Genomic DNA, 57,671 nt, shown 5'->3' on the forward strand with positions numbered 1-57,671 from the left:
CCCCGCTGACCCGGCGGCTTGCGTGCCGTTGTTCCGTGTCAGTGGAGGCGCATTATAGGGAGTTATTTCAGGCTGACAAGTCAAAAATACAAAAAACTTATCAACCGCTCACTTTCCAGGCAAACAACCTCATAAACCGTCATTTTAGCCTGGTTTTTAAACAAAAATGGGCTCCGGAGAGCCCATTTATTATTTCATCAGGAATTACTGTACTGCGACAATACGATCGTTGTTTACTTCAAGACGAATCGTTTTGCCTGGAATTAACTCACCAGACAGGATTTGCTGCGCCAGCGGGTTTTCGATCTGCTGCTGGATTGCACGTTTCAACGGACGAGCCCCATACACCGGATCATAACCATTCGCGCTCAGCAGTTTCAGTGCCTCGTCGGAGATGTGGATTTCATAGCCACGCTCTTCCAGACGTTTATACAGACGCTGCAGTTGGATCTGCGCAATAGATGCGATGTGTTGTTCACCCAACGGATGGAATACGACAACCTCATCTATACGGTTTATGAATTCCGGGCGGAAGTTGTGACTCACCACGCCTAACACCAGGTCTTTCATATGGCTGTAGTCCAGATCGCCGAAGCGTTCCTGAATCAGATCGGAACCCAGGTTAGAGGTCATAATAACTACCGTATTACGGAAGTCGACCGTTCTCCCCTGCCCGTCGGTCAGGCGACCATCATCCAGTACCTGCAGAAGAATGTTGAACACATCAGGATGCGCTTTTTCAACTTCATCTAACAGAATGACCGAATAAGGACGACGACGAACCGCTTCTGTCAGGTACCCCCCCTCTTCATAGCCGACATATCCCGGAGGCGCCCCCACCAGACGAGACACCGAGTGTTTCTCCATAAACTCGGACATGTCGATACGCACCATCGCATCATCGCTATCAAACATAAAGTTTGCCAGCGCTTTACAGAGCTCGGTTTTACCTACCCCGGTTGGGCCGAGGAACAGGAACGAACCGATCGGACGGTTTGGATCGGCAAGACCCGCACGACTACGACGAATCGCGTTCGATACCGCTTCTACCGCCTCGTTCTGCCCGATCACGCGGCTATGTAACTCCTGCTCCATACGCAACAGTTTTTCGCGCTCGCCTTCCAGCATTCTCGCAACCGGAATACCGGTCCAGCGCGCCAGCACTTCGGCAATTTCCGCATCCGTCACTTTATTACGCAGCAGACGCATGGTTTTGCCTTCAGACTGGGTCGCGGCTTCCAGCTGTTTTTCCAGCTCAGGGATTTTGCCGTACTGCAGTTCGGACATCCGCGCCAGATCGCCAACACGACGAGCCTGCTCAATGGCAATCTTCGCCTGTTCCAGCTCGGCCTTAATCGTTTGTGTTCCGGAGAGCGACGCTTTTTCCGCTTTCCACTCTTCTTCTAATTCAGAGTACTGACGCTCTTTGTCGTCCAGTTCTTCGTTAAGCATGTCGAGACGTTTTTTGCTCGCCTCATCAGACTCTTTCATCAGCGCCTGCTGTTCCAGTTTGAGCTGGATAATACGGCGGTCGAGTCTGTCCAGTTCTTCCGGCTTGGAGTCAATCTGCATACGGATGCTGGATGCTGCTTCATCGATCAGGTCAATAGCTTTATCCGGCAACTGACGGTCAGCGATGTAGCGATGAGACAGCGTAGCCGCCGCAACGATTGCCGGGTCCGTAATTTGTACATGGTGATGCAGTTCATAACGTTCTTTCAGACCACGAAGAATCGCGATGGTATCTTCCACTGAAGGCTCTGCTACAAACACTTTCTGGAAACGACGTTCCAGTGCCGCATCTTTTTCGATGTACTGGCGATACTCGTCGAGCGTTGTCGCCCCTACGCAGTGTAGTTCCCCACGCGCCAGCGCCGGTTTCAGCATGTTCCCGGCATCCATTGCGCCATCCGCTTTACCCGCGCCCACCATCGTGTGCAGTTCGTCGATAAACAGGATGACATTCCCTTCCTGTTTGGCGAGATCGGTAAGTACGCCTTTTAAGCGTTCTTCAAATTCACCACGGTATTTTGCCCCTGCCACCAGCGCGCCCATATCCAGCGCCAGTACGCGACGGCCTTTTAACCCTTCCGGAACTTCACCGTTAATGATTCGCTGTGCCAGCCCTTCAACAATCGCCGTTTTACCGACGCCAGGTTCACCGATTAACACCGGGTTGTTTTTAGTACGACGTTGCAGCACCTGAATGGTACGGCGGATCTCTTCGTCACGGCCGATAACCGGGTCAAGTTTGCCCTGCTCAGCACGCTCGGTCAGATCGACTGTGTATTTTTTCAAGGCCTGACGTTGGTCTTCAGCCCCCTGGTCATTCACGCTTTCACCTCCACGCATTTGTTCAATTGCCTGAGTAATATTGGCGGTTGTTGCACCAGCCGATTTCAGTAAATCGGGCAATGTACCGCGCGACTCAAGCGCCGCCAGAACGAACAGTTCTGACGAAATAAAGTTGTCCCCTCGCTTTTGCGCCAGCTTGTCGCAAAGATTCAGTACGCGCACCAGATCCTGAGACGGCTGGACGTCGCCGCCGGTGCCTTCCACCTGCGGTAAACGGCTCAGCGCCTGATCGATGGCGGTGCGTAGCTGTCCGGCATTAATGCCGGCAGAGGTTAATAAAGGACGTACCGATCCCCCTTCCTGATTCAGCAAGGCGCTCATTAAATGAAGAGGTTCGATGAATTGGTTGTCGTGCCCCAGTGCGAGTGACTGGGCATCGGCAAGAGCAAGCTGGAATTTGTTAGTAAGACGATCCAGACGCATAACTCCTCCCATAACAGGTCAAATTTGCTACTGGAGATTAAATGAGGTCATCCCTCAATTATTCAAGGTTATTGACCTGAATTATGTGAAAAGAAAATTACGCGTACCGGATCGTCTTGATTCTTTAGGTTATATCAGCCAAATAAAACTTGCCATACGCCCCGTGGTCTTGTCGCGACGATAAGAGAAGAAAGTCTCATTTTCACTAAAAGTACAGCGGTCACCGCCATAAATTTGCTCAATGCCAACCTTTGCCAGGCGCTGACGCGCAAGCTGATAAATATTCGCCAGATATTTTTCACCGTGCGGCACAAAGGCTTCATGCGCGTTAGCCTCTTTGGCGATAAATGCCTCACGCACCTCTGGCCCAACTTCAAACGCGGTTGGACCAATCGCCGGGCCTAACCAGGCAAGAATATTTTCTGGCTTGTCGACAAAACAGGCCACCGTCTTTTCCAGTACGCCTTCACATAATCCACGCCAGCCCGCATGGGCTGCCGCCACTTCAGTACCTGCCCGGTTACAGAATAATACGGGCAGACAGTCCGCCGTCATCACCGCGCAAACGGTGCCCGGCGTATTACTGTATGACGCATCCGCCCGTTTAGAGGCGTAAGGCTCGCCGGTTAGCTTCAGGACATCTTTTCCATGAACCTGCTCCAGCCAGACCGGTTTTGAAGGCAGATTGCCCGCAGCAAACAGGCGTCTGCGGTTCTCGTCGACATGCTCCGGGTTATCGCCGCAGTGGGCCCCCAGATTTAATGCATCATACGGCGGCAAACTCACGCCGCCTGTACGGGTCGAACTGCAGGCCGCGACACCTTTCGGTAGAGGCCACTGCGGGACAATAAGCTCACTCATAGCCAGGCCACGTCATCCTTATGTTCTTCGAAATCCGCGCGCATCGCGTCAATCAGTTCAACCATATCCTGCGGGATTGGCGCATGCCATTCCATTTCGATACCGGAAATCGGGTGATACAAACGCAGCATAGTGGCATGCAGCGCCTGACGGTCGAATTTACGCAGCGTAGAGATAAACACATCCGACGCCCCTTTCGGCGGACGCGGACGGCCACCGTACACCTGATCGCCCACCAGCGGATGGGTGATATGCGCCATATGCACGCGGATCTGGTGCGTACGTCCGGTCTCCAGACGTAACCGCAGACGCGTGTGCACACGGAAGTGCTCCATGATGCGATAGTGCGTGACCGCCGGTTTACCCATCGGATGCACCGCCATATGGGTACGTTTCGTCGGGTGACGGCTGATAGGTTCTTCCACCGTACCGCCTGCGGTCATATGACCGATCGCTACCGCTTCATATTCACGGGTGATCTCACGCAACTGCAACGCTTCCACCAGACGCGTCTGCGCCGGAACGGTTTTCGCGACCACCATCAGTCCAGTGGTGTCTTTATCCAGACGATGGACAATACCCGCACGTGGAACATCAGCAATCGGCGGATAATAATGCAGTAACGCATTCAGAACCGTACCGTCCGGATTGCCCGCGCCAGGGTGGACAACCAGATCGCGCGGCTTGTTGATAACAATGATGTCATCATCTTCATAAACGATATCCAGTGGGATATCCTGAGGCTCGAAGCGGATTTCTTCATCGATTTCAGCATCGATGGCGACCAGCTCTCCGCCTAACACTTTTTCTTTAGGTCTGTCGCAAAGTTTACCGTTGACCAACACGCGCCTATCAAGAATCCAATCTTTTATGCGCGATCGCGAATAATCAGGGAACATTTCGGCCAAAGCTTGATCTAAGCGTTGACCGAGTTGATTTTCGGATACTGTTGCGGTGAGTTGTACTCGTTGTGCCATATACAGCTTCTTCGTTTATCGTTGGGTTTTACGGCTTTGCCGTTTAATATAGTGTGCTATTGTAGCTGGTCTTAACCGGGAGCAGGAACAGAGAATCTCCCGTAAACATTTTGAGGAAAGTCAAAACGTCATGACGCGCATGAAATATCTGGTGGCAGCAGCCACGTTGAGCCTGTTTTTGGCGGGTTGCTCTGGTTCAAAGGAAGAGGTGCCCGATAATCCGCCTAATGAAATCTACGCGACTGCTCAGCAAAAGCTGCAGGACGGTAACTGGAAACAGGCAATAACGCAATTGGAAGCGTTGGATAACCGCTATCCATTTGGTCCCTATTCTCAGCAGGTGCAGTTAGATCTCATCTACGCCTACTACAAAAACGCCGATCTGCCGCTTGCTCAGGCTGCTATCGATCGCTTTATCCGCCTGAACCCGACGCATCCTAACATTGATTATGTCATGTATATGCGTGGTCTGACCAATATGGCGTTAGATGACAGCGCATTACAAGGGTTCTTTGGTGTCGATCGTAGCGACCGCGATCCGCAGCATGCGCGAGCTGCGTTCAATGACTTTTCGAAACTGGTCCGTGGTTATCCGAACAGCCAGTACACCACCGACGCCACCAAACGTCTGGTGTTCCTGAAAGATCGCCTGGCGAAGTATGAGTACTCCGTTGCGGATTACTACACCAAGCGCGGCGCATGGGTTGCCGTGGTTAACCGTGTAGAAGGTATGCTGCGCGATTTCCCGGATACGCAGGCCACGCGTGACGCCCTGCCGCTAATGGAAAATGCCTATCGCGAAATGCAGATGACGACGCAGGCTGACAAAGTGGCGAAAATTATCGCCGCCAATAGCAGCAACACCTGATCGATTTTCAGAGGCAAAAATGGCAGCCCTTGGGCTGCCGTTTTTTTATCCGTTTCGCGTCAGGACGCTGATGACTTTTGCATGACGCAACCCATCAAATATGGCCTGCTTTCTGGCTTTCCTCAAGTGAAAAATCACCTCTTCCTGCGATAACTCACAAAAAGGTTCCCTTGACAAAAAGTGACAAAATAATGTGATTAAAATCACACATTTTGACATTAGGAACGGTATGCTGGGATCACCAAGACGGGAAAGACAAGAGGTAAAATTTATGACAATGAACATTACCAGTAAACAAATGGAAATTACTCCGGCAATTCGCCAACATGTCGCAGACCGTCTCGCCAAGCTGGATAAATGGCAAACCCATCTTATTAATCCGCATATCATTCTGTCCAAGGAGCCAAAGGGTTTCGTTGCTGATGCCACCATCAATACACCGAACGGACATCTGGTCGCCAGCGCAAAACACGAAGATATGTACACCGCTATTAACGATTTGATCAACAAGCTGGAACGGCAGCTCAATAAAGTGCAGCACAAAGGCGAAGCCCGTCGTGCAACAACTTCAGTAAAAGACGCCAACTTCGTCGAAGCAGAAGAAGAGTAGTCCCTTACATTGAGTGTATCGCCAACGCGCCTTCGGGCGCGTTTTTTGTTGACAGGGTGAAAACAGTACGGGTACTTTACTCACATCGCTTAAGGAAACTGATATGAAACTCACCCCGTTCTTCTTCGCATTCTTTTTTACCTTCCCCTGAATGGGAGGCTTTCGTCGTGTGAAAAAGAATGCGAAGACGAACAATAAGGCCTCCCACACCGGGGGGCCTTTTTTATTGATAACAATAAAGGCAACACTATGACATCGGAAAACCCATTACTGGCGCTGCGCGATAAAATCAGCACGCTGGATGCAAAATTGCTGGCGTTACTGGCCGAGCGACGTGAACTGGCGGTTGAAGTCGGTAAAGCCAAGCTCGAATCCCATCGCCCGGTGCGGGATATTGACCGCGAGCGCGATCTGCTGGACAGGCTGATTACACTTGGCAAAGCGCATCATCTTGATGCCCACTACATCACCCGCCTTTTTCAGCTCATCATCGAAGATTCCGTTCTCACCCAGCAGGCGTTGCTCCAGCAACATCTGAATAAAACCAACCCGCATTCCGCGCGCGTGGCATTCCTGGGGCCAAAAGGCTCTTACTCACATCTCGCGGCTCGTCAGTATGCTGCACGTCACTTTGAACAGTTTATTGAAAGCGGCTGTGCAAAGTTCGCTGATATTTTTAATCAGGTCGAAACCGGCCAGGCCGACTACGCGGTCGTGCCAATTGAAAACACCAGCTCCGGTGGAATTAACGATGTGTACGATCTGCTGCAACACACGACGCTGTCAATTGTGGGCGAGATGACGATCGCTATCGACCACTGCGTGCTGGTTTGCGGAACAACAGACCTGGACACCATCGAAACGGTGTACAGCCATCCGCAGCCGTTCCAGCAGTGCAGCAAGTTTCTCAGTCGTTACCCGCACTGGAAAATTGAGTACACCGAAAGCACGTCCGCCGCGATGGAAAAGGTCGCTCAGGCGAACTCTCCACGCGTTGCCGCACTCGGAAGCGAAGCGGGTGGCGTGCTGCATGGTTTACAGGTTCTGGAACGTATCGAAGCGAACCAGACGCAGAACATCACTCGCTTCATCGTGCTGGCACGTAAAGCGATCAACGTCTCCGACCAGGTACCAGCGAAAACCACACTGCTGATGGCGACAGGACAACAGGCGGGAGCCCTGGTGGAAGCGCTGCTGGTGATGCGTAATCACAATCTGATCATGACCAAACTGGAATCCCGCCCCATACACGGCAATCCCTGGGAAGAGATGTTTTATCTCGACATCCAGGCCAACCTGGAATCCCCGCAGATGCAAAAAGCGCTTAAAGAGTTGGGCGAAATTACTCGCTCCATGAAGGTGCTGGGCTGCTATCCCAGTGAGAACGTGGTGCCGGTGGATCCGAGCTGACAATCTTAATTTTCCGGATGGCGCTACGCTTATCCGGCCTACAATTCATGCGACTTTTGTAGGCCGGATAAGGCGAAGCCACCATCCGGCATCATCCTGCCATTACTGTCGACTGTCATTCGCCTGGCGTAATAGCGTACGACTTTCGCTCTGGAAGCGCTTCGCATAGTCACCGAACCAGTGCTCCACTTTGCGGAAGCTGTCGATAAATGCTTGTTTATCCCCCTGCTCCAGCAGGCTAATCGCTTCGCCAAAACGCTTATAATAACGCTTAATCAGCGCCAGATTGCTCTCCGAGGACATGATGATATCGGCGTAAAGCTGCGGGTCCTGGGCAAACAGTCGCCCCACCATCGCCAGCTCAAGACGATAAATCGGAGAAGAAAGTGCCAACAGTTGTTCAAGCTGCACGTTTTCTTCCGCCAGATGCAGACCATAGGCAAAGGTCGCAAAGTGGCGCAGCGCCTGAATGAACGCCATGTTCTGATCGTGCTCGACGGCGCTGATGCGGTGCAGTCGTGCGCCCCAGACCTGAATCTGCTCCAGGAACCACTGATAGGCTTCCGGATTGCGCCCGTCGCACCAGACCACCACCTGCTTTGCCAGGCTACCGCTGTCCGGACCGAACATCGGGTGCAGACCGAGCACAGGGCCGTCGTGCGCCGCCAGCATCGCCTGTAAGGGACCATTTTTCACCGACGCCAGATCGACCAGAATACAGTCAGCCGGCAAAGGCGGTAACTTGCCGATCACCGATTCCGTCAGATGGATCGGGACGCTGACGATCACCATACCGGCATCCGCGACGATCTCCTGCGCGCGATCCCAGTCATGCTGTTCGAGGATCCGCACCTGATAACCCGACAGGGTGAGCATTTTCTCGAACAACCGTCCCATCTGCCCGCCCCCGCCGACAATGACCACCGGGCGCAGAGAAGGACACAGCGTCTTAAACCCTTTATCGTTCTCGCTGGAATAGGACTCACGCATCACCCGGCGCAACACGTCTTCAATCAGATCGGGCGGTACGCCGAGCGCTTCTGCTTCTGCACGGCGCGACGCCAGCATCGAAGCTTCGCGCTCTGGTACGTAAATCGGCAGGCCAAAGCGGCTTTTGACTTCACCGACCTCAGCCACCAGTTCCAGACGGCGCGCCAGCAAATCCAGCAGCGCCTTGTCCACTTCATCAATTTGATCGCGTAATGCGGTCAACTCAGCAACCATAACGAACCTCTTAAGCCTGGCGCGCCGCCAACTGGCCGTTCAAGTCTTTGTTTATTTCACGCAGCAACGCGTCCGTCATTTCCCAACTGATGCAGGCATCGGTAACGGACACGCCGTACTTCATTTCGCTGCGCGGTTGCTCGGAGGACTGGTTGCCTTCGTGAATGTTACTTTCAATCATCAGACCGATGATTGAGCGGTTGCCATCTTTAATTTGTGCAACCACCGACTCCGCCACGGCAGGCTGACGACGGTAATCTTTATTGGAGTTACCATGACTGCAATCTACCATCAGTGACGGCCGCAGTCCCGCCTGCTCCATCTCTTTTTCGCACTGCGCGACGTCTGCCGGGCTGTAGTTAGGCGCTTTCCCACCGCGCAGGATCACATGCCCGTCCGGGTTACCCTGGGTTTGCAGTAGCGCAACCTGTCCGGCCTGGTTAATACCGACAAAACGGTGCGACTGCGCCGCAGCGCGCATGGCGTTGATCGCCGTCGCCAGGCTGCCGTCGGTGCCGTTTTTGAAACCCACTGGCATCGACAGACCCGACGCCATTTCACGGTGCGTTTGAGATTCTGTGGTGCGTGCGCCAATCGCCGACCAGCTAAACAGATCGCCCAGGTACTGTGGGCTGTTCGGATCCAGCGCTTCCGTCGCCAGCTGTAGCCCCATGTCGACCAGTTCAAGCAGCAGTTGACGCGCAATTTTCAGACCCGCTTCAACGTCAAAGGAGCCATCCATATGAGGATCGTTAATTAACCCTTTCCAGCCAACGGTGGTACGGGGCTTTTCAAAATAGACGCGCATCACCAGGTAGAGGCTATCGCTGACCTCTGCGGCAAGGGCTTTAAATCGACGAGCATATTCCAGGGCCGTTTCAGGATCGTGAATGGAACACGGTCCACACACCACCAGCAGGCGCGGATCGCGACCGGCAATGATGTCAGAAATGGTTTTGCGCGACTGGCCGATTTGCGCCTCTTGCGCCAGGCTCAGCGGGAATTCCGCTTTAAGTTGTTCCGGGGTCATCAGAACCTGTTCGTCGGTAATATGTACGTTATTCAGCGCGTCTTTTTGCATGATGGCGATCCTGTTTTAGCTCGTTTGCGATAGTTTTCCTCAGAGAGGATGACGTAACGATAACACAACGAGTAAAGATATCAATCCAAAATACGTAAACATTACGTTACAATAGTGATATTTATTCGATTTAATGCCTTTGTTTCCGTACAAAATAATTTACATGTGTTTATTACGCGATCCGCTATGCTTTGAAAAAACAGGAGAACGGGCAATGACGAGAATAGTCGGTATCGCAGTCATTTTTCTGCTTAGCGGTTGTCAGATAGATCCTTACACCCACGCGCCAACATGGACCAGTACCAACTGGTATGACGCCGGCATCGAAGATGCGATTTCCGGCGTTGCCGTTAAAGATAATGAAACGCTGGCCGATACCTTTAACGATCCGGAAGTGGATCGTCCGCAATACCTCAAAGGCTATGCAGAAGGTCAACGTAAAACCTGCCAGCAAAATTTTGCCTACGCCAGAGGCGTGACGGGGAAAACTTTCCCTGCCAGCTGCGATACGGTAGAAAATGCCAGCCAGTTGCGTAAAGCATGGCAACAAGGTGCTGATGAAAATGCCAACTCAACGCGTCTGAATTAATATTTAGTCAGATTTAGCTTAAGGCTTATACGTTAATTCATAAGCTATAATGACGCTCCGCAAAAATAATGCTATTTTGCTTTAAACAAGACATGGATGTATTTTGATGACTGATAAAAGATGCTGGTGAGGAAACCGTTATGTTCGCTTCTCACCGACGCCTGATACTGTTAATGCTTTTACTGGCAGGATCGCCAGTTTGTGCTCAGGACATCCCTGATGCGGCAAAAAACGTTCGCGCAATGGTCTCTGGCATTGTCAGCTATACGCGCTGGCCTGCCCTCTCAGGGCCGCCCAGACTGTGCATTTTCTCGTCTTCCCGGTTCGCCAGCGTATTGGGGGACAGCAGTGATACGTCACTGCCTTATCAACCCGTCATTATTAACACCGAACAAGAAGCATTAGCTGCTCGCTGTGATGGTGTTTATTTCGGCAGTGAATCTCCCACTGCTCAGGTTGAATTAACAAATAAATATCCGTCTAAGGCGTTGTTATTAATTGCAGAACAGAATGCCGAATGCATTATTGGTAGCGCCTTTTGTCTGATTATTAACAATAATGATGTCAGATTCGCCGTTAATCTGGATTCTTTGTCGCGTAGTGGCATAAGAGTCAATCCGGATGTATTGATGCTCGCACGGAATAAAAAGCATGGATAAGGATCATTCCCCTACTACTCGTCCAACGTTTAAGCGAGCGTTGCGACGCATCAACATCACCAGCGTGATCGTGACCATGACGCTGATCTGGCTGCTGCTGTGTGTTGCCTCGGTACTGACGTTAAAACAGTATGCGCAAAAAAACCTCGAGCTCACTGCGGCGACAATGACCCACAGTCTGGAAGCCGCACTGGTATTTACCGATGATGCCGCCGCCGCAGAAACGCTGGCCGCACTTGGCCAGCAGGGGCAATTTTCCGCCGCAGAAGTGCGCGACAATAATCAGAATGTCATTGCCTCCTGGCGCTATAACGCGCAGGAGAACGACGATAAGTTGGGTGATTTTATCAGCCACTGGCTCTTTCCCTTCCCTGTCGCCCAGCCTGTCTGGCACAGCGGAGAGATTATCGGTGAAGTTCGACTTACCGCGCGTGACAGTTTAATCAGCCACTTCATCTGGCTTTCACTGGCCGTGCTCACCGGGTCAATTCTGCTGGCCTCCAGTATCGCCATTTTGCTGACGCGTCATCTGCACCGCGGCGTGGTTGAGGCGCTGCAAAATATCACCGACGTGGTGCACGATGTGCGTACCAACCGCAATTTCTCCCGCCGCGTCTCTGAAGAGCGGATTGAAGAGTTCCACAATTTTGCCCAGGACTTCAACAGCCTGCTGGATGAAATGGAAGAGTGGCAACTACGCTTGCAGGCCAAAAATGCGCAATTACTGCGAACGGCACTGCACGATCCGCTGACGGGTCTGGCAAACCGTGCGGCTTTTCGTAGCAGTATCAGCGCTCTGATGAACGACAATTCCGCCCGTAGCAGCTCTGCGCTCTTATTTCTCGATGGCGATAACTTCAAATTCGTGAATGATACCTGGGGGCATGCCGCAGGCGATCGCGTCCTGATTGAAGTCGCCAGACGACTGGCCGAATTTGGTGGCAACCGCCATATCCCCTATCGCCTCGGCGGAGATGAGTTTGCCGTCGTGCTTTACGGCGTACATTCAGACTATGAAGTCCAGCGAATCAGCGCCGCGCTGTCACAAGAGTTTACTCGTCCTTTTGACCTGCATAACGGGCATTTAGTCAGTATGACGCTGAGCATGGGTTACGCGCTGACCTGGGAGCACGCTTCCGCCGAGAAATTACAAGAACTGGCCGATCGCAATATGTATCAGGCTAAACATCAGCGCACCGAGCGCTCGATTAAATAAAAAAGGAATGCACACATGCTTAAGCGTCTTTTATCTCCACTCATTCTTGCCGCGCTACTGCTGGCAGGCTGTCAGGCTCCACAGGGGAAATTCACCCCTGAGCAGGTAGTGGCCATGCAATCGTACGGATTTACGGAATCGGCGGGCGACTGGTCCCTGGGGCTTTCCGACACCATTTTGTTTGATAAGAATGACTACAAGCTACGAGCGGAAAGCCAGCAGCAGATCGAGTCGATGGCCGCTCGTCTGGCCTCAGTGGGTCTGAACCATGCACGCATGGATGGACACACCGATAACTACGGTGAGGACAGCTACAATGAAGCCTTATCGCTCAAGCGCGCCAATGTCGTGGCTGACGCATGGTCAGAGGGCGCGAAGATTCCGCGCACCAATCTGACCACCCAGGGATTAGGGAAAAAATATCCGATCGCCAGCAACCAGTCTGCGAAAGGTCGCGCTGAAAACCGCCGCGTCGCCGTGGTCATCAGCACGCCTTAATCCTCAGTCGACTGACTGCGTGAACACCGTACGTGATGCATGAACCCAGCGCAGCCAGTCGATCAGCATGAACAACAGCAGACTCCCCCCCAGCACCGGCATTGCCAGTCCGAGCGCAATCGCCAACAGCACGACGCTAACACGTCCCAGCACGCTCAACATAAGCCAGCAATGAACCAGCGTCTGTGCCGGACTGGTTGATGGGCTCGCAGGGCGGCGGATCCACCACAGCCGATAGCCAATCACTATCATCAGGCATAGCCCGGCGCCAAAACCGATCAGCAGCAGTTGGTTCGGCAATCCCAGCAGAATACCCATATGAAAATCGACGCCCCAACGCGTCAACTTCGCCATTAGCGGGAAGTCGGCAAACCGCGTACGGTCAGTCACCTGCCGTGTTGCCGGATCGACAGCAATGGCGTCAACCTGAGTAGGCCAACGGCGATCGATCTCTGTCACCGTCCAGCCGTGCTGCGCATCCTTCGGCGGGCGGATTTCCAGCCGGAGTGCATTCAGTCCTGCTTGCTGCGCGGTCTGTAATACGGCATCGAACTGACGGATATCCACGCGGGTCTCAGGCATCACCATGCCGCCATGATGGTCTGCATGCTCATCATGAAGCTGGCGAGGTCCGTGGAGTTGAGCGTTAAGCTGTGGTGTCAGCCAGCCAAACGCCGCGCGCATTTTATCCACGTTGCCGCCTGCCCACTGTGACCAGGTCAGTCCGGTTGCCGAAAATAACAGCATTCCGGCTAACAACAGCCATCCCAGCGTAACGTGCAGTCGCCGGTGGTTTTGTACCGGATTGTTCAGCCGACGACGGGGGCGCGTAAACCACCAGAGCGCGATACCGCCCAGCGCCGCCACCCACATCCAGGATGCCGCCAGTTCACTGTAAATGCGCCCAACCTCCCCCAACAGTAGCGAACGGTGGGCATAATCAATCCACTGACGCAGAGGCAGAATGCCGCTGGTGCCGTACACCGGCATATCGCCTTTGATGGCCAGGGTCACTGGATCGATAAAAATAGCCCGGTGTTCAGAGGCCGCCAGTGCAGGATCGGCAAACATGACTCGCGTTGTCTCGCCAGGTTCCAGTCCAGGGCGAACGGCGTGCAGGTGCAGGTGCCCACCGGTCACCTGCTGAGCGATAGCCACCTGTGCCGCCAGCGATTGCGGCTCTCCCTGCATCGTCCCGTTAAGTGCCTGAGCGTAAATAGCCTCTTCCAGCTGCGGCGTCGCCACATACAGCGTACCGGTCAGCGCGGCAGCAAAGATAAATGGCCCGACAAACAGGCCGATATAGAAATGAAGGCGCCGCAGCAGGGTTATCCATGCCGCGCGCGGTGTGCAGGTTGTCATACTTTTCCTCAGAAAAAGCAAAAGAGTGTCGTGACGCTTATGCGCACAATCTTATTTTCAGAAACAGGAAAGCGCAGACCTGCGCGGCGGCGCGCGAGTATCCGGATACAGCCAGGGGAAGAAGTGCCAGTGTTGAACCGTCGGACGAATGGGGTTGCATGGCACTCTGAGCAGGACGCCGCAGAGCAGAATAACCAGCGCCAGGATAAGCCCGGGAACGTGAGCCAGTAACACGCAGTAACCACAGGCTTCGCCGTGATCGACGGGCATCGGGACGGGAGGAGAATCACCGTGATGCCCGGCGTGCTTTATCATCGAACTCATCTCATGATGCATACCCGGCATCGCACTCATCGGGTCCTTTTGCAGCGACACGGAGATCAGCGGGGCAATAACAATCAGCAGGATCGCCAACAGCGCGAGACATGCCGCACGCTGCTGAAAACCTGACTGACGAATTTTACCCATAACACTTGCCCCACTCGCTGCAAACGAGGAGCATTGTAAATGATTTATGAACCGAAGGTTAACGTCGTGAGTATTACGGAGATAAAAAAAGGGCCAGCCAACTGGCCAGCCCCTCTAACAGGATGTCGCCTGAGCGATATCTTAGTTAAGACGCTCTTTGATACGAGCAGCCTTACCAGTACGCTCACGCAGGTAGTACAGTTTAGCTTTACGAACGGCACCACGACGTTTGACAGTAATGCTGTCAACAACCGGAGAGTGAGTCTGGAAGACACGCTCAACGCCTTCGCCGTTGGAAATTTTACGAACAGTGAATGCAGAGTGCAGACCGCGGTTACGAATAGCGATAACCACGCCCTCGAATGCCTGCAGACGTTTTTTGGAACCTTCAACAACCCATACTTTCACTTCCACGGTATCACCCGGACGGAAGGAAGGTACGTCCTGCTTCATCTGCTCTTGTTCAATTTGCTTAATAATGTTGCTCATAATTTAATCTCTTATCCTGGGTAAACTGATAATCGGGGGCTTACGCCATCCCATCATGTTTATGTTGCTGTTGCGCGTGTTCCGTTTTGAACTCCGCCAGCAACCTTGCTTGCTCTTCAGTCAGAGCCAGGTTTTCCAGAAGTTCAGGTCTTCTAAGCCAGGTGCGGCCCAGCGACTGTTTCAAACGCCAGCGACGTATCTCAGCATGGTTTCCTGACAGTAACACTGCCGGGACGTCCATCTCTTCTAACACTTCAGGTCGGGTATAGTGCGGGCAGTCCAGCAATCCATCCACAAAGGAATCTTCCGTTGCCGATGCTTCATGACCCAGAACCCCCGGGATAAACCGGGAAACGGAGTCAATCAGTACCATTGCTGGTAACTCTCCACCACTGAGAACGTAATCGCCGATTGACCATTCTTCGTCAATTTCGGTTTGGATCACGCGCTCATCTATGCCTTCGTAGCGACCACATACCAGAATCAGCTTTTGATTCGTGGCCAGTTCGCTGACGCCCGCTTGATCAAGCTTGCGTCCCTGAGGTGACAGATAAATCACCTTAGCGCCTTCACCCGCCGCGCTTTTTGCTGCATGAATGGCATCCCGTAAGGGTTGTACCATCATTAACATCCCCGGTCCGCCGCCGTAAGGACGTGAGTCCACGGTACGGTGCCGGTCATGTGCGAAGTCACGAGGACTCCAGCTCTGGATGTTCAGCAGGCCATTTTTAACAGCCCGGCCAGTTACCCCGTAATCGGTAATTGCACGAAACATTTCTGGAAACAGGCTAACGATACCTATAAACACAAGCCAATCCCCATCACGCCGTCATTTACCGCTTATCCGGTGGTTTAAAAACCAGGATCCCAATCTACTTCGATAGTCCGCGTAGTGAGATCGACTTTCTTGATAACCTGCCCATCGAGGAACGGCACGAGGCGTTCCTTGATACCAAACGCATCTTTCAGGTTTGCCTTAATGACGATGACGTCATTCGATCCGGTTTCCATCATGTCGACGACTTTCCCGAGATCGTAACCTTCTGTAGTCACTACCTGGCAGCCCATCAGGTCTTTCCAGTAGTAGTCACCCTCTTCCAGTTTTGGCAGTTGCGTAGAATCCACGACAATTTCGCAATTGGTCAGTAGATTCGCAGCATCCCGATCTTCAATGCCTTTCAGCTTGATGATCAGATCCTGATTGTGGTGCTTCCAGCTTTCCAGCTGTACTTGCTGCCACTGACCCGCCTTCTGGATAAACCAGGGCTGATAGTCAAAAATGCTTTCGGCGTCTTCAGTGGAAGAAAACACTCTGAGCCAACCACGAATACCGTAAGACGATCCCATTTTCCCTAAGACAATTGGGTCCACGGGTGCTTGCGCAGTGAGTTGCTTGCTCATCATGACCACCGTGACAGATTAAGCTGCTTTGCTTACTTCTTTGATCAGCGTAGCTACGCGATCAGAAATGGTCGCGCCCTGGCCAACCCAGTGAGCGATGCGATCCAGATCCAGGCGAGTGCCTTCTTCTTTTTCGCTAGCGATTGGGTTAAAGAAGCCAACGCGCTCAATGAAGCGACCGTTACGTGCGTTACGGCTGTCAGTAACAACAACCTGGTAGAACGGACGCTTTTTAGCGCCGTGACGAGCTAAACGAATAGTTACCATAACATCCTCTTGTGTGAATAAAACAACCGGGCCCCATCGAGGAACGGAGCCCGGGTGTCATATTAAAAGCCCGAAAATTTTACTGATTTCTGGGGAAATTGCAATCAGCAGTTGAAAACTCTGTCGCAGAAGGCCGTCGGCGGTGCAGCCAGTTCGGTGCCGGCGTGCGCGCAGCCACCGGAGCGTACACGCAGTACGTGAGGACGGCGAGCACACCCCGGTGCCGAAATGGCAAATAAGCCAGGCCTATAAAGATTAACGACCGGGGAATCCGGGAGGCATCATCCCTTTCATACTTCTCATCATCTTCGCCATTCCGCCCTTCTTCATCTTCTTCATCATGCGCTGCATGTCGTCGAACTGTTTCAGAAGGCGGTTAACATCCTGCACCTGCATACCGCAACCCTGCGCGATACGGCGTTTACGGGACCCTTTGATGATTTCTGGCTTCGCGCGCTCTTTCAGCGTCATCGAGTTGATGATCGCCTCCATGCGCACCAGCACTTTGTCATCCATCTGTGACTTCACGTTGTCCGGGATCTGGCCCATGCCCGGCAGCTTGCCCATCAGGCTCGCCATGCCGCCCATGTTTTTCATCTGCCGCAACTGTTCCAGGAAATCGGTCAGGTCGAAACCATCGCCCTTTTTCAGTTTAGTCGCCAGCTTCTCAGCCTGCGCGCGGTCAACTTTACTTTCGATATCTTCGATCAGCGACAGCACGTCGCCCATGCCGAGAATACGTGACGCGATACGGTCCGGATGGAACGGCTCCAGCGCCTCGTTTTTCTCGCCAACGCCGAGGAATTTGATCGGCTTACCGGTGATATGGCGAATAGAGAGCGCAGCACCGCCACGGGCGTCACCGTCAACTTTGGTCAGCACCACGCCGGTCAACGGCAGCGCTTCGTTGAACGCCTTCGCGGTATTCGCCGCATCCTGACCGGTCATCGCGTCAACCACAAACAGGGTTTCTACCGGATTGATAGAGGCATGAACCTGTTTGATTTCGTCCATCATCGCTTCGTCAACGTGCAGACGACCGGCGGTATCCACCAGCAGCACGTCGTAGAATTTGAGTTTGGCTTCTTTCAACGCCGCGTTAACGATATCGACCGGCTTCTGACCGACATCCGACGGGAAGAAATCAACGCCGACCTGCTCTGCCAGCGTCTCCAGCTGTTTGATCGCCGCCGGGCGATACACGTCGGCAGAGACCACCAGCACTTTCTTCTTGTGCTTTTCGCGCAGGAATTTACCCAGCTTACCGACGCTGGTCGTTTTACCGGCACCCTGCAGACCCGCCATCAGCACCACGGCCGGCGGCTGCGCAGCCAGATTCAGACTTTGGTTCTCTTCACCCATCGCCGCCACGAGTTCGTTACGGACAATCTTGACGAACTCCTGTCCTGGCGTCAGGCTCTTGTTGACTTCATGTCCAACCGCTTTCTCTTTTACGCGATTGATAAACTCTCGCACTACCGGCAGCGCAACGTCAGCCTCCAGCAGCGCCATGCGCACTTCGCGCAGCGTCTCTTTAACGTTGTCTTCAGTAAGGCGTCCACGGCCACTGATGTTGCGCAGCGTGCGCGACAAACGATCGGTTAAATTATCAAACATTGTCTCTCGCCTGGGGTGGAAACGGTTGGTCGCTTAAGCGACACATGTATATAAATTTGCCGCAGTATAACATGAAGCCGTCTTTGTTGTTATGCAACGGTTGGAGCCGCGGTCACGTAACGCTATACTGCTTCTCTTTCTCACTGGCCAACTGTCGACACCACTATGCCCGTTTTTGCTCTGCTCGCCCTTGTCGCCTACTCCGTCAGCCTCGCGCTGATCGTCCCCGCACTGCTGCAAAAAAACAGCGGTTGGCGGCGTATGGCCATTCTTTCTGCGGTTGTCGCGCTGGTGTGTCACGCCATCGCACTTGAAGCCCGCATTCTGCCGGGTGGCGACAGCGGACAAAACCTGAGCCTGCTGAACGTCGGCTCGCTGGTTAGCCTGATGATCTGTACGGTGATGACGATTGTCGCCTCACGCAACCGTGGCTGGCTGTTGCTGCCGGTAGTGTATACCTTCGCGCTGATCAATCTGGCCTTCGCGACCTTCATGCCAAACGAATTCATTACCCATCTCGAAGCCACGCCGGGGATGATGATCCACATCGGGCTGTCGCTGTTTTCCTATGCAACGCTCATTATCGCCGCGCTGTACGCGCTGCAACTGGCCTGGATCGACTATCAGCTTAAAAACAAAAAGCTGGCGTTCAATAATGAAATGCCGCCGCTGATGAGCATTGAGCGCAAGATGTTCCACATTACGCAGATTGGCGTAGTCCTGTTGACGCTCACCCTGTGTACCGGCCTGTTTTACATGCACAATCTGTTCAGCATGGAAAATATCGACAAAGCGGTTCTCTCTATCATCGCATGGTTTGTCTATATTGTTCTGTTGTGGGGGCATTATCATGAAGGCTGGCGCGGTCGTCGTGTCGTGTGGTTTAACGTCGCGGGCGCTGGGATCCTGACGTTGGCCTATTTCGGTAGCCGGATATTGCAGCAGTTTGTCAGCTAAGCCTTAAAGGAGGCGCCCCCTGGAACACATCTCCACCACCACGCTGATCGTCACACTGATCGTCATGGTGGTCATCTCCGCCTATTTTTCCGGTTCCGAAACCGGGATGATGACCCTGAATCGCTACCGCTTACGCCACCTGGCTAAACAGGGGAATCGTCCGGCAAAGCGCGTTGAAAAGCTACTGCGTAAACCCGATCGCCTGATAAGCCTGGTGCTGATTGGCAATAATCTCGTCAATATCCTCGCCTCGGCGCTCGGCACTATTGTCGGTATGCGTCTGTATGGCGATGCAGGTGTTGCCATCGCCACCGGCGTGTTGACCTTCGTCGTGCTGGTATTTGCCGAGGTCCTGCCGAAAACCATTGCCGCGCTGTATCCGGAAAAGGTGGCCTATCCCAGCAGCTTCCTGCTGGCTCCTTTGCAGATTCTGATGATGCCGCTGGTCTGGCTGCTCAACACCATCACCCGACTGCTGATGCGCATGATGGGCATTAAAACCGACATCGTGATCAGTGGTTCGCTGAGTAAGGATGAGCTGCGCACCATCGTGAATGAATCCCGCGCACAAATCTCCCGGCGTAACCAGGACATGCTGCTGTCGGTGCTCGATCTGGAAAAGGTCAGCGTGGATGACATTATGGTGCCGCGCAGTGAAATCATCGGTATTGATATCAATGACGACTGGAAGTCTATCGTGCGTCAGTTGTCACACTCGCCGCACGGGCGCATTGTGCTGTACCGCGATTCGCTGGACGACGCCATCAGCATGCTGCGCGTCCGCGAAGCCTGGCGGTTGATGTCGGAAAAAAAAGAGTTCACCAAAGAGACGATGCTGCGCGCCGCCGATGAGATTTACTTCGTCCCGGAGGGTACACCGCTCAGCACGCAGCTCATCAAATTTCAGCGCAATAAAAAGAAAGTCGGTCTGGTCGTCAATGAATATGGCGATATTCAGGGGCTGGTCACGGTAGAAGATATTCTCGAAGAGATTGTCGGCGACTTTACCACCTCGATGTCACCTACGCTTGCTGAAGAAGTGACGCCGCAAAATGACGGTTCGGTGATCATCGATGGCAGCGCCAACGTGCGGGAAATTAATAAAGCGTTTAACTGGCACCTACCGGAAGACGACGCGCGTACAGTAAATGGCGTGATTCTGGAGGCGCTGGAAGAGATCCCGATTGCGGGCACACGCGTGCGCATCGGTCAATACGATATCGATATTCTCGACGTTCAGGAGAATATGATTAAGCAGGTCAAAGTGTTACCCGTTAAACCGCTGCGGGAAAGCGTCGCAGAGTAACGACAACGGCCCGCGGATATTCCAACGGGCCACAGGCCGGATAAGCGTCAGCGCCATCCGGCAATACAAATAGCCGAAATATTAACTTTTCGCCTTCGCGACGGTGACCATTGCCGCGCGGATCGTACGACCGTTCAGCGTATAGCCTTTCTGCATGATACCCAGCACGTTGCCCGGCGCGATGTCTTCAGACTCGACCATCGCAATCGCCTGATGCACGTTCGGATCCAGCGCGACGTTCGTCTCGGCGATCACTTCAACACCAAATTTGCGCACGACATCCAGCATGGATTTCAGGGTCAGTTCGATCCCTTCCACCATCGGCTTCAAATCCGGATTGGCTTTGTCCGCCACTTCCAGCGCGCGATCCAGGCTATCAATCACCGGCAGCAGTTCATTGACGAACTTCTCGAGCGCGAACTTGTGCGCCTTCTCAATGTCCAGCTCGGTACGACGACGCAGGTTTTCCATGTCCGCTTTTATGCGCAGCACCGCATCACGTTCACGGGTCTGAGCTTCAGTAAGCTGCGCTTCCAGATTCGCAATTTTTTCATCGCGCGGATCCACCTGTTCAGCAGAAGCGTCTGGTTCAACCGCCTCAACTTCTTCATGCTGATCCATGATAATTTCTTCCGGGGCTTGCCCCTCAGGCGTTTTCTGTTCTTTACTACTCATGAATTTCTCCGCGTTTTTTTCGCATTCATCTCGCTAACTTCGCTTATTATGGGGATCAGATTCAGGGTTTCAAGGGAAGCACTCACATTGTCATCAATCTTCATCACAAGGACCTCGAAAAAATGAATAATCATTTCAAGTGTATCGGCATTGTGGGGCATCCTCGTCACCCCACGGCACTCACGACACATGAAATGCTCTACCGCTGGTTATGCACTAAAGGGTATGAGGTCATTGTCGAGCAGCAAATCGCTCACGAGTTGCAGTTGAAGAATGTGAAAATCGGCACCCTGGCGGAGATTGGTCAGCAGGCAGACCTCGCGGTCGTCGTCGGCGGCGACGGCAACATGCTCGGCGCAGCGCGTACCCTGGCACGATACGACATCAAGGTGATCGGCATCAACCGTGGCAATCTTGGCTTTCTGACGGACCTTGATCCCGATAACGCACAGCAACAACTCGCCGACGTGCTGGAAGGCCATTACGTCGCGGAAAAACGTTTTCTGCTGGAAGCGCAGGTCTGTCAGAAGGACTGTCAGAAGCGCATCAGTACCGCCATTAACGAGGTCGTGCTGCACCCCGGCAAGGTTGCGCACATGATTGAGTTTGAAGTCTATATTGACGAAAGCTTTGCCTTCTCCCAGCGTTCCGATGGTCTGATTATCTCAACGCCAACCGGTTCCACCGCCTATTCCCTGTCAGCCGGCGGGCCGATTCTGACCCCGTCACTTGACGCCATTACGCTGGTACCGATGTTTCCGCATACCCTTTCGGCGCGTCCGCTGGTCATCAACAGCAGCAGCACCATTCGGCTACGCTTCTCGCATCGCCGTAACGATCTCGAAATCAGTTGCGACAGCCAGATCGCGCTGCCGATCCAGGAAGGTGAAGATGTGCTGATCCGTCGCTGTGATTACCACCTGAATCTGATCCACCCAAAAGATTACAGCTATTTCAATACATTAAGCACCAAGCTGGGCTGGTCAAAAAAATTATTTTAATTTAACGCCAACCTCTTTACTGTATAAAAAACCAGTTTATACTGTATGTAATTACAGTTATGGTTTTTCATACAGGAAAACAGCTATGTTGGCACAATTGACCATCAGCAATTTTGCTATCGTTCGTGAACTTGAGATCGATTTTCAGAGCGGAATGACCGTCATCACCGGTGAAACCGGGGCGGGTAAATCCATTGCAATTGATGCGCTCGGCCTGTGCCTCGGCGGTCGTGCTGAAGCCGACATGGTTCGTGCTGGCGCCAGCCGTGCCGACCTGTGCGCCCGCTTTTCGCTGAAAGACACACCTGCTGCCCAGCGCTGGCTGGAAGAAAACCAGCTTGAAGAAGGACGTGAGTGTTTACTTCGCCGCGTGATCAGTAGCGACGGGCGCTCCCGTGGCTTTATCAACGGAACGGCGGTTCCGCTCTCTCAGCTTCGCGAACTGGGGCAACGGCTCATTCAAATTCACGGCCAGCACGCGCATCAGTTGCTGACTAAAGCCGAACATCAAAAATCCCTGCTCGATGGCTACGCGAATGAATCGGTGCTGGTACAGGATATGGCTGCGCGCTACCAACTCTGGCACCAGAGCTGCCGTGATTTAGCACACCACCAGCAGCAGAGCCAGGAACGTGCCGCCCGTGCAGAACTGCTGCAGTATCAGCTTAAAGAGCTGAACGAATTTAACCCGCAGGCGGGTGAGTTTGAGCTGATTGATGAAGAGTACAAGCGCCTGGCCAACAGCGGTCAGCTTCTCTCCACCAGCCAGAATGCGCTATCGCTGATGGCGGACGGTGAAGACGTTAACCTGCAAAGTCAGCTGTATACCGCGAAGCAACTGGTCAGTGAACTGGTCGGTATGGACGGTAAACTCTCAGGCATTCTCGATATGCTGGAAGAGGCGACCATTCAATTAACGGAAGCCAGTGACGAATTGCGCCACTATTGCGATCGACTGGATTTAGATCCTAATCGGCTGTTCGAACTGGAACAGCGCATCTCGAAGCAAATTTCACTGGCCCGTAAACATCATGTTAGTCCGGAAGCGCTGCCGCAATATTATCAGTCATTGCTGGAGGAACAGCAGCAACTTGACGATCAGGCCGACTCACTGGAAACCCTGACCCTGTCGGTGAATAAACATCGCCTGCAGGCGCTGGAGGCGGCGAAGGCGCTGCATGAGCAGCGTCAGCATTATGCACAAGAACTGAGCACCCTGATTACCAAGAGTATGCACTCACTCTCTATGCCGCACGGTCGTTTCACCATCGACGTCACGTTTGATGAGCATCATCTGAGCGAGGACGGCGCGGACCGCGTCGAGTTTAAAGTGACCACCAACCCAGGTCAGCCGATGCAGCCGATTGCCAAAGTGGCCTCCGGGGGAGAATTGTCGCGTATTGCCCTCGCGATTCAGGTGATTACCGCACGTAAGATGGAAACCCCTGCGCTGATTTTCGATGAAGTCGATGTTGGCATCAGCGGCCCAACCGCCGCAGTCGTCGGAAAATTGCTGCGTCAGCTCGGAGAATCGACCCAGGTGATGTGCGTTACCCACCTTCCGCAGGTGGCGGGATGCGGTCATCAGCACTTTTTTGTCAGCAAAGAGACGGACGGCGAAATGACCGAAACGCATATGCAACCATTGGACAAACGCGCACGGTTGCAGGAGTTGGCGCGCCTGCTGGGCGGCAGCGAAGTGACGCGAAACACCCTCGCAAATGCGAAAGAACTGCTGGCGGCGTAAACTTTTTTGCACCTCAACGGTCAGAGTAGACAACAAAAACGCCGTCGGACCCGTAAGCAAAAGGTTTTAAAGTGGTGAAAGGTCTATTATCATCGGCATATTACATATGAGCCACGTACTGCTCGGGCCCGAAAAGGAATCAAATCACTATGCGCTGTAAAACGCTGACTGCTGCCGCAGCAGTATTATTGATGTTGACCGCAGGCTGTTCCACTCTGGAGCGAGTGGTTTACCGCCCTGATATCAACCAGGGGAACTATCTGACTGCGAACGATGTATCCAAAATTCGTGTGGGCATGACGCAACAGCAGGTTGCCTATGCGCTGGGTACGCCGATGATGTCCGATCCGTTTGGCACCAACACCTGGTTCTATGTGTTCCGTCAACAGCCGGGCCATGAAGGCGTCACGCAGCAAACGCTGACGTTGACCTTCAACAGCAGCGGCGTATTGACCAATATCGATAACAAGCCTGCGTTGACCGACAACCGATAGGCTTGTCTTCTGATAACAAAAAAGGTGCTCTGTGAGCACCTTTTTTGTTATCCGCTATTTTTTCGCCGATTTCTCTGCCCGCTGTCTGCGCAACGCTTTCGGATCGGCAATCAGTGGACGATAGATTTCAACCCGGTCGCCATCCTGTAACACATCCGCCAGCTTGACCGGACGGCTGTAGATACCGACTTTGTTTTTTGTCAGATCGATGTCCGTACGCAGTTCCAGTAACCCCGACGCGCGGATAGCCTCTTCGACCGTCGCCCCCGGCTGCAACGTCACCCGTTGCAGATACTGTTTCTCAGGCAGCGCGTAGGCCACCTCAACGACAATCTTAGGCGACACGGTAGACCTCTTTGGCACGAACCGTGAAAGCCTGCACCATATTGGATGCCAGCTCTTTGAAGATACGACCAAACGCCAGCTCGATCAGTTTGTTGGTAAACTCAAAATCGAGATGAAACTCAATACGGCAGGCATCCGAACTCAACGGCGTAAATTTCCAGCCGCCAATCAGTTTTTTGAACGGACCGTCGACCAGTTGCATCAGGATACTCTGGTTATTGGTTAACTGATTTCTCGTGGTGAACGTCTTACTGATCCCCGCCTTAGAGACATCCACCGCAGCCGTCATCTGTCCTGGCGTAGACTCGAGAACGCGGCTGCCGGTGCAACCCGGTAAAAACTGAGGGTAGGACTGAACATCATTCACTAACTGATACATCTGTTCCGCACTGTAAGGGACTAACGCGGTTCGACTAATCTGCGGCATAGCTATTTCCATCAACAAAAATCGAACAAATAATATCATTTATCGCAAGGTAAAAAAAACGCTATCCCACAACAGGGTACAACCTTGTTCATGCTAAGATATCCCCTTGCCCCCCGAAGGATGAAATGGGGTGTTTTTCGATTCCAGATTACCTATACTGAGCGGCACTATGACGAAGAAAAAAGCACACAAACCTGGCTCAGCCACCATCGCGCTCAACAAGCGTGCGCGACACGAATACTTTATCGAAGAAGAGTTCGAAGCGGGACTCGCCCTGCAAGGGTGGGAAGTGAAATCCCTGCGCGCCGGTAAGGCCAACATCGGCGACAGCTACGTGATCCTGAAAGACGGTGAAGCTTACCTGTTCGGCGCTAACTTTACGCCAATGGCGGTGGCCTCCACGCACGTGGTATGCGATCCCACCCGTACCCGTAAACTGCTGCTGAATCAGCGTGAACTTGACTCACTGTATGGTCGAGTGAATCGTGAAGGCTACACCGTTGTCGCCCTTTCTCTGTACTGGAAAAATGCCTGGTGCAAAGTCAAAATTGGCGTGGCGAAGGGTAAGAAACAGCACGACAAGCGTTCCGATCTGAAGGATCGTGAATGGCAACTGGATAAAGCGCGCATTATGAAACATGCAGGTCGTTGAGCGCATTACTGTGTGACCTGTCTCTCTATTTGGGACGGGTCATTATTATTGACATATTGGACCTCCAAAAATATATTCTCCCCGCCTTTATTTCTATTTCTGTTGAAACATCAAAACTGCCAAGAATATATCCTCAGCCATTTTCATATTATGGACATAGCCCAATTGCCCAATACTTCAAATAATTTTTTTTGACGTTTTAACATTCAGAAATAACAATACAGTTTGTGTAAGAAATCGATTATCAATCCTGCTCACATCAATCAAAGAAAACCTTATAACACAGAAAGATAAGTTAACCTCTCTTGTTATACCAGGTTGTTATGCTTCGCCAGATGGCGTAAAAAAGCATATATTTCACCCTCGCTAAACAAATCACAAATATGCCTTAAGTTGCAGGATGAGCGCTTTCTGACTATATCATCTAATACGAAAGTACCAGTGAATCACAAAAAACAAAGGGTTATTCAACACAACAGAAACCATCATCTGCGTGACCATCACATTGAAATCACCGGCGACAATTCATCGACCTGATGAACGGGATCGCTCGTCTGCTCATTTTCCTTGCCCGGTGATTTTAAAGAATTAATGCACAGAGCAAGCCATCAGGAGTGAACATATGCGTCTTCTCGCCGTTATATCCAAGTTGACGGGCGTTTCCACCAATGTTGAAGCCTCTGAAGTCACACTTAATGCCCCTTCCATTGTGAAATTATCCGCAGAGCGTAGCGATATCAGCCAACTGACTCGCGTGAATCAGGATCTGGTGATCGTCTTTACTTCTGGTGAAAAACTGACCGTTAAAAATTTCTATGTGGCGAACGACCAGGGAACCAGCCAACTGGTGCTGGAAGACAGTCACGGCGCACTGTGGTGGGTGGAAAATCCGGAAAGCGGCCTGCACTTTGAACAAATTTCAACCATTGACGATCTGCTTGTCACCGCCGGAGAATCTCACGAAGGTGGGGCTATCTGGCCGTGGGCGCTGGGTGGGGCGGTTGCCGCCGGTGGGATCGCGGCAATAGCGTCCTCGGGTGGCGGCGGCAGTAGCCATCATGATAACGACAACGGCAATCCTGATGATGGTTCCGGTAACGGTGGTACACCGGGTGAGGGTGGCGGAAATGACGGCGGCGGAGACAACGGCGGCGGCGATAACGGTACAAACCCTCCGGGAGGAGAAAACCCCACACCACCGCCAGCCCCCGTGATTACCGGCGCAGTGGATGCCGTTTCCGGCATCACCGGCGCCATTCAGGTGAACCAGACCACCAACGACAGCCAGCCGATGATTTCTGGTACCGGTGACGCGGGCTCCCTCATCACCCTCTATGACAACGGGCAGGTCATGGGAACCGTCGTCGTCGATGGACAGGGTAACTGGCACTATCAACCCGACGCGCCCCTTTCTGACGGTGAACATGTGCTGACCGCGACCGCCACAGACGAAAACGGTAGCACCAGCGCCGTCTCCGGCGATTTCACCTTTACCGTCGATACCATTGCCCCGGATGAGGTTTCCGGACTAACGGTTTCTGAAGATGGACTCTGGGTATCCGGGCTCGCAGAAGCAGGTTGCGTCGTCACGATTTTCGACAATCAACACCATATTCTTGCCTCCATTCAGGTCGATGACACCGGTCGGTTTACCGTTCGCCTCAACTCGGCACAAACCGATTCCGAGCAGCTCTATGCCGATATTTCTGACGCCGCGGGCAACGAAGGCGACGAAGCCTCCTTCTTCGGTTCCGACTCAGGTTTCCCCGATGCCCCCGTCATTACCGGCATCATTGATGATACGCAACCCACCGCCGTGACGTTAGGCAGCGGTCAGTTTACGAAGGATACCACCCCCACCCTCACGGGGACCGCGCTGCCTGGCGCGGAGGTGACCATTTACGAAAACGGTATCGCTATCGGGACGGCGAGCGCCGACGACGGTACGTGGTCGTTCGCGCTGAGCGGTGTGCCTGAAGGATTGCACAACTACACCGCCACACAGACCACAGAGGACGGCGTCAGCGGCAACACGGTGGAATTCTCGGTCACCGTGGATACCACCCCTCCGGCAGTTCCCGACGATCTGCTCGTCTCGCAAAACGGAACCGTGCTTACCGGCAGCGCCGAGGCGGGTAGTAAAGTCACGATTACAGATGCCAGCGGCACCACACTCGGCACCGTGACCGCCGATAGTGAAGGAAAATTCAGCTTCCCGCTCAATCCGGCACGGGTAAACGGTGAGGTTCTGACCGCGACCGCCACGGATAAGGCGGGAAATAACAGTCCGCCCGCCAATACAACAGCGCCTGATACCACTCCCCCGCAGGCAGCAGGCAATCTGGATGTCTCTGACGATGGGACAACGGTGACCGGTACCGCCGAACCCGGCACGACGGTGACGATTTACGGTAGCGACAACGCCCCGCTGGGGTCTGAACTTGTTCAACCCGACGGCTCATTTACCGTCACGCTGGCCCCGCCGCAAACCAATGGCGAAATTTTAACCGCCATCGTCAAGGATCCGGCGAATCTGACCAGTCCACCGGCGACCACCCTCGCCCCGGACACCACCCCGCCGCAGCCCGCCGGAAATCTGGAGGTTTCGGATGATGGCACCACCGTGACGGGGACAGCGGAACCCGGCAGCACAGTGACAATTCGCGATCCGGACGGCACCCCGATTGGCCATGGTCAAACCGACGGCGAAGGGAATTTCACCGTTACGCTGGACACGCCACAAACTAACGGCGAAACGCTTACCGCCACGGTGACCGATCCGGCGAATCAAAACAGCACGCCAGCCAACGTCACAGCACCGGATACCACACCGCCGCAGTCCCCCACGGCGGTCATTTCGGCAGACGGCACCATCCTGACCGCCACCGCCGAACCCGGCAGTACGATTACGATTAAAGACAGTAACGGGAATACGCTGGCGCAATCCGGTCCGGTCCCGGAGAGCGGCACGCTGGCGATCGCACTTGACCCGCCGCAGGCCAACGGTGAAACGCTGAGCGTCACCGCCACGGATGCCACGAGCAATACCAGCCTGCCGTACGAGGTCGTGGCGCCGGATATCACCGCACCGGATGCCCCCGTCGTCAGTTCGATTGTTGATGATATCGGCGCGCAGAAAGGCAATCTGGGTGATGGGCAACTTACCGATGACAATCAGCTAACCTTCAGCGGAACCGGTGAACCCGGCGCAATCATCACCATTCTGGACGCAAACACCCCGCTGACGGGAACGGCCACAGTAGACAACAACGGCAACTGGACGCTCACCACGCCGGTGCTGGGCGACGGCGACCATACCTTCACCGTCACGGCGACTGATACCGCAAACCATACCAGCACACCGTCTGCTCCCATCACCATTACGGTCGATACCACACCGCCGGCTATTCCGCTCGTAACCCTGACGGATAACACCGGCAGCAACGTGGGTGAACTGGCGGATAACGACGTAACCGATGCAACACAGCCGGTGTTAAGCGGCAGCGGCACCGCCGGAGATATCATCACGGTGTATAACGGAACGGCGGTCATTGGTAAAACAGAGGTTGATGAAAACGGTAGCTGGAGCTTTACCCCGAGCCCCGCGCTGGGCGAAGGCGATCACACGTTGAGCGTCACCGCCAGCGATCCTCTGGGCAACACCAGCGATAAATCCATCCCCATAACCATTACGGTGGACACCACCGCGCCTGATGCCCCCACGCTAACGCTGACGGATGGCGCTGATGCCCCACTGACCAACGGCCAGGCGACCAATGAAACCCAGCCCGTTCTGAGCGGCACAGGAACAGATGGCGATATCATCAGCATTTACGACAATGGCGTTCTGGTCACCACCGTCACGATAACTGACGACACCTGGCGCTACACGTCGGATGCTCTCGATGAAGGTGACCATGTCTTTAGCCTCACCAGCACCGATCCGGCGGGCAATGTCAGCGAGCCCTCCGCACCAATCGGCATTCTGGTGGATACCACCCCACCCGCCGTGCCCAACCTGACCGTCACCGACAACGTCGGCAGCCAGACCGGCATACTCGATAACGGTCAGTATACCGATGACACGCGACCGCTGCTGAGCGGAAGCGGTACGCCTGGCGACACCATCACCATTACCCTCGACGGTGTTGAACAGTCGCCGTTGGTTATCGACAACTCCGGGAACTGGAGTTTTCAACCGACGGGCCCGTTGTCACAGGGCGATCATAACATCCGGGTGACCGCGACCGATCCTGCCGGTAACAGCAGCACCTCGCCGGAACGTATCGTGCGCTTGGATACTCAGGCTCCAGGTACGCCAACGCTGACCGTCAACGATGACGGCGGACCGTTGCTCGATGGTGGACAAACCAACGATGCCACCCCGACGCTGAGTGGGACGGGCGAAACGGGCAGCATTGTCACCATTCTGAATAACGGCGTGCCGATGGGCACCGCCGAGGTCATTGATGGCGTCTGGAGTTTCACTCCGGACAGCGACCTTGTCGAAGGCAACTACAACTTTACCGTGACGGCAAAAGATGCCGCAGGCAACACCAGTCAGCCATCGGATGCGATTGGCATCACCATTGATACCCTGGTGCCCGACGCGCCGTTTATCACCTCGCCAGGCAGTCCGGCAGTCACCAATCAGCCCGAGTTGCCCATTAGCGGCACCGGCGAACCCGGCAGCACCATCACCTTGTCGAACGGCAGCACGGTTATCGGCACTGCCGAAGTCGATTCCGACGGAAACTGGACGATCGTCCCGGACTCACCGCTCACCGAAGGCAATTACACGCTGACGGCAACGGCCACCGATCCGGCGGGTAACATCAGCGAACCTTCTGCCTCCATCGCGCTAAACGTCGATCTGACTAAACCGGCAGCGCCGGAGGAGGTGACAATCTCTGCCGATGGCGCAACGGTCAGCGGTACGGCGGAAGCTGGCAGCACGGTGACTATCCGCGACACCGGCGGCAATGTCATTGGATCCGGCGTGGCGACGGACGGCACCTTCCAGATTCAGGTCACGCCTGCGCAAACGGGTCTCAATTCGCTGACCGCCACGGCAGAGGATGCTGCGGGCAACAACAGCGATCCCACTAATTTTAACGGCTCCGGCACCGGGCTGCCGGTCATCAGCGCCATCGTCGATGATACGGGTAGCGTTCAGGGCGACCTGAAGAGCGGGCAAACCACCGACGATACGCAGCCGGGACTGCGCGGTTTCTCCACGCCGAACTCGATGGTTAACATTCTGGTCGATGGTGGCGTTGTCGCATCGAACGTTCAGGTCGACGGAAACGGCAACTGGAGTTGGACATCCGCCGCCGAGTTAGGCGAAGGCCCGCACACCTTCCAGGTTGTCGATAGCGGGGATAGCAGCAAAGCGTCCGCCGTGGTGAACATCACTGTTGATCTCACCCCACCGACACAACCGGCGATTGGCAGCGTGACGGATGATGTCGCTCCCGGTACGGGAACGCTGACCAGCGGGCAGACGACCAACGATCCCCGCCCCACGCTGAGCGGCAGCGGCACCAACGGTGAAACCATCACAATTTACGATGGCAATACGCCCCTTGGCCAGGTGCAGGTGGTTAACGGCGCGTGGAGCTTTACTCCATCCACCAGCCTGGGGGATGGCAGCCACAATCTGACCATCACCGCCACCGATGCGGCAGGAAATACCAGCCTCGCGTCGCAAGCGTTTGTGGTGGTGGTGGACACCACGCCACCGGCGGCACCAACCATTGCCAGCGCGGTGGATGACAGCGAGCCGCAGACGGGCGTCATCAGCAACGGCGGCAGCACCAACGACACCACGCCCGACTTTAGCGGCAGCGGCGAAGAAGGCAGTACGATTACCGTCTATGACAATGGGGTAAAAATCGGCACCGCGCTGGTCACCAACGGTAACTGGAGCTTCACCGCGCCGACGCTGGCCACCGGCTCGCACGCGATAACCGTCACCGCCACCGATGCGATGGGTAACGTCAGCGCGCCTTCTGCTGCCTGGACGGTGAACGTCGATACTACCGCGCCACGGGTCCCGGTGATTCAAAGCGTCACCGACGACACCAGCCCGGCAACCGGCGTGCTGGCGAACGGACAAAGCACCAATGATACTCAGCCAACCTTCCAGGGAACGGCGGAGCCAGGTTCTACCGTTACGCTGTATGACGGTAGTCTCGCCGTGGGCAGCGTGGTGGTGGACACCGACGGAAGCTGGTCACTCTCTCCGGATAACCCGTTAGGCAGCGGCCCGCATAATCTGAGCGTCACGGCGACAGATGCAGCAGGTAACGAAGGCCCGTCAGCCGCGTTCTCCCTGACGGTAGATACGCAGTCGCCATCGGCTCCTGTCATCAACTCCGTTACCGATGACGTCGCCCCCAATAGCGGAACGCTGAGCAATGGGCAAAGCACCAACGACACGCGACCAACGCTTGCCGGGACCGCTGAAGCTAACAGTACCGTCAGTATTTTTGACGGCACCACGCTGCTGGGCACCGTGCAAGCCGATGGCTCAGGTGCCTGGACCTTTACGCCCGCTACCGCGCTGGGCAACGGTTCGCACACGTTCAATGTGACCGCGACGGACGCCGCGGGCAACGTCAGCCCTGGCACCGCCTTTACCGTGGTGGTTGATACCGTTGCGCCAGTTGCCCCGATCATCGTCAGCGTCACCGATAACGTGACGCCAGGAACCGGCGATCTCACCAGCGGGCAAAGCACAAACGATACCCGCCCGATCGTTGCCGGCACCGGCGAGCCTGGCAGCACCATTAATGTCTACGATGGCAACGTTCTGCTGGGTACGACCACCGTGACCGAAGGCGGGAGCTGGAGCTACCGACCGGACGGACTTTCTCAGGGGGCCCACTCGCTGAGAGTCACCGCCACCGATAGCGCGGGCAATACCGGGCCAGCGTCAACAAATTTTGCGTTGACGGTCGATACCGTTTCGCCCGGCGCGCCAGTAATCAGCAATGTGCTGGATGACGTTGGCCCGGTCACCGGCAGTCTGACCAACGGTCAGACCACTAACGACGCGCGTCCTGGCTTCACCGGCACCGGTGAGCCGAGGGCCACGATCAGCATCGTGGACAACGGTGTTCCCCTCGCCAGCGTGACGGTCGAGGCGAACGGGACCTGGACCTTTACCCCCACCAGCGATCTGGGACAGGGGAATCATTCGCTGACCTTCACCGCGACCGATGCCGCCGGTAACGTCGGCCCATCAGCCAGCTTCGCCATCACGGTGGATACCGCCGCGCCGCTGGCACCGGTGATCGCGTCAGTGGTCGATGACAGCGCGCCGCAGACCGGCAATCTCTCGCCCAATCAGAGCACCAACGACACCCGCCCCACGCTTAACGGCACGGCGGAACCGGGCACCACGCTGACCTTTACCGATAACGGCACGGTCATTGGCAGCCTTGTTGTCGGCACGAACGGCAACTGGACCTTCACGCCAACAACCGCCTTAACCAACGGCGCGCATACCCTTGCGGTGACCGCGACCGACGCGGCGGGCAACGTCAGCCCGGCCGCCAGCTTTGGCGTCACGGTGGATACGCTGGCACCAAACGCGCCGGTGATCGCCACCATTCTTGATGATGTCAGCAACATCACGGGTCCCGTCGGCAGCGGACAAAGCACGAATGACACCCTGCCTGAACTGCGAGGGACCAGCGAACCGGGGGCATTCATCAATATCTATGACGGTGCGACGTTACTCACGCCAACGCCCACTCAGGCGGATGCCAGCGGCGCGTGGAGCTTTACCCCCACTACCGCACTGGCAGAGGGTTCACATACCTTTACCGCCAAAGCCACCGACGCGGCGGGCAACGTCAGCGCCTCGTCGGCGGCATCGACCATCGTGGTGGATACCACCCCGCCCGGCACGCCGACCAACCTGGCGGTGGTCACCAACGGCAGCCACGTCACCGGGACGGCAGAGGCTGGCAGCACCGTCACCATCACCAGCAGCAACGGCACGGTACTGGGAACCGGCGTCGCGGACGGGACCACCGGCAGCTTTAACATTCTGATTAATCCGGCGCAGGTCGGTGGAGAAACGTTGCAGGTGGTCGCCCAGGATAAAGCGGGTAACACCGGAACGTCCGGCAGCGTCATTGCACCGTTCAGTGGTCTGCCTGGCGCACCCGTTATCGCCTCGCTGACGGACGATGTAGGGTCGATAACCGGACTGGTGGCCAATGGTCAGGCCACCAATGACGCCAGGCCGCTGTTAAACGGGACGGGCCAACCGTTCTCCACCATCACGGTGTACAGCGACGGTGTCTCCATTGGTAGCGCCAGCGTGGATGCGCAGGGCAACTGGTCGCTGACTCCGCAGGCCAATATCACCGACGGGACGCACGTCCTCACCGCTACCGCCACCAATACCAACGGCACCAGTACGCTGTCATCAGGCTATACCGTCACCGTGGATACGGTCACGGCTACACCAACCGGCACCATCAGCAGCGACGGCGCCAGCATCAGCGGCACTGCCGAAGCGGGCAGTACGGTATCCATCACCCTCAGCACGGGCTTAACGGTCACCACCACCGCCAACAGCAGCGGGAATTACACCTATGCCTTTGATCGCAAACAGACCAGCGGCGAGAACATCAGCGTCAGCGCCACGGACGCCGTCGGCAACGCCTCGACCCCGACGCAGGTCACCGCCCCAACCCTGCCCATCTCGGCCAGCGATAACGTGGAGAATCTGGAGCTCACCTCAAATGCGACCGTAACCAGCGAGCAGCTCAGCGACTATGGCCTGCTGCTGGTTGGCGCGCTGGGCAACGTGGCGAACGTGTTGGGTAACGATACGGCAGCCGTTGAATTCACTATTCAGGACGGCGGCAGCGCAAATCTGGTGATCGATGCCAGCACCACCGGGGTCGTGCTCTCGTTGCTGAATACTCAGGAAGTGGCGATCCAGAAATATGACGCCGCGACCAACTCATGGACCACCGTCATCGACACCGCGCAGTCGCAGTTTGCCAATCTGTTGACGCTCGGCAGCAGCGGGGTCACGGTGAACGTGTCCGGACTGGAGGGCGGCACTTATCGGGTTCTGACTTACAATACGGCGCTGCTGGCGACCGGCTCTTATACCGCACTGAACGTCAGCGTCGAAGAGACCAGCGCCGGCACCATCACCACGTCCACGCCGCAAACCGGCAACGTGCTGAATAACGACAGCGCCCCACTGGATACCGTCGTCACCACCATCACCAATGCCAACGGACAAAGCTTTACGCTGGGTGCTGGCAGTAACGTCATTCAGGGCGTCTATGGCACGCTGACTATCAATCAGGACGGCACCTACAGTTACGCGCTGAACCCGAACAGTCCTGCCTCGGTCATTGGACGCACGGAGAGCTTCACCTACACCATCAACGGCGGCGGCAACAGCGCCTCGGCGAAGCTGGTGATTACTCTGGGCAATGACACGCCGGCCAGCAGCGTGACCGCCGTGGATAACGTCGCCACTCTGCCCTACGACACCCATGTGGAGGCCATCAACAACGGGACGTCCTCGCAGGGCGGCTTTACGGTGGTGAACGTCAGTCTGGGCAACGTGCTGGATCTGGGCGTACTGGACAAACTGAGTAACCCGATTATTTTCGACGTCGAGCAGGGTTCAACGCGCACCATGACGCTGCAATCCTCCATTGGCGGCGTGGCGGTGGCATCCAGCTTCGATCTGTACATATATCGCTTCAACGACGTCACCCAGCAGTTTGAGCAGTGGCGAGTGGAGAAAAACTGGTTAAACGCGCCGCTGCTGGGCGGTCAGTCCGATAAGCTGACGCTGAACCTGCCGGGCGGTGAATACCTGTTCCTGCTGAATCCGGCGTTTGGCATTACGGCGCTCACCGGCTACACCCTTAACGTGCTTGAGGACCATGTTTACAGCGTTGACAGCCTGACCACTTCCACCCAGGGCAATGTGCTGAACGACGACATCGCGCCCGTCGGTACGCTGGTGACACAGGTGAACGGTGTGGCGATTGCCGCAACCGGCACCACGACCATTGTGGGTACTTACGGCACGTTGACCATTGATGCCAAAGGTAACTACACCTACACCCTGAAAAGCGGCGTGGGCGCGGACGGCACCAAAACGCCGGACAGCTTCATCTACACGGTGAAAGCACCCAACGGGGATACCGATACCGCATCGCTCAATATCCAGCCGACCGCCCGTGGGCTGGATGCCGTGAACGATGTCAGCGATACCCTGCTGGCCACGGCGGTTCAGGACACCGCGAGCTATCTGGATTCCACCGTCGGTAGCGCCAGTTGGGGGTTACTTGGCAGAACCGGTAGTGGCAGCGGCACCTTTGACGTCGCAGCGGGCACCATTCTGAAAGGTGCGGCCATCGTCTTTGATGTCTCAACGCTGGTCACGCTGGGCAACCTGACCATCAACTGGTCGATAGTGGAAAACGGCGTGATCATTCGCTCCGGCACGGTGCCGGTCGCCAACATCACGCTGGGCGGTGCCACCGTGACCGTCAATTTGAGCGGGCTGGAACTGGATGGCGGCACCTACACCCTGAATTTCACCGGCAATAACACGCTGGCAGGCGCGGCAACCATTACGCCGAAAATCACCGGCACGACGGTCGATCTGGATAACTTCGAAACCTCCGGCACGCATATCGTCACCGGCAATATTTTTGACGGCAGCGACTCCGCCGGGGCGATGGACCAGTTGAACACCGTCGATACGCGCCTGACTATCACCGGCTTTAACGGCAGTACCGCCACGCTGGATCCTTACTCCAGCGCCACCACCACCATTCAGGGCCACTACGGTTCACTGCAAATTCGCGCCGACGGTTCGTACACCTACACGCTCAACAACGGCGTGGCACTCTCTTCGATCACGGCGAAGGAGACCTTTAGCTACACGCTGAATGACACCCACGGTCATACCGACAGCGCCACGCTGACGGTGGATATCGCCCCGCAGGTTACCAGTACCTCACAAAGCGATGTACTGGTGGGCTCGGTGTATGGCGACACGCTGATCTACAACCTGCTCAACGCCAGTGATGCCACGGGCGGTAACGGTACGGATACCTGGAAAAACTTCTCGCTGGCGCAGGGCGACAAGATTGATATCGGCGATTTGCTGGTGGGCTGGAACGGACAAACCGCGACGCTTGGCAACTATCTCAGCGTCAGCACCAGCGGCAGCAACACCATCATCTCTATTGACCGTGACGGGACAGGCAGTACTTATCACTCCACACAACTGGTGACCCTGGAGAATGTACAAACCACGCTGACGGAGCTTATCGAACAAAACCACATTGTGACCTGATAAAGGTCACCAGAACGACCACACAACGACCCCGGGCGCACGTTCGCCCGGGGCAAAAAAACAACGTTCAATTAGGGAAGAAAGATGGGAAAACGACCGCTTACATTCTGGTGGCTGGTGGGAAACCTGTGCGCGGCCCCGGCTATCGCGGCTGGAGAGACGCCCCGCATCGCCCCGCAACAGTGGGTTGAGCAACAGGAACTCCCCGCGCTTGATGGCCCGATGCCGCTGAGCGGCGACAGCGCCGCTCCCGGTGAACTGAGCCTCTCTCAGGCGGTCAATCGCGCCGTCACCTGGCATCCGTCGATCGCGGAAGTGGTCGGCAAACTGTACGCCCAAATCCAACAGGTCGATGTCGCGAAAGCCAAATACTACCCGCAGGTTAACGCCGGGATGAACAACGGTTATACCAACAGCTATTCCGACAGCGGATTTAGCCCATCGCTGGTGCTGTCACTGTCGCAAATGCTCTATGACTTCGGCAAAGTCGCAAGCCAGGTACGGGCAGAAAACGCCGGCGTGGCGCAGGAACAGGCCAATGTGCTGCTCAGCATTGATACGGTTAGTCATGAAACGGCAACCGCCATTGTGCAGGTGCAGACCTGGCAACAGATGGTGGCGGTGGCAAAGGAGCAACTGGATGCCCTGAGCGCCATTGGCAGGCTGGCGAATCAGCGCAACGATGAAGGGGCCAGCTCGCTTTCGGACGTGGTGCAGACCGATGCGCGTATCGAAGGCGCACGCTCCCAGCTCGTGCAATATCAGGCCAACCTTGAAAGCTCGCAGTCGACGCTCATGACCTGGCTGGGCTGGAAAAACCTCAATACCATCAGTAACGACTTCCCGCCAAAGCTGAGTCGCAGTTGCGAACTGGCAAAGCCAGACGACAAGCTGGTGCCTTCCGTGCTCGCCGCCTGGGCGCAGGCTAATATCGCCCAGGCCAATCTCGACTACGCTAACGCGCAAATGACGCCAACGGTTTCGCTGGAACCAGAGGTGCGTCGCTATCTCAACGATAATTACGCCGGGCATGAGTCCGTTGACCGTACCCAGTATTCGGCGTGGGTCAAAGTGGAGATGCCCATTTATCAGGGCGGCGGCTTAACCGCCCGTCGCAACGCCGCCAGCCACGCGGTGGAATCCGCCCAGTCGGCAATCCAGCGTACCCGGCTGGACGTGCGCAAGAAGCTGCTTGCCGATCGCAGTGAAGCGATGAATCTCGTGACCTCCTTGCAGATCCAAAAGCGCCAGGAAGCGTTGAGCGAGCGGACGCGCGAGCTGTATCAGCAGCAGTATCTCGACCTCGGCTCCCGACCGCTGCTCGACGTGCTCAACGCCGAGCAGGAGGTCTACCAGGCGCGCTTCGCACAGTTACAGACGGAGAGTCAGTTGCATCAACTGCAGCTTAACTGCCTGTATAACACCGGTCAGATGCGCCAGGCCTTTGGTCTGGAAAACCGCACGATCCAGTCAGTGGAGATCCAGCCATGACCCACGCCGACATTCCAGGCGACGAGCGCATTACCGCGCCAGCGCTGGCCAACTGGGCGCGGGCGATGAGCCATATCGCCAGCCATTATCGTATCGCCTGTTCTCCCGGCGCGTTACAGGCAAGCGCCCCCTGGTTCAAAGATAAACCGATGCCGCAGGCGCTCAGCCAACTGGCCCGCCAGGCCGGACTCTCATTTCAGCCGCTGGCCCCCACGGAACAATCGCTCACCCGCTGGCGTCTGCCAGTGGTGATCCAACTCCAGGACGGTGAACTGGTGCTGGTTGAACAGTTCGATGGCGAAGACCAGCTTGACGTCTGTTTCATCAACGGCGAACTACAGCGCAACCGAATATCCCTGCGCGAACTGCTGCCGACGGTTCGTTTCATCATCGCCTTACGCCCGCTTTCCGCCGTGAAAGACCGCCGGGTGGACGCCTACATCTCACGTTTCAAACCCGACTGGCTAAAAAGTCTGGTGCTGAAAGATCTTCGCCCTTACGGCCCGGTGATGCTGGCGGCGCTGCTGATTAACATCCTGTCGCTTTCCGGGATCATTTTCTCGATGCAGGTGTACGACCGGGTGATCCCCGCGCAGTCATGGCCGTCGCTGTACGTTCTCGCCGCTGGCGTATTGATCGCCATGCTGTTCGGTTTTCTGCTGCGACTCGCCCGCGGTCACGTCATGGATCTGTTGGGTAAACGCGCCGATATGCGGGTGTCGGATCGCGTGTTCAGCCACGCGCTGCGCCTGCGCAACAGTGCGATCCCGCGCTCCACCGGCAGCTTTATTTCGCAGCTACGCGAGCTGGAGCAGATCCGTGAGATGGTCACCTCCTCGACCATCTCCACGATTGTGGATCTGCCCTTCTTTTTCCTGTTCATCGTGGTGCTGGCGATCATCGCCCCGCCGCTGGCCTGGATCGCTCCGGCCGCCGCGCTGCTGATGATCCTTCCCGGTCTGCTGCTGCAAAAAAAGCTCGCGGCGCTGGCGAATCAGTCGGCGCACGAGGCCACGCTGCGCAATGCCGTGCTGGTCGAAAGCGTTCAGGGGCTGGAGGACATCAAGCTGATGCAGGCGGAGAACCGGTTTCTGCAACAGTGGAACAGTTATATCCGCATCACCGCCGAGTCGGGACTGCGCACCCGCGAGCTGTCGCAGGGGTTGATCAACTGGGGAGTGACCGTCCAGGGACTGGTTTATGCCGCGATGGTGATGTTTGGCGCCCCGCTGGTGATTGAAGGCACCCTGACCACCGGTTCGGTGGTTGCCGCCTCGATGCTCGGTTCGAGAATGATCGCACCGATGGGCAATCTGTGCGGCGTACTGGCGCGCTGGCAGCAGGTGAAAGCCGCCAAAAAGGGGCTGGACAGCATTATGGAACTCCCCACCGAGACCCAGCGCGATGAAACGCTGGTGCATCAGGAGATCTTTCACGGTCACTATCTGTTTGAGAACGCGCAGTTTCGCTATCACAGTGAAGATCAGCGGGTGCCACTGCGCATTAACCGGCTGGAGATTGCCGCCGGCGAACGCATCGCGGTGCTCGGGCGCAACGGCGCGGGCAAATCAACGCTGTTACAGGCGCTGGCAGGCGGTGTGGAACTGGTCGAAGGCGACGCCCGTCTTGATAACCTCAGCCTGACGCACATCGATATGGCCGATTTACGCCGCAATGTCGGTCTCCTCAGCCAGAACGCGCGCCTGTTTTTCGGTACGCTGCGCGAGAACCTGACGCTGGGCGCCCCGCATGCCAGCGACGACGAGATTTTTACCGTACTGGAGATTTGCGGCGCGGCCAACTTCGTGAAACGGCTGCCGAAAGGTCTCGACCACCCGATTATGGAAGGCGGCAACGGGCTATCCGGCGGTCAGCGGCAGTCCATCATGCTCGCCCGCATGCTGTTGCGCGCGCCCAATATCGTCCTGCTTGATGAGCCCACTGCCTCGCTGGATGAGCATTCCGAACGTGAGTTTATTCAGCGGCTGGGACAGTGGCTTGGCAATCGCACTCTGGTGGTTGCCACCCACCGCGTACCGGTACTTGAGCTGGTCGAACGGGTGGTGGTGCTCAAAGAGGGGCAACTGGTGATGGACGCGCCGAAAGCGCAGGCGCTGGGGCAAAGTCGAATGGCCGCGCAGGCCAACACGCGGGAGTGGAAAAATGAAAACCAGTCAGCCTGACGCAACGCCGGACGCACTCGACGACAGCCGCGAGCGCGAATTTTCGGGTGCCAGCCGCATCATCTGGCTCACCGGGATCTTGTGCCTGATCCTCGCGCTGTGGGCGTGGTTCGGCATTCTTGATGAGGTTTCGACCGGTACCGGTAAGGTGATCCCCAGTTCGCGTGAGCAGGTATTACAGTCGCTCGACGGAGGAATTCTCGCCGAGCTGATGGTGCATGAAGGCGATCAGGTACAGGCGGGACAAGTGCTGGCGAGGATGGACCCCACGCGCTCGGAGTCTAACGTTGGCGAAAGCGCCGCCCGCTATCGCGCGTCGCTGGCCTCCAGTCAACGCCTGACGGCGGAGGTGAGCGATAAGCCGCTGGTCTTTTCTGACGAGCTGAACGGCTGGCCGGATCTGCTCGCCTCGGAAACGCGGCTCTATACCAGTCGCCGCGCGCAACTCGCTGATGCGCAGTCTGAGCTCAAAGAGGCGCTGACGCTGGTGAATAAAGAGCTGGCGATCACCGAGCGACTGGCAAAAAGCGGGGCTGCCAGCCACGTCGAGGTATTGCGTTTGCAGCGGCAAAAAAGCGACATCGGCCTGAAGCTCACAGATTTGCGCTCGCAATACTACGTCCAGGCGCGCGAGGCGTTGTCCAAAGCCAACGCCGAAGTGGCAATGCTGTCCGCCATCATTAAGGGACGCGAAGATTCGGTGACCCGCCTGACCATTCGCTCTCCGGTTCGCGGTATTGTGAAGAACATTCAGGTCACGACCATCGGCGGCGTAATCCCGCCAAACGGCGAAATGATGGAGATTGTGCCGGTTGACGATCATCTGCTGATTGAGACGCGCCTGTCTCCGCGCGATATCGCCTTTATCCATCCCGGTCAGCGCGCGCTGGTCAAAATCACCGCCTACGATTACGCCATTTACGGTGGCCTTGAAGGCGTGGTTGAAACCATCTCGCCGGACACCATTCAGGACAAAGTAAAACCAGAAATCTTCTACTACCGCGTCTTCATCCGTACCCATCAGGACTATTTACAAAATAAGCTGGGACGCCGCTTTTCTATCGTACCGGGCATGATTGCGACAGTGGATATAAAAACAGGTGAAAAAACCATCGTCGACTATTTAATCAAACCATTCAATCGGGCGCGAGAAGCGCTGCGCGAGCGGTAAATCCTTGAGGATTGGGCTGGAAAGGGCTGTCACAAGTCTGTTATACTTGTCTTAACACATTGGGGCTGATTCTGGATTCGACGGGATTTGCGAAACCCAAGGTGCATGCCGAGGGGCGGTTGGCCTCGTAAAAAGCCGCAAAAAATAGTCGCAAACGACGAAAACTACGCTTTAGCAGCTTAATAACCTGCTCTGAGCCCTCTCTCCCTAGCTTCCGCTCTTAAGACGGGGATCAAAGAGAGGTCAAACCCAAAAGAGATCGCGTGGAGGCCCTGCCTGGGGTTGAAGCGTTAAAACTAATCAGGCTAGTCTGGTAGTGGCGTGTCAATCCGCAGGTGCCAGGCGAATGTAAAGACTGACTAAGCATGTAGTACCGAGGATGTAGGAATTTCGGACGCGGGTTCAACTCCCGCCAGCTCCACCAAAATTCTCCATCGGTGATTACCAGAGTCATCCGATGAAGTCCTAAGAGCCCGCACGGCGCAAGCCCTGCGGGCTTTTTTGTGTCTGTAATTTGTCCCGCGAAGTCCGAAGAGAACTCATTAAATCCGAACCTTTTAGGCACCTTGTTAGGCACCTCATAAAGCTTTATTGTTTTTGAGGTGCCTAAAACTATGGAAACCCGGCAATGGCAAGACAAACCAAACCTCTCTCAGTTAAAGAAATCGAATCTGCCAAACCCAAGGAAGCGGACTACGTTCTCTATGATGGCGATGGCATTGAGCTACTGATCAAATCCAGCGGGAGTAAAATCTGGCAGTTTCGCTACATTCGACCTGTTACCAAGAAACGTGCGAAGAAGAGCATAGGCACCTACCCGTCAGTTACCCTTGCCGATGCCAGAAACTACCGGGCAGAGTCACGCTCTCTCCTGGCGAAACAAATCGATCCTCAGGAGCATCAGCAAGAACAACTTCGCAGTTCGCTGGAAGCCAAAACCAATACTTTCCAGCTCGTAGCTGAACGTTGGTGGAATGTGAAGAAAGCTAGTGTGACAGAGGACTATGCGGAAGATATCTGGCGCTCTCTTGAAAGAGATGTCTTTCCTGCAATTGGCGACGTTAGCGTTACAGATATAAAAGCTCACACACTGGTTCAGGCCGTCCAACCGGTTCAGGCCAGAGGAGCACTGGAAACCGTTCGTCGCCTGTGCCAACGCATTAATGAGGTCATGATCTATGCCCAGAACACAGGGCTGATTGATGCTGTTCCCAGCGTTAATATCGGTAAAGCCTTCGAGAAGCCTCAGAAAAAGAACATGCCCAGCATTCGACCGGATCAGTTACCTCAACTGATGCAGACAATGCGAACAGCCAGCATTAGCCTTTCAACACGATGCCTGTTCATGTGGCAACTTCTTACTATCACCCGCCCAGCCGAAGCGGCTGAGGCTCGCTGGGATGAAGTTGATCTGGAAGCGCGAGAATGGAAAATTCCCGCATCACGAATGAAAATGAACCGTGACCATACTGTCCCATTGTCAGATGAGGCAATAGCAGTGCTGGAGATGATGAAGCCGTTAAGTAGAAATCGAGAATTTATCTTTCCCAGCCGCATCAAGCCAAACCAGCCGATGAACAGTCAGACCGTAAACGCATCGCTAAAACGCGCAGGTTTTGGTGGGGTGCTCGTTTCACACGGTTTGCGTTCTATCGCCAGTACAGCCCTTAACGAACAGGGTTTTCCACCTGACGTCATTGAAGCAGCACTTGCCCATGTGGATAAGAATGAGGTTCGACGTGCGTATAACCGCAGTGATTATCTTGAGCAGCGACGACCTATGATGCAGTGGTGGGCTGATTTTGTCATGGTGGCGGAGCGTGGAAGTACAATTGAGGTAGGAACAAAAGGAATGCGTTTAGTGGGGAGTTAAATCCAGGCCAGACTTTTACTCTGAACTTGTTAACACACTATATTTCATTCCGGTAATTGCCAGAGGTGGGTGTTTTAAATCTCTATGCAGGTGGCCAAATTCAGTAGACCACTTCAGTTACCCAAGGCAAAGAGGAAGGTGACATATTGAGATTAAATACATCGCACTCTCTTGAAAAGGCTAGCCATTGCCCATATTGCTGATTTGGGTGCCCTTGCCCTACACATAAAAGAGATAAAAGCATGGCTGAACAATTTGAATTAATACCTCGCGTTGAGGAAGGTTCGATTATTCCCCAACGTATGAGTGATGGCTACATCAACGCGACAGCTTTATGCCAATCGGTCGGCAAAACGTTTTCAGGCTATAAATCAACCAAGTTGGCATCGGACTTTATTGCCGAAATGACCAACCAAACTGGGCTATCTGAAGCACAACTGATTCATTCAATCGTAGGGGGTAACCCGAAGCTACAAGGGACATGGGTACATCCTCAGCTAGCTATTAACTTAGCTCAGTGGCTTTCACCGAAATTTGCAGTAAAAGTAGCCCAATGGGTTTACGAGTGGTCACAAGGCCAAGTCAAATTTGCAACGCCTTCTCATCTCGAACGCTACACTCGCAACAGGCACAAAATCCCACACACACATTTTTCAATGCTGAATGAGATTACACTCAGCCTGATTGCCCCTCTAGAAATTGCAGGGTACACCCTCCCAGATAAGATGATCCCTGACATATCTGAAGGTCGTATGTTCTGCGATTGGCTCCGAAAAAACCGTGGTATTGAGCCGAAAGAATTCGACACCTATAAGCATGAATACATTGATGGTCGAGTTGTGGATGCAAAGCTCTATCCCATCGAGCTTTACGGCGATTTCAGACGTCATTTTCATGAAATCTGGCTGCCGCAAAGAGCACCTGATTACTTCAAGCAAAGAGATACAACAGCCTTAGAGTATCTTGAGGTTCTTCTGCTGCCTGCACCGCGTTAACACCTGCGGAAAAGCATCACCCGCTTCAGTGCGTTATGGTACTAAATAGTGGTGCATTCGGAATCGAAGCTAAAAGGTAACTTATTGTTATTAATTGATTTAATTGTCGTGTCAATGAATCCTTGTTTCGCTTCTATCCCAATAGCTATCTCTACGAATTCAGCTTCCAGTTAGGGAGTTGAATTCGCAATAGCCGATGCTGTATATCAAAAAGTGGGGCAGATCACATTCCGTAAGAAAAGAGAAGAAAGTAGGCTCAATCCTCCTTGAATGAACAAAAACCATACTCATATCAAGAGTACTTTCCATACATTCATGAGGTATCCATGGCGACCTGCCAAGCACCACACCGCTACGACACAATGTTTACCGCCCTTCCTGAGGATCAGAGCTACCCGTTCCGCCATAAATGTGCCGGGTGTGCGTACGAGTTGGGATTTCAGGCCGGAGCGTCAAACCAAGAGCCTAGTGCAGCTACAGCTATTGACTCAATCTTAAAAAGCCAAGCGGCTGAAGTACGTCATAGAAGCCCACGGGTAGCCTACTACCAAGGATACACCGACGGTCTAAACGAGTATTACATCCTAAACCCCCGTGGGTAGCCATCCACACTCTGTAATTTTCATTGATTTCGCAAGGAATTCTAAATGATCATCTACGCTTCTGAATTTAATGAAATACCTAGTGCTTTAAGCAACAACGTTGAACTCAAAGACAAAATGTTAGCCCTCATTGCCAGTAAAAAGATTGCAGGAAAAGCGACTGAGGGGGCAGGACGAGTAGAAGAGTTCAGAGCAATTTTATCTCAGCTCACAAGAGGCGAATTACGCTTAGATGATGCTATTCGAGCTGTTGAGGCTAATCTTCCACGCTATACATCAATCCATTCAGGGGATAATCGCGTCTTTGCGAGTGGCTGGGCAGAACGTTTGACAAGAACACAATTCAGTCGATTCTATAACCAAGCAGTTTTAGAAATCGAGACAGCAAAGGGGCACAACGAATGCTTCGTTCCGCCATCTTCCCAAGAACAAGCATCATCTCAGTGCTCACAAGTTCTTGCTGGTCGTTCTCATGACGTCAGCCACTTACTTAGATTACTAGTTACTTCTTATGAGGATGGCAACTGGGACAAAACGCCTAAGATCCCCGATCATCCTCATTGCACCCACGTGATTAAACCAATGTCTTGATTTCTATATTACGCTTGTGACATAGTGATGTGACATTGATTTCCGCTACATTGCTCAAAGAATCAGACAGTTAGTATTTGGTGTCGCTTCAAGCCAGCCCACCAAAATTCTCCATCGGTGATTACCAGAGTCATCCGATGAAGTCCTAAGAGCCCGCACGGCGCAAGCCCTGCGGGCTTTTTTGTGCCTTCAATTTGTCCTGGAAAATCCGAAGACAACTTATTCAATCCGAAACTTTTAGGCCCATTGATAGGCCCAACGAAAAGTTCTATTGTTTTCGTTGGGCCTAAACGCATGGAGACTCCCCATGGCAAGAAAAACCAAGCCGTTAACCGATACGGAAATCAAAGCTGCCAAACCTAAAGATGCCGATTACCAGCTGTATGATGGTGACGGGCTTACTCTGTTAATCAAATCCAGCGGCAGTAAGCTCTGGCAGTTCCGTTACCGCAACTGATGCAGGCGATGCGAACTACCAGCATTAATCTGTCAACCAGGTGCCTGTTTAATGTGGCAGCTTCTCACTTTGGTGCAATACCCAATAGTGCATTCACAATCGTGATCATTAGCTTAATCATTTGTTGTTTCTCCTGAATATAGTACTGATAAATTTCAGTAGTAATCCAGGATAATCATATCTATTCATATCGTTTCCTTACTTCGTTGTTTAATATACATCCATGACATAACCATACTGATTTACCTTTAATGAACTTGTATTCAGCATGTAGATGTACCAAATCCAGTACATCACCATCCAGTTCCCATTGAACGATTTCTTTATATTCAAATGTTGGCTTATTGATGAATGAATACCCCATGAAATAACTACATTCATCCTTGTACCCGCTCTTTCTGAATTCCCTTGCTAGATTTCTATAAGATGAATATTGCCCTTCCCACTGACTGGACTGATTTTATGATCCTCATGATATTTCAATTAGGTATCACCAAAGCAAAGCAGTTCAAGAAAGTGATTGCGGCATTGAAAAAGAATAACTGGAAAGAAGCAATCGTTCAGGTACGTGACTCTAACTGGGACAGACAAACACCAAAGCGTGTTAATGATATGATCAGTACCTTAACCAATGGCTATGTTTTAATACCATGTTGATATTATAACCATTTTAAGGGAAGTTATTATACTTCCCTTGATGCACATTTTAAGAAATTTGCAAGCTATTCATATAAGATACATATTCATTTTATTCAATAGGCAAATTGTGCTGTTTTAGGAAAGTTAGTTTATCCCAGTAGCCTCTTTGAAATAAAATTTTATTGTTTACTATGTGAAAAAAACCGCAACCTCTCAAACCTAATGGGTCACGCCACTCTAAAATTGCCCATTGTCCATCTTCGAAAATGTTTTCAACGATACAAACCATGTCCGGGAAAGAAAAATCTTGTTCAAACATTTTCTTTATAGCCTCTTTCCCAATAACGGGCTCATTGGCAACCTGATGGTTTATTGCATTATCATCATATAGTTCTGAAATAATTTCTATATCTGCATTATTAAATGCGTCAACCCATTGGCAAACTATTTCCTTTGGCTTCATGTAATTTTCCTCCAAACCTGTAAATATTCCCTTTGCTGTAACATGGCATCAAAAACTTGTCAAGTTCAACATTAATTTAAAACAGAGCCTAACCAATTAGTGATCGGTGAAGGGAACCCATACGAATTCCCTTTTTTTAAGCTGTCTTGATTTTTTTAACTGAATCGCATAGAGATGACTCATTACAGGAAAAAAAGGATGTTACCAGCGACCTCTGACAAAGCCAAAAACCAGGCAAGTCGCTCTGGACAATATTTATCAGGTCCTGTCGCACTTCGTGCCTGCAATCAGAAAAGCGACGCAGGGCAAACCCGTCGACACTACGCTGCCCCCTGCAATCACCTACTCCACTGTTCGGTGGTGTATCTTCTTGTACCGATGGTACCGTAAAATCAACTCAGCCAGGTCATCTTCCACCGCATAAAAATAGGCCTCCGGCACATCGAGCACCGCCGCTATCTTGCGCACCAGCCGAAAATCGGGCGCATGAACTTCGTTCTCATATGAACTTATACGAGCACTTGCCGACTCTTCATCCAGCCCGGCGCGCACGCCGAGCTCTGCTTGTTTCAGGCCTGCATTAATTCTGGCAATTTTTAATCGCTTACCCATCACAGCGTTGACCCAGCCTCTGTTCAGAAACCAGAATTATCGCTCTCCCTGTCGGGTCAATCTTCAAGTTTAACCATACTAATTCAATGGATACTTGAATTTATATGAACTCAGTAACAGTTTTTAAGAACCAAACACCCCATCATGATGCGGCCAAACCGGCATCGTAACGCCGGGGCATTACGCCCCGCGCCGTGCGTGACAGAACGCATTACCGCGCCCCCACCGACATGGAGAGTTGTTTATGCCTGTTGAATTACATTTGCCCGTCACTCAGACGGCAGCAGGAGGGCATCCGCTGAAAATCGCGCCTGCTACCTGTCTTATACATTTCACCCTCACCGTAAAAACCGGGCCGCCACGCCCCGCGCGCAAAAGCCAATAACGGTTTAAGCGTTTCACCGTTTCATTACGTTCCAAAAATTAACAGGTTCAACGATGCCTGCGGCCCCTCCTTCGCGTCGTCCAGCCTGCCATACATCACACATAAGGGAATTAACGATGGAAATCAGTAAAATGTTTCTCAAAAACGATGATGTTATCACTGACGATAATCTGGCCTGTTCCGGGCTGGATGAGCCGCATGAACGCTATTTTGGTGCAGTCAGTGCGCCAATTATCCAGACCAGCCTGTTTGTACAGAAAAACTACCAGGCCTACTGCGATGATATGCAGCATGAAGCCGAGCGCTATATTTATTCGCGCGGGTTAAATCCGACGGTACAGATGGTGGAGGATAAGCTGGCAAAGCTCGAACGCGGCGAGACCTGCCGCTGCTTTGCTTCGGGAATGGGCGCCATCAGCGCGGTGTTGATGGCGAACCTCAACAGCGCTGATCACATCATTCTGGTCAACAACGTCTACGGTCCGGCTCAGGCATTAGTCCGGCAGATGGCGGAAAAATTCGGCGTGAAATACGATATTGTGCTGGATGGTACGCTGGAGAGTATCGCCCGCAAAATCACCCCCGCCACCCGGATGATTTACACCGAATCGCCCGGCACCATGACGATGAACATTGTCGACCTGAAGGCCATCGCCGCGCTTGCCAGGGCGCATAATATCACCACCGTTATCGATAACACCTGGGCCACGCCACTGTTCCAGAAGCCATTGACGCTCGGCTTCGATATCGTCATTCACTCCTGCACCAAATATCTCGGCGGTCACAGCGATTTAATTGCCGGCGCGGTGATTACCTCCCACGAACGTATGACCGCGATCCGTGACTTCTCCCACCAGTTGCTGGGCGCGGTATTGTCGCCGTTCGCCGCCTGGTTGTTGTTACGTGGGCTGCGCACGCTGCCGGTGCGGATGCCTCGCCACCAGGACAATACGCTACAGGTGATTGAGTACCTGAAAACCCGCCCCGAAGTGGAAAATATCCGCCACCCCAGCATGGCAACCCCGGAGCAGCAGTTCATTATCCGCCAGCAGATGTACGGTTTCTCCGGTCTCTTCGCCTTTGAAATTCGCGGCGGGAATTTCGAAACGGTGAAACGGTTTATCGACGCCTGCCGGATGTTTAAGGTCGGCTGTAGCTGGGGTGGGTACGAAAGTTTGATTATCTCCCCCAACCGGGGCTACAACGAGCCAGCGCTCGCTGCCGACAACATCGCCTCCGGCCTGATACGTCTGTCTATAGGCCAGGAAAGCCCGGCACTGCTGATTGCCGACCTGGACGCCGCCTTCGCCGCCATCGCGGATATGCCTAAAGGAGAGGAATGATGGATGCCAGGAAAGTACCGTCATTCAGCTCCGCTCTCTGCCTGTTGGCGGTGATATTTTTTATCTTTGCCACCGGTATCGGCCTGCTGAATTATCCGGTCGAATTCACGTTACTTTGCATCACTATCGTTACCTGCTTCTACGCCCGTTACTACGGCGGAAGCTGGGCAGACGTGATGAAATCGCTGGTCGGGAAAATCAAGGATGCGGTGCCTGCGATCCTGATCTTGTTGTCCATCGGAATGCTGATTGGTTGCTGGATGGTTTCCGGCACCATTCCACTGATGGTTTATTACGGGCTGGCCGCCATCAATCCGGCATACCTGTACCTGACAGCATTTCTGGTTACCGTCTGCATCTCCACGTTTACCGGCACCTCATGGGGGACGGCGGGCACCATCGGCGTGGCGCTAATGGCTGTCGCCTCGGCGATGGATGTATCACTGCCGGTGACCGCTGGAGCGGTGATATCGGGGGCCTATTTCGGCGACAAGCTCTCGCCGCTCTCCGACACCACCAACATGGCCGCCATTGCTGCCGGGGCCGACCTGTACCAGAGCATCCGCAATATGCTCTATACCGCGCTGCCGGCTTTTGCGGTTGCCTGCTGCGGATTTTACGCCCTGGGCAGTCACCTTCACGGCGGCACCGGCGAACAGATGGCGGCAATTGCGGTAATGAAATCAGCGTTGTCGCAGTTGTTCTGGCTGAACCCGCTGCTGCTTTGTCCTGCGTTGCTGGTGTTTGTCGGGGCTATCAAAAAATGGGATTCGGTGATTGTGCTGGTTGCTTCGGCGCTGTCCGGCATCGTGCTGGCGGTGCTGTTTCAGGAGATCGCGCTCACCGACATTATCGGTGCGGCCATCAACGGTTTTAAATCGGACATGCTGCCCGGTCTGCACGGGATGGCGCTGGATGAGGCGACGGGGCGCAACATCAACGTACTGCTCAACCGGGGCGGCATGTACTCGATGACCGGTCCGATAGTGGTGATGCTGTGCGCGTTTATGTTCGCCTCGGCGCTGGACGTGTCGGGGGCGCTGGCAGTCATTCTCAAAAGCCTGGTGAAAAAGCTTAATACCATCACCCGCACCCTCCTCGCGACCATGCTGACCAGTTCTATCCTGGTAGCCTGCACCGGCAATGCGGTAATCAGCTTCTTTATCGTCAAGAGCATGTATGACCCCTGCTATAAGGAGAAAAACCTCCATATGGTCAACATGTCACGCGCCATGGAGTCCGGAGCCACGCTGCTGGAAGGGCTGTTTCCGTGGACGATATCGGGGATGTTTATGGCGAAAACCCTCGGCGTGGCGACGATGGATTACGCGCCGTATGTGCTGTTTAACCTGTCTTGCCTGATGATAGCCATCATATTTGCCATCATTCCTCGCTGGACGAGTTTTGGCACACGGTATGTGGTGACACCGGTATAACTAACACACGGCCTGTACATCAGGCCGTTGCCATCGACCTCTGACAAAGCAAAAACCTGCCGTCTCACTCGCCCCGTTTTGGTTGACCGCGACAATCCTGTAAATAACGAAACTCAGGTAACGGCAACACTGATTGCAGATTTTACACCATCAGAAGGACGTCATCGGAACAGTGCATACCGGCTAATTCAGGCAGAAACCGTTTATCAAATACGTTAGCGTTCGTTTGGGCGAAGGTATTCACCTGGGGAAAGAGAGGAATATTCATTTCTGAACGCGCCAGATAGTAAGATAGCATGTGCATAGATTCAGGATATTCATCCTGTATGAATTTCATTAAAAAACGTTGATAATGTGCAAATTCGAAAACCTTGCTGACATTTAATTTAGTTAAGGAATTATAGTAATGCAGATAGACCGTTTTCGTTTTCATACCTAATATAGTAGCGATTAGTTTAAAGCTGAATCCAAGACAGACCAGATACATTATGCTGGCTTGCCTGTCAGTTAACTTTGGCACAGAAAACGCGTAGCGCACGTTATCAGTCTGCACAATCTTTAAAATCGAGATCAAATAATCGATAACATATTTTGCTGAATAGGTTATATTGCAGGATGGATACCTGGATAGGCAACTTATGATGTTATGATTACCTTTTAATACGACCACGGGTATATCAGGGTATTGATGGCTCAACAGGTACAGAGTGTTCATATTAGTTTTAGCCACCGCTGGCGTACTGAAGTCCAGCAGAACAGTCGTTGGTAACTCTTCCTGAAAGAAGTCGCTTAAATCGCTAGTATCAGGGGATACTATCAACCTTTTGCAATCACCCAGTGAACGTAAAGCAAAGTGTAAATAAACATTCTCAGTAAACAAAAAATAACACATTACAACCTCGGCATATGATATAGTCAATTATCCTGATATTGTTATCAAGCAGACAATAAATAATTAAGAAATGACTTGTTCAGCATTACTGGGTTTCCCAATAAATCCGTTTTTTTTGTTTGTGTATAAAACATTAACTAAATTTTCCCTGACATAATAACCTTTAGACTCAACCCGCATAATGAAGCCTTCGGTCACGCCTACAGCGTTTAACTTCATTTTTAGTGCGTTCATCACCTGCCATAAGCGTTGATTGGATGAACTTAATCCGTGGTTATCCCAGACATTTAACAGAATGTCAGAATTGCTAATGATATTCCCTTTTGCATTTTCCAGTAGGTAGACTAACAGATGAAACATTGTTTCCCTGAGAATGACAGGGGAATAACTGTGGGAACGACTGTTCTTATCCACATTGACCAGCATTCTTTTATTAATGTCAAAATAAACATCTGGTTCAATGTAATAGCCAAAAATAGTTTTATCCATATCATCTATCTCTATTCAGTACTGATTAACGCATAGCGATGTATTGACAAGCATATGTCCTTACTTTTTATGCGCATTCTCATTAAAAATAATTAGGTTGGCAAACAAATGAGACATTTATCAAACCATAATGCTAAAACGCTGCCAGAGAACCCAATAACAGATCTTTATGCTATAACCGGCCAATAGTCTTTCGATCAGATCGGTTAATAATCCCAAAGAGACTCACCGTGAGGTATTTACCATTTAAAAAAAACACTCAACCATAATTGATCTATTTGCCAGTATTTTTAGCATTATCAACTAGTCAGACTCACTTCTTTCATTTTAACCCTATAACTACTAAGACTTTTCACCCTGAGGATACGCTCTCACTGCGGGCCACCAATCTATTGGCGAGACCTATATTAGCGGTCAATTGACAGGCAAAAAAATGAATTAGATAAAAGTAGAGTTAAAGTAGAGTTAAAGTAGAGTTAAAGTAGAGTGTAAGAGAGGTTTGCATTCTGACTGCGGATAAGAACAGCATTAATTTTTCCATACATTTCATGAAGTTAAAGTCATAAAACATCTATAGAGAGGTTTTCACCACACTGGCAGCTTCATCTTATTCAAGGAAGGCTATACTATTGATAACAAAATCTAAATTACATTTTTATTTTTTATAAAGTTATAATTTTCATATACATAGAGTCTCTCCATGCCAAACCGGTACATTCTTGACGATCTGATTGAGTTCAACCCTGACAAGTATCAGTTAGTATCCCGCCATAGTTCGAACCTCGCCGTTACCCTCAATGTCCCGGCAAGTCGTTGCCTCCAGCTGTTACTTGAGCGGCGCTACGAGCTGGTTCCTCAAAATGATTTTTACCCTTATGTCTGGGGAGATGAAGGCGCATCAGTTCCCGTGAGCACGCTTTATCAGAACATTTCTTTATTACGAAAGGCGCTTAAGACCTTTTCTGAGGATGGGGATAAGATAATCCAGACGGTTCCCAAAAAAGGTTTCTTACTTGCAAAAGACGTCAACGTTCAGGAGATAGCGTTAACCGACGATGTTGACGATGTAGAACCTGTATTGTCTGAAATCCCCCATTCTACGGCTCAACAAACCAGCACTATCGCGAAAAAAAACGCCTTTAAGAAGCAATTCATCCTCCGGTGTTTCTTTCTGGTAAGCGTCCTGACGTTATCCATTGCCGCTGGACTTCAGTTATTTCTATGGGGATTACCCACAGCGTTAAGCGACATTTACGCGCAGAAAATGAACATATCGGGTTGTTCTGTTTATACCAATTATAAATTTTCGGCAACGGAATTAAGCAAACAAATCATCAATAACAACATTGATTGTAAACAAACACCCTATGTCTATTTATACACGGCCAGCTTACAATTTAATATTCATTCATCATTGCTGTTGTGTAAACACCCACTGGAAAGTGACTTGCCGTTTGACTGTACGACCTACAATTTACTGGGAGATGCGGCGCAATGAATCAGAAAGTATTTAATGTCGCGATGAGTCTCATCATTGGCCTTCTGGTGAGCGTCAATATCTACCTTTATCATCAACACCGGCTTCTGACGCATTTCGAATGCCAGGGATACACCACAGTAAAAAATGAAAACTATATCTTTAGCATGAGGGCATTCCACACTATTGATGGTAAATCTGGTCAAACGGTTATCGAAGGGGAACTGAAGAAAAGAAACGGTGAGAGTTTGGGCTATGTACAGAAAGTGGCCTCTTATGACGCTGAACAGCGAGGCTCCAGGGTCTATATTAAGAACAACTCAAATGCTGAGATTGGAAATCGCTCAGAACTGGACCCTATACTCAAAGATTTACTCCCTGGTTATTTCTTTTACCACAACTCAAAAAACACCTTTACCGTTTATCCGGCAGGTGATGGTGGGTATCTGATTGGAAACAATCAGTATATCTATTTGTATTGTGCTAAATAGTCGCGTGCCGGTGTTGCGCAAACGGATAAAAGCAGCCGGTGCATGACCTGCCGCTCGTGTTGTTTATTTATTGTAAAATGTCGGTTAAAAAGATTCATTATACTTTCATCCTGAATTCATAATTAAAAAAATATAAAATGCTGAGCTATCCAGAGACATGATAGCTCATGCCACAAAATGGCCATTTCAGACAAACACGTCAACAGCTGTGCTGCCCACCTGACAAAACCTGCATCAATCTCTATGAAAAGCTTAAAACACAACATTTCATGCTGATGACATTGAATTCCAGCTACTCATTTGTATAAAAAAATCAATTTCGCTAGCATTCTGGTATTGGAAATCTCAACCTTTCACTTAATTAATATTTAATGAGGGGAAGTTCAATCCATTAAGGATTAAGGTTTTACCAATATCGTTTTAAAAATGACATGGACACTTGTTTATAGAGTTTACGTTTGATGGTCATCATTTGATGAGTGCTCACACGCGCATCAAATGATAATCAAATGCAACATTATCTATTACAAGGCAAACATGGAATGAATGAAATATATAAATCAACATGGAGTTACTATGAATAAATATCTTCTGGCGTCCGTTATTGCATTAAGTGTAAGCAGTGGAATTGCCCAGGCTTCAGACGGCACAATTACGTTCAACGGTCTTGTCACCAGTTCGGCATGTACTGCAATTGCGTCAGTCACTGCCGACGCTACGGGGACTCCGGGCACCGCTGTTCTGACGCTGGATAACGTCACCGCATCGACCCTGAACGCCGCAGCCGGGACTTACGCCGGTATGAAGCCATTCTCCATCCAGCTTACCGGATGCGAGGCAACTGCGGCACTGAATAACGTACGCGCACTGTTCACAACAACCAGCGCAGTCGGAGGGGCTATTGCTAACACCGCACTGGTAACTCCAGCAGCGAACGTGGCTATCGCCATTTTGCAACAAAACGGCACGACGCAAATCGACGTAAACGGCGGCGCGGCAAGTGATCCAGGTGTGGCATTGCCTCCAACAGGTTCACCTGGCCCGCTGACACTGAATTATAAAGCAGCCTACAAATCCCTGAGTACTGGAGTGACGTCAGGTAACGTCACTGGCGTTGCCGACTTTGTCATCTCTTACTTCTGATAAGTCAGATAAGGCCTGACCTGGATTATCTAAACACCACCACTGCAAATTTTGCTGTGGTGGTTATTACACCTAAGTAACAAAAGAAAACGACTATGCCAGCTTACTATTTCTCTATCCCCGCTTATCGTGTTTTATCTGTGCTGGCAGTTTCGATTTTGTTGTCGTTTTCCTCATGTATCAATGCAGAGGAAAACGACAGTGAATTTGAGAGTGAATTTTTGCGCCAGGATAAAAATGGCGCGACCCCCGATATATTTCTTTATAAAAATACGCTGGCACCCGGGAAAAAAAAGGTTGAGGTGGTCGTGAACGATCGCGTAACGGATATTTACGAGATCAACTTTATCCCTCAGCCGAAAGACAAGCTGGTTGTTCCCTGCCTGAGTCGTTATCTGTTAAACGAATTAGGCGTGAAAACCGAGCTTTATGATGACTGGCAAACGCCAGAAAAAGAGCCGCCATCGGACGGGATCTGTGAAGACCTGGCACAGCGCATTCCTGCGGCTACTGTACTTTACGATGATGCACACCAGCAGCTCAGACTGACGTTGCCGCAGGAAGCCATAAACCGCTCACGCTTTCAAATGATCTCTCCGACGGAGTGGGATGATGGCACCCCGGCATTACGCACCGCTTACAATGGCTATTTTTATAATACCCGCCAGAAAAGTACCAATTACGAAGGGAATGACAGCCGTTCTAATAATAATAATTCTTTTGTCAGTCTTAATAGTATCGCCAGCGCGGGTGCATGGCGAATTTATAGCTTTGATACATTTAATAAGAATAGCCGCGAGGGCTGGAAAACTAACCACGACAGACTGTATGCCGAACGCAATATCATCGCATTGCAATCAAAAATCTCTGCCGGGGATATCTATACCTATACGCCCAGCAGCATTATGGGCGTTATTCCGCTGCGCGGTTTCACCCTCGGCACCAATGAAAGAATGCTTCTGGAATCACAGTACAGCTATGCGCCGGTCATCAGAGGCGTCGCCCGCACTAACGCACGTCTCGTGGTGCGCCAGCGTGGCAATATTATTTACAGTAAAACCCTGACGCCCGGTGCTTTCGCCATTGACGACCTGTATACCGGACAGATCGGTGCCGATCTGGACGTCACGGTTGAAGAAACTGACGGTACAGAGCAGAAATTCACCGTACCGTATACCGCACTGCCAAATATGATCCGCCCCGGCGCTTTTCGTTACAGCCTGTCAATGGGGGAATATCGTGACAGCCAGTCTGATAAGCCATTAATGGCAGCGCTGAGCATTGAGCGTGGATTTGAAGCGCTTACGCTGAATGTCTCCAGCCTCGGGTCAGAGCAGTATCAGTCTCTGGCGATGGGGGCGGCGTGGAATATCGGTAATATCGGCGCATTTTCGTTAGATCTCGCCCAGGCGCGTTATCGCTATGATTACGCCACCCGCACCCATGACACCAGCACCAAAAACGGTAGCGCGGTTCGTTTGTTATATGCAAAACAGTTTGACCAGACCGATACCGGCCTGCGCATCTTAGGCTATCAATATCGTTCAGAACATTTTCTGTCTTTCTCAGAGTTTACTAGCCGAAATAATCACTCGGG

General features: G+C 53.0%; 47 protein-coding genes, 1 other RNA gene, 1 pseudogene and 1 other annotated feature (1 of these 50 running past the window's edge). Of the genes and pseudogenes, 30 read left to right on the top strand and 19 right to left on the bottom strand.

Translation table 11 applies throughout. The annotated features are described in order from the left end of the window. Positions 1-204: 204 nt before the first annotated feature. From clpB to rluD, 3 genes are all read right to left on the bottom strand, one after another. Positions 205-2,778: an ATP-dependent chaperone ClpB gene (gene clpB / locus OGY35_RS09155; protein ID WP_152402761.1), complete on the bottom strand. Its 2,574-nt coding sequence runs from the start codon at positions 2,776-2,778 to the stop codon at positions 205-207. 129 nt (positions 2,779-2,907) lie between these two features. Then, positions 2,908-3,639 (bottom strand): purine nucleoside phosphorylase YfiH, encoded by a 732-nt coding sequence (gene yfiH / locus OGY35_RS09160; RefSeq protein ID WP_286632098.1) that lies wholly within the window; start codon positions 3,637-3,639, stop codon positions 2,908-2,910. After that, entirely contained in the window at positions 3,636-4,616 is a 981-nt protein-coding gene (gene rluD / locus OGY35_RS09165; protein ID WP_152402756.1) for a 23S rRNA pseudouridine(1911/1915/1917) synthase RluD, read from the bottom strand. The genes yfiH and rluD overlap by 4 nt, the downstream gene beginning before the upstream one ends. Before the next feature lie 130 nt (positions 4,617-4,746). Between rluD and bamD the strand changes: the two genes are divergently transcribed. The 4 genes from bamD (at position 4,747) to pheA (ending at position 7,504) form a co-directional block, all read left to right on the top strand. Continuing rightward, complete coding sequence (gene bamD, locus OGY35_RS09170; RefSeq protein ID WP_152402753.1) at positions 4,747-5,484, top strand: outer membrane protein assembly factor BamD; 738 nt, start codon at positions 4,747-4,749, stop codon at positions 5,482-5,484. Between the two features lie 271 nt (positions 5,485-5,755). Then, positions 5,756-6,094, top strand: a complete 339-nt coding sequence (gene raiA / locus OGY35_RS09175; protein ID WP_152402750.1) for a ribosome-associated translation inhibitor RaiA — start codon at positions 5,756-5,758, stop codon at positions 6,092-6,094. A gap of 102 nt (positions 6,095-6,196) precedes the next feature. Next, positions 6,197-6,321, top strand: a sequence feature (Phe leader region). After that, positions 6,198-6,245: a pheA operon leader peptide PheL gene (gene pheL, locus OGY35_RS09180; RefSeq protein WP_100249759.1), complete on the top strand. Its 48-nt coding sequence runs from the start codon at positions 6,198-6,200 to the stop codon at positions 6,243-6,245. Its footprint overlaps the feature before it by 48 nt. A gap of 22 nt (positions 6,322-6,343) precedes the next feature. Next, entirely contained in the window at positions 6,344-7,504 is a 1,161-nt protein-coding gene (pheA, locus tag OGY35_RS09185) for a bifunctional chorismate mutase/prephenate dehydratase (RefSeq protein WP_152402748.1), read from the top strand. 102 nt (positions 7,505-7,606) lie between these two features. Here the strand turns inward: pheA and tyrA are convergent, their stop codons facing one another. Both tyrA and aroF read right to left on the bottom strand, forming a co-directional pair. Next, a complete protein-coding gene (tyrA, locus tag OGY35_RS09190; RefSeq protein WP_152402746.1) occupies positions 7,607-8,728 on the bottom strand; it encodes a bifunctional chorismate mutase/prephenate dehydrogenase in 1,122 nt (373 codons plus the stop codon). Between the two features lie 10 nt (positions 8,729-8,738). Continuing rightward, positions 8,739-9,809: a 3-deoxy-7-phosphoheptulonate synthase AroF gene (gene aroF, locus OGY35_RS09195; protein ID WP_286632099.1), complete on the bottom strand. Its 1,071-nt coding sequence runs from the start codon at positions 9,807-9,809 to the stop codon at positions 8,739-8,741. 214 nt (positions 9,810-10,023) lie between these two features. Here aroF and OGY35_RS09200 point away from each other — a divergent pair, with 214 nt between their 5' ends. From OGY35_RS09200 to OGY35_RS09215, 4 genes are all read left to right on the top strand, one after another. Then, positions 10,024-10,398: a DUF2799 domain-containing protein gene (locus OGY35_RS09200; RefSeq protein ID WP_178823422.1), complete on the top strand. Its 375-nt coding sequence runs from the start codon at positions 10,024-10,026 to the stop codon at positions 10,396-10,398. 140 nt (positions 10,399-10,538) lie between these two features. Next, positions 10,539-11,057, top strand: a complete 519-nt coding sequence (gene yfiR, locus OGY35_RS09205) for a regulatory sequestration protein YfiR (protein WP_286632100.1) — start codon at positions 10,539-10,541, stop codon at positions 11,055-11,057. Beyond that, positions 11,050-12,273, top strand: a complete 1,224-nt coding sequence (gene dgcN, locus OGY35_RS09210; RefSeq protein WP_152402737.1) for a diguanylate cyclase DgcN/YfiN — start codon at positions 11,050-11,052, stop codon at positions 12,271-12,273. Before yfiR ends, dgcN begins: the two co-directional genes overlap by 8 nt. A gap of 15 nt (positions 12,274-12,288) precedes the next feature. After that, positions 12,289-12,771: an OmpA family protein gene (locus tag OGY35_RS09215; RefSeq protein ID WP_286632101.1), complete on the top strand. Its 483-nt coding sequence runs from the start codon at positions 12,289-12,291 to the stop codon at positions 12,769-12,771. Positions 12,772-12,774: 3 nt separating this feature from the next. Here the strand turns inward: OGY35_RS09215 and OGY35_RS09220 are convergent, their stop codons facing one another. The 7 genes from OGY35_RS09220 to ffh form a co-directional block, all read right to left on the bottom strand. Continuing rightward, entirely contained in the window at positions 12,775-14,133 is a 1,359-nt protein-coding gene (locus tag OGY35_RS09220; RefSeq protein WP_286632102.1) for a PepSY-associated TM helix domain-containing protein, read from the bottom strand. Positions 14,134-14,190: 57 nt separating this feature from the next. Next, positions 14,191-14,601, bottom strand: a complete 411-nt coding sequence (locus tag OGY35_RS09225) for a DUF2946 domain-containing protein (protein ID WP_286632104.1) — start codon at positions 14,599-14,601, stop codon at positions 14,191-14,193. 141 nt (positions 14,602-14,742) lie between these two features. Beyond that, positions 14,743-15,090, bottom strand: a complete 348-nt coding sequence (gene rplS / locus OGY35_RS09230) for a 50S ribosomal protein L19 (RefSeq protein ID WP_125294809.1) — start codon at positions 15,088-15,090, stop codon at positions 14,743-14,745. Positions 15,091-15,130: 40 nt separating this feature from the next. Continuing rightward, on the bottom strand, positions 15,131-15,898 hold the full coding sequence (trmD, locus tag OGY35_RS09235) for a tRNA (guanosine(37)-N1)-methyltransferase TrmD (RefSeq protein WP_046485395.1): 768 nt from the start codon (positions 15,896-15,898) through the stop codon (positions 15,131-15,133). Positions 15,899-15,942: 44 nt separating this feature from the next. Continuing rightward, entirely contained in the window at positions 15,943-16,491 is a 549-nt protein-coding gene (gene rimM / locus OGY35_RS09240; protein WP_046485398.1) for a ribosome maturation factor RimM, read from the bottom strand. 18 nt (positions 16,492-16,509) lie between these two features. After that, complete coding sequence (gene rpsP, locus OGY35_RS09245; RefSeq protein ID WP_042325918.1) at positions 16,510-16,758, bottom strand: 30S ribosomal protein S16; 249 nt, start codon at positions 16,756-16,758, stop codon at positions 16,510-16,512. A 255-nt stretch (positions 16,759-17,013) separates the two neighbouring features. Then, positions 17,014-18,375 carry a signal recognition particle protein gene (gene ffh / locus OGY35_RS09250; RefSeq protein WP_046485408.1) on the bottom strand — a complete coding sequence of 454 codons (1,362 nt, stop codon included), beginning with the start codon at positions 18,373-18,375 and terminating at the stop codon, positions 17,014-17,016. Positions 18,376-18,540: 165 nt separating this feature from the next. Between ffh and OGY35_RS09255 the strand changes: the two genes are divergently transcribed. Continuing rightward, a complete protein-coding gene (locus tag OGY35_RS09255) occupies positions 18,541-19,332 on the top strand; it encodes a cytochrome C assembly family protein (protein WP_152402729.1) in 792 nt (263 codons plus the stop codon). A 19-nt stretch (positions 19,333-19,351) separates the two neighbouring features. Continuing rightward, on the top strand, positions 19,352-20,638 hold the full coding sequence (locus OGY35_RS09260) for an HlyC/CorC family transporter (protein ID WP_102601129.1): 1,287 nt from the start codon (positions 19,352-19,354) through the stop codon (positions 20,636-20,638). A gap of 81 nt (positions 20,639-20,719) precedes the next feature. On the opposite strand, the gene grpE is transcribed toward OGY35_RS09260, so the two are convergent. Then, complete coding sequence (gene grpE, locus OGY35_RS09265) at positions 20,720-21,313, bottom strand: nucleotide exchange factor GrpE (RefSeq protein ID WP_286632106.1); 594 nt, start codon at positions 21,311-21,313, stop codon at positions 20,720-20,722. A 122-nt stretch (positions 21,314-21,435) separates the two neighbouring features. Between grpE and nadK the strand changes: the two genes are divergently transcribed. The 3 genes from nadK to bamE all read left to right on the top strand — a co-directional run bounded on the left by nadK (position 21,436) and on the right by bamE (position 24,555). Further along, a complete protein-coding gene (gene nadK, locus OGY35_RS09270) occupies positions 21,436-22,314 on the top strand; it encodes an NAD(+) kinase (protein WP_042325929.1) in 879 nt (292 codons plus the stop codon). 85 nt (positions 22,315-22,399) lie between these two features. After that, on the top strand, positions 22,400-24,061 hold the full coding sequence (recN, locus tag OGY35_RS09275) for a DNA repair protein RecN (RefSeq protein ID WP_286632107.1): 1,662 nt from the start codon (positions 22,400-22,402) through the stop codon (positions 24,059-24,061). 149 nt (positions 24,062-24,210) lie between these two features. Continuing rightward, positions 24,211-24,555, top strand: coding sequence for an outer membrane protein assembly factor BamE (gene bamE / locus OGY35_RS09280; protein WP_152402720.1), 345 nt, complete (start codon positions 24,211-24,213; stop codon positions 24,553-24,555). Positions 24,556-24,609: 54 nt separating this feature from the next. On the opposite strand, the gene OGY35_RS09285 is transcribed toward bamE, so the two are convergent. Together OGY35_RS09285 and OGY35_RS09290 are read right to left on the bottom strand one after the other, a co-directional pair. After that, positions 24,610-24,900, bottom strand: a complete 291-nt coding sequence (locus tag OGY35_RS09285; RefSeq protein WP_178828435.1) for an RnfH family protein — start codon at positions 24,898-24,900, stop codon at positions 24,610-24,612. Continuing rightward, complete coding sequence (locus tag OGY35_RS09290; RefSeq protein ID WP_199800597.1) at positions 24,890-25,327, bottom strand: type II toxin-antitoxin system RatA family toxin; 438 nt, start codon at positions 25,325-25,327, stop codon at positions 24,890-24,892. The genes OGY35_RS09285 and OGY35_RS09290 overlap by 11 nt, the downstream gene beginning before the upstream one ends. Positions 25,328-25,496: 169 nt before the next feature. Between OGY35_RS09290 and smpB the strand changes: the two genes are divergently transcribed. From smpB to OGY35_RS09345, 11 genes and pseudogenes are all read left to right on the top strand, one after another. Further along, positions 25,497-25,979 carry an SsrA-binding protein SmpB gene (smpB, locus tag OGY35_RS09295; RefSeq protein ID WP_046498167.1) on the top strand — a complete coding sequence of 161 codons (483 nt, stop codon included), beginning with the start codon at positions 25,497-25,499 and terminating at the stop codon, positions 25,977-25,979. A 622-nt stretch (positions 25,980-26,601) separates the two neighbouring features. Continuing rightward, on the top strand, positions 26,602-37,341 hold the full coding sequence (locus OGY35_RS09300; protein ID WP_286632113.1) for a BapA/Bap/LapF family large adhesin: 10,740 nt from the start codon (positions 26,602-26,604) through the stop codon (positions 37,339-37,341). Positions 37,342-37,425: 84 nt separating this feature from the next. Then, positions 37,426-38,832, top strand: a complete 1,407-nt coding sequence (locus OGY35_RS09305) for a TolC family outer membrane protein (RefSeq protein WP_286632115.1) — start codon at positions 37,426-37,428, stop codon at positions 38,830-38,832. After that, positions 38,829-41,015 (top strand): type I secretion system permease/ATPase, encoded by a 2,187-nt coding sequence (locus OGY35_RS09310; RefSeq protein ID WP_286632116.1) that lies wholly within the window; start codon positions 38,829-38,831, stop codon positions 41,013-41,015. The genes OGY35_RS09305 and OGY35_RS09310 overlap by 4 nt, the downstream gene beginning before the upstream one ends. Further along, positions 40,996-42,186: a beta-barrel domain-containing protein gene (locus OGY35_RS09315; RefSeq protein WP_286632117.1), complete on the top strand. Its 1,191-nt coding sequence runs from the start codon at positions 40,996-40,998 to the stop codon at positions 42,184-42,186. The genes OGY35_RS09310 and OGY35_RS09315 overlap by 20 nt, the downstream gene beginning before the upstream one ends. 61 nt (positions 42,187-42,247) lie before the next feature. Then, positions 42,248-42,610, top strand: a transfer-messenger RNA (tmRNA) gene (gene ssrA / locus OGY35_RS09320). Positions 42,611-42,814: 204 nt separating this feature from the next. Next, entirely contained in the window at positions 42,815-44,059 is a 1,245-nt protein-coding gene (locus OGY35_RS09325; protein WP_286632118.1) for an integrase, read from the top strand. A gap of 242 nt (positions 44,060-44,301) precedes the next feature. Next, the gene (locus OGY35_RS09330; RefSeq protein ID WP_286632120.1) at positions 44,302-45,054 is read left to right on the top strand and encodes a KilA-N domain-containing protein; all 753 of its coding nucleotides are present in this window, start codon (positions 44,302-44,304) and stop codon (positions 45,052-45,054) included. Positions 45,055-45,701: 647 nt separating this feature from the next. Continuing rightward, entirely contained in the window at positions 45,702-46,247 is a 546-nt protein-coding gene (locus OGY35_RS09335) for a hypothetical protein (protein WP_286632122.1), read from the top strand. Positions 46,248-46,554: 307 nt separating this feature from the next. After that, positions 46,555-46,695, top strand: a pseudogene (locus OGY35_RS09340) (integrase arm-type DNA-binding domain-containing protein); the annotation flags it as partial. Positions 46,696-47,130: 435 nt separating this feature from the next. Beyond that, positions 47,131-47,361: a lysozyme family protein gene (locus OGY35_RS09345; RefSeq protein WP_152402648.1), complete on the top strand. Its 231-nt coding sequence runs from the start codon at positions 47,131-47,133 to the stop codon at positions 47,359-47,361. A 91-nt stretch (positions 47,362-47,452) separates the two neighbouring features. Here the strand turns inward: OGY35_RS09345 and OGY35_RS09350 are convergent, their stop codons facing one another. Together OGY35_RS09350 and OGY35_RS09355 are read right to left on the bottom strand one after the other, a co-directional pair. Further along, positions 47,453-47,806, bottom strand: a complete 354-nt coding sequence (locus OGY35_RS09350; protein ID WP_152402646.1) for an ester cyclase — start codon at positions 47,804-47,806, stop codon at positions 47,453-47,455. 342 nt (positions 47,807-48,148) lie between these two features. Next, complete coding sequence (locus OGY35_RS09355) at positions 48,149-48,418, bottom strand: helix-turn-helix domain-containing protein (protein WP_286632321.1); 270 nt, start codon at positions 48,416-48,418, stop codon at positions 48,149-48,151. A 501-nt stretch (positions 48,419-48,919) separates the two neighbouring features. Between OGY35_RS09355 and OGY35_RS09360 the strand changes: the two genes are divergently transcribed. Then, positions 48,920-50,146, top strand: coding sequence for a trans-sulfuration enzyme family protein (locus tag OGY35_RS09360; RefSeq protein ID WP_286632123.1), 1,227 nt, complete (start codon positions 48,920-48,922; stop codon positions 50,144-50,146). Further along, positions 50,143-51,582, top strand: a complete 1,440-nt coding sequence (gene nhaC / locus OGY35_RS09365; RefSeq protein WP_286632124.1) for a Na+/H+ antiporter NhaC — start codon at positions 50,143-50,145, stop codon at positions 51,580-51,582. The genes OGY35_RS09360 and nhaC overlap by 4 nt, the downstream gene beginning before the upstream one ends. 142 nt (positions 51,583-51,724) lie before the next feature. Here nhaC and OGY35_RS09370 read toward each other — a convergent pair whose 3' ends face one another. Together OGY35_RS09370 and OGY35_RS09375 are read right to left on the bottom strand one after the other, a co-directional pair. Further along, on the bottom strand, positions 51,725-52,462 hold the full coding sequence (locus tag OGY35_RS09370) for a helix-turn-helix transcriptional regulator (RefSeq protein WP_286632125.1): 738 nt from the start codon (positions 52,460-52,462) through the stop codon (positions 51,725-51,727). Between the two features lie 75 nt (positions 52,463-52,537). Beyond that, positions 52,538-52,963 carry a winged helix-turn-helix domain-containing protein gene (locus OGY35_RS09375; protein ID WP_286632126.1) on the bottom strand — a complete coding sequence of 142 codons (426 nt, stop codon included), beginning with the start codon at positions 52,961-52,963 and terminating at the stop codon, positions 52,538-52,540. 700 nt (positions 52,964-53,663) lie between these two features. On the opposite strand from OGY35_RS09375, the gene OGY35_RS09380 reads away from it, so the two are divergent. The 4 genes from OGY35_RS09380 to OGY35_RS09395 form a co-directional block, all read left to right on the top strand. Further along, a complete protein-coding gene (locus OGY35_RS09380) occupies positions 53,664-54,461 on the top strand; it encodes a transcriptional regulator (RefSeq protein WP_286632127.1) in 798 nt (265 codons plus the stop codon). Continuing rightward, complete coding sequence (locus OGY35_RS09385; RefSeq protein WP_286632128.1) at positions 54,458-54,931, top strand: hypothetical protein; 474 nt, start codon at positions 54,458-54,460, stop codon at positions 54,929-54,931. The genes OGY35_RS09380 and OGY35_RS09385 overlap by 4 nt, the downstream gene beginning before the upstream one ends. 576 nt (positions 54,932-55,507) lie before the next feature. Next, positions 55,508-56,074, top strand: coding sequence for a fimbrial protein (locus OGY35_RS09390; protein WP_286632129.1), 567 nt, complete (start codon positions 55,508-55,510; stop codon positions 56,072-56,074). A 95-nt stretch (positions 56,075-56,169) separates the two neighbouring features. Further along, positions 56,170-57,671 carry the 5' portion of a fimbria/pilus outer membrane usher protein gene (locus tag OGY35_RS09395; protein WP_286632130.1) on the top strand. Its footprint extends 1,087 nt past the window's final position, so 1,502 of the gene's 2,589 nt are visible here — the first part of the coding sequence; it begins with the start codon at positions 56,170-56,172; its stop codon lies off the right edge, out of view.

It is taken from the genome of Citrobacter sp. Ct235 (genome assembly GCF_030332305.1).
In the GTDB taxonomy this organism is placed as follows: domain Bacteria; phylum Pseudomonadota; class Gammaproteobacteria; order Enterobacterales; family Enterobacteriaceae; genus Citrobacter_A; species Citrobacter_A telavivensis.

Bases quoted from the DNA above. Each gene is read 5' to 3' on its own strand.
- OGY35_RS09200 (WP_178823422.1), top strand. From the start codon at position 10,024: ATGACGAGAATAGTCGGTATCGCAGTCATTTTTCTGCTTAGCGGTTGT.
- OGY35_RS09215 (WP_286632101.1), top strand. From the start codon at position 12,289: ATGCTTAAGCGTCTTTTATCTCCACTCATTCTTGCCGCGCTACTGCTG.
- nhaC (WP_286632124.1), top strand. From the start codon at position 50,143: ATGATGGATGCCAGGAAAGTACCGTCATTCAGCTCCGCTCTCTGCCTG.
- OGY35_RS09335 (WP_286632122.1), top strand. From the start codon at position 45,702: ATGATCATCTACGCTTCTGAATTTAATGAAATACCTAGTGCTTTAAGC.
- smpB (WP_046498167.1), top strand. From the start codon at position 25,497: ATGACGAAGAAAAAAGCACACAAACCTGGCTCAGCCACCATCGCGCTC.
- clpB (WP_152402761.1), bottom strand. From the start codon at position 2,778: ATGCGTCTGGATCGTCTTACTAACAAATTCCAGCTTGCTCTTGCCGAT.
- recN (WP_286632107.1), top strand. From the start codon at position 22,400: ATGTTGGCACAATTGACCATCAGCAATTTTGCTATCGTTCGTGAACTT.
- OGY35_RS09385 (WP_286632128.1), top strand. From the start codon at position 54,458: ATGAATCAGAAAGTATTTAATGTCGCGATGAGTCTCATCATTGGCCTT.
- OGY35_RS09255 (WP_152402729.1), top strand. From the start codon at position 18,541: ATGCCCGTTTTTGCTCTGCTCGCCCTTGTCGCCTACTCCGTCAGCCTC.
- rimM (WP_046485398.1), bottom strand. From the start codon at position 16,491: ATGAGCAAGCAACTCACTGCGCAAGCACCCGTGGACCCAATTGTCTTA.
- OGY35_RS09390 (WP_286632129.1), top strand. From the start codon at position 55,508: ATGAATAAATATCTTCTGGCGTCCGTTATTGCATTAAGTGTAAGCAGT.
- bamD (WP_152402753.1), top strand. From the start codon at position 4,747: ATGACGCGCATGAAATATCTGGTGGCAGCAGCCACGTTGAGCCTGTTT.
- OGY35_RS09360 (WP_286632123.1), top strand. From the start codon at position 48,920: ATGGAAATCAGTAAAATGTTTCTCAAAAACGATGATGTTATCACTGAC.
- rpsP (WP_042325918.1), bottom strand. From the start codon at position 16,758: ATGGTAACTATTCGTTTAGCTCGTCACGGCGCTAAAAAGCGTCCGTTC.
- OGY35_RS09305 (WP_286632115.1), top strand. From the start codon at position 37,426: ATGGGAAAACGACCGCTTACATTCTGGTGGCTGGTGGGAAACCTGTGC.
- pheA (WP_152402748.1), top strand. From the start codon at position 6,344: ATGACATCGGAAAACCCATTACTGGCGCTGCGCGATAAAATCAGCACG.
- OGY35_RS09310 (WP_286632116.1), top strand. From the start codon at position 38,829: ATGACCCACGCCGACATTCCAGGCGACGAGCGCATTACCGCGCCAGCG.
- yfiH (WP_286632098.1), bottom strand. From the start codon at position 3,639: ATGAGTGAGCTTATTGTCCCGCAGTGGCCTCTACCGAAAGGTGTCGCG.
- OGY35_RS09375 (WP_286632126.1), bottom strand. From the start codon at position 52,963: ATGGATAAAACTATTTTTGGCTATTACATTGAACCAGATGTTTATTTT.
- OGY35_RS09290 (WP_199800597.1), bottom strand. From the start codon at position 25,327: ATGCCGCAGATTAGTCGAACCGCGTTAGTCCCTTACAGTGCGGAACAG.
- yfiR (WP_286632100.1), top strand. From the start codon at position 10,539: ATGTTCGCTTCTCACCGACGCCTGATACTGTTAATGCTTTTACTGGCA.
- OGY35_RS09330 (WP_286632120.1), top strand. From the start codon at position 44,302: ATGGCTGAACAATTTGAATTAATACCTCGCGTTGAGGAAGGTTCGATT.
- OGY35_RS09380 (WP_286632127.1), top strand. From the start codon at position 53,664: ATGCCAAACCGGTACATTCTTGACGATCTGATTGAGTTCAACCCTGAC.
- OGY35_RS09325 (WP_286632118.1), top strand. From the start codon at position 42,815: ATGGCAAGACAAACCAAACCTCTCTCAGTTAAAGAAATCGAATCTGCC.
- OGY35_RS09345 (WP_152402648.1), top strand. From the start codon at position 47,131: ATGAATATTGCCCTTCCCACTGACTGGACTGATTTTATGATCCTCATG.
- grpE (WP_286632106.1), bottom strand. From the start codon at position 21,313: ATGAGTAGTAAAGAACAGAAAACGCCTGAGGGGCAAGCCCCGGAAGAA.
- nadK (WP_042325929.1), top strand. From the start codon at position 21,436: ATGAATAATCATTTCAAGTGTATCGGCATTGTGGGGCATCCTCGTCAC.
- OGY35_RS09315 (WP_286632117.1), top strand. From the start codon at position 40,996: ATGAAAACCAGTCAGCCTGACGCAACGCCGGACGCACTCGACGACAGC.
- tyrA (WP_152402746.1), bottom strand. From the start codon at position 8,728: ATGGTTGCTGAGTTGACCGCATTACGCGATCAAATTGATGAAGTGGAC.
- OGY35_RS09350 (WP_152402646.1), bottom strand. From the start codon at position 47,806: ATGAAGCCAAAGGAAATAGTTTGCCAATGGGTTGACGCATTTAATAAT.
- dgcN (WP_152402737.1), top strand. From the start codon at position 11,050: ATGGATAAGGATCATTCCCCTACTACTCGTCCAACGTTTAAGCGAGCG.
- rplS (WP_125294809.1), bottom strand. From the start codon at position 15,090: ATGAGCAACATTATTAAGCAAATTGAACAAGAGCAGATGAAGCAGGAC.
- raiA (WP_152402750.1), top strand. From the start codon at position 5,756: ATGACAATGAACATTACCAGTAAACAAATGGAAATTACTCCGGCAATT.
- OGY35_RS09355 (WP_286632321.1), bottom strand. From the start codon at position 48,418: ATGGGTAAGCGATTAAAAATTGCCAGAATTAATGCAGGCCTGAAACAA.
- rluD (WP_152402756.1), bottom strand. From the start codon at position 4,616: ATGGCACAACGAGTACAACTCACCGCAACAGTATCCGAAAATCAACTC.
- bamE (WP_152402720.1), top strand. From the start codon at position 24,211: ATGCGCTGTAAAACGCTGACTGCTGCCGCAGCAGTATTATTGATGTTG.
- ffh (WP_046485408.1), bottom strand. From the start codon at position 18,375: ATGTTTGATAATTTAACCGATCGTTTGTCGCGCACGCTGCGCAACATC.
- aroF (WP_286632099.1), bottom strand. From the start codon at position 9,809: ATGCAAAAAGACGCGCTGAATAACGTACATATTACCGACGAACAGGTT.
- OGY35_RS09220 (WP_286632102.1), bottom strand. From the start codon at position 14,133: ATGACAACCTGCACACCGCGCGCGGCATGGATAACCCTGCTGCGGCGC.
- OGY35_RS09300 (WP_286632113.1), top strand. From the start codon at position 26,602: ATGCGTCTTCTCGCCGTTATATCCAAGTTGACGGGCGTTTCCACCAAT.
- OGY35_RS09225 (WP_286632104.1), bottom strand. From the start codon at position 14,601: ATGGGTAAAATTCGTCAGTCAGGTTTTCAGCAGCGTGCGGCATGTCTC.